General features: G+C 60.4%; 50 protein-coding genes (2 of these 50 running past the window's edge). 28 read left to right on the plus strand and 22 right to left on the minus strand.

Translation table 11 applies throughout. The features are described 5' to 3' along the window. The 9 genes from atpG to ACP7EE_RS03440 form a co-directional block, all read left to right on the plus strand. Positions 1 to 733, plus strand: partial view of a F0F1 ATP synthase subunit gamma gene (gene atpG / locus ACP7EE_RS03400; protein WP_426233486.1) — the 3' portion only. Its footprint begins 128 nt before the window's first position; only the last 733 of its 861 coding nucleotides appear in the window; the start codon falls outside the window, past its left edge; its stop codon occupies positions 731 to 733. 27 nt (positions 734 to 760) lie between these two features. Then, positions 761 to 2,140, plus strand: coding sequence for a F0F1 ATP synthase subunit beta (gene atpD, locus ACP7EE_RS03405; protein ID WP_042556890.1), 1,380 nt, complete (start codon positions 761 to 763; stop codon positions 2,138 to 2,140). Between the two features lie 45 nt (positions 2,141 to 2,185). Further along, on the plus strand, positions 2,186 to 2,611 hold the full coding sequence (locus ACP7EE_RS03410; protein ID WP_420650089.1) for a F0F1 ATP synthase subunit epsilon: 426 nt from the start codon (positions 2,186 to 2,188) through the stop codon (positions 2,609 to 2,611). Positions 2,612 to 2,729: 118 nt separating this feature from the next. Further along, entirely contained in the window at positions 2,730 to 4,097 is a 1,368-nt protein-coding gene (gene glmU / locus ACP7EE_RS03415) for a bifunctional UDP-N-acetylglucosamine diphosphorylase/glucosamine-1-phosphate N-acetyltransferase GlmU (RefSeq protein ID WP_426233488.1), read from the plus strand. 133 nt (positions 4,098 to 4,230) lie between these two features. Next, positions 4,231 to 5,007, plus strand: coding sequence for a DeoR/GlpR family DNA-binding transcription regulator (locus tag ACP7EE_RS03420; protein WP_426203528.1), 777 nt, complete (start codon positions 4,231 to 4,233; stop codon positions 5,005 to 5,007). 2 nt (positions 5,008 to 5,009) lie between these two features. After that, on the plus strand, positions 5,010 to 6,842 hold the full coding sequence (gene glmS, locus ACP7EE_RS03425) for a glutamine--fructose-6-phosphate transaminase (isomerizing) (RefSeq protein WP_426233490.1): 1,833 nt from the start codon (positions 5,010 to 5,012) through the stop codon (positions 6,840 to 6,842). A gap of 312 nt (positions 6,843 to 7,154) precedes the next feature. Then, positions 7,155 to 8,081, plus strand: coding sequence for a LysR family transcriptional regulator (locus tag ACP7EE_RS03430; protein ID WP_426233492.1), 927 nt, complete (start codon positions 7,155 to 7,157; stop codon positions 8,079 to 8,081). Between the two features lie 103 nt (positions 8,082 to 8,184). Beyond that, the gene (locus ACP7EE_RS03435) at positions 8,185 to 8,811 is read left to right on the plus strand and encodes a glutathione S-transferase family protein (protein ID WP_420649380.1); all 627 of its coding nucleotides are present in this window, start codon (positions 8,185 to 8,187) and stop codon (positions 8,809 to 8,811) included. A gap of 45 nt (positions 8,812 to 8,856) precedes the next feature. Continuing rightward, positions 8,857 to 10,887, plus strand: a complete 2,031-nt coding sequence (locus ACP7EE_RS03440) for a pyridoxamine 5'-phosphate oxidase family protein (RefSeq protein WP_426233494.1) — start codon at positions 8,857 to 8,859, stop codon at positions 10,885 to 10,887. A gap of 4 nt (positions 10,888 to 10,891) precedes the next feature. Here ACP7EE_RS03440 and ACP7EE_RS03445 read toward each other — a convergent pair whose 3' ends face one another. The 8 genes from ACP7EE_RS03445 to ACP7EE_RS03480 are packed head-to-tail and all read right to left on the minus strand — an operon-like array spanning position 10,892 to position 19,880. Continuing rightward, the gene (locus ACP7EE_RS03445; protein WP_426233496.1) at positions 10,892 to 12,022 is read right to left on the minus strand and encodes a glycosyltransferase family 4 protein; all 1,131 of its coding nucleotides are present in this window, start codon (positions 12,020 to 12,022) and stop codon (positions 10,892 to 10,894) included. Then, on the minus strand, positions 12,023 to 13,153 hold the full coding sequence (locus ACP7EE_RS03450) for a glycosyltransferase family 4 protein (protein WP_426233498.1): 1,131 nt from the start codon (positions 13,151 to 13,153) through the stop codon (positions 12,023 to 12,025). Continuing rightward, positions 13,137 to 14,504 (minus strand): glycosyltransferase family 4 protein, encoded by a 1,368-nt coding sequence (locus ACP7EE_RS03455; protein ID WP_426233500.1) that lies wholly within the window; start codon positions 14,502 to 14,504, stop codon positions 13,137 to 13,139. Before ACP7EE_RS03455 ends, ACP7EE_RS03450 begins: the two co-directional genes overlap by 17 nt. After that, the gene (locus ACP7EE_RS03460) at positions 14,501 to 15,754 is read right to left on the minus strand and encodes an ABC transporter ATP-binding protein (protein WP_426233502.1); all 1,254 of its coding nucleotides are present in this window, start codon (positions 15,752 to 15,754) and stop codon (positions 14,501 to 14,503) included. Before ACP7EE_RS03460 ends, ACP7EE_RS03455 begins: the two co-directional genes overlap by 4 nt. Then, the gene (locus ACP7EE_RS03465) at positions 15,754 to 16,551 is read right to left on the minus strand and encodes an ABC transporter permease (RefSeq protein ID WP_426233504.1); all 798 of its coding nucleotides are present in this window, start codon (positions 16,549 to 16,551) and stop codon (positions 15,754 to 15,756) included. Before ACP7EE_RS03465 ends, ACP7EE_RS03460 begins: the two co-directional genes overlap by 1 nt. Next, on the minus strand, positions 16,552 to 17,994 hold the full coding sequence (locus ACP7EE_RS03470) for a mannose-1-phosphate guanylyltransferase/mannose-6-phosphate isomerase (protein ID WP_426233506.1): 1,443 nt from the start codon (positions 17,992 to 17,994) through the stop codon (positions 16,552 to 16,554). 3 nt (positions 17,995 to 17,997) lie between these two features. After that, on the minus strand, positions 17,998 to 18,969 hold the full coding sequence (gmd, locus tag ACP7EE_RS03475) for a GDP-mannose 4,6-dehydratase (protein ID WP_426203482.1): 972 nt from the start codon (positions 18,967 to 18,969) through the stop codon (positions 17,998 to 18,000). Then, positions 18,966 to 19,880 (minus strand): GDP-mannose 4,6-dehydratase, encoded by a 915-nt coding sequence (locus tag ACP7EE_RS03480; protein WP_426233508.1) that lies wholly within the window; start codon positions 19,878 to 19,880, stop codon positions 18,966 to 18,968. Before ACP7EE_RS03480 ends, gmd begins: the two co-directional genes overlap by 4 nt. A 427-nt stretch (positions 19,881 to 20,307) precedes the next feature. Here ACP7EE_RS03480 and ACP7EE_RS03485 point away from each other — a divergent pair, with 427 nt between their 5' ends. From ACP7EE_RS03485 to ACP7EE_RS03510, 6 genes are read left to right on the plus strand one after another with little or no spacing between them, the layout of a single operon-like run. Then, complete coding sequence (locus ACP7EE_RS03485) at positions 20,308 to 21,867, plus strand: glycosyltransferase (protein ID WP_426233510.1); 1,560 nt, start codon at positions 20,308 to 20,310, stop codon at positions 21,865 to 21,867. Beyond that, entirely contained in the window at positions 21,861 to 23,165 is a 1,305-nt protein-coding gene (locus tag ACP7EE_RS03490; protein ID WP_426233512.1) for a glycosyltransferase, read from the plus strand. Before ACP7EE_RS03485 ends, ACP7EE_RS03490 begins: the two co-directional genes overlap by 7 nt. Continuing rightward, on the plus strand, positions 23,162 to 24,073 hold the full coding sequence (locus tag ACP7EE_RS03495) for a class I SAM-dependent methyltransferase (protein WP_420651326.1): 912 nt from the start codon (positions 23,162 to 23,164) through the stop codon (positions 24,071 to 24,073). Before ACP7EE_RS03490 ends, ACP7EE_RS03495 begins: the two co-directional genes overlap by 4 nt. Further along, positions 24,067 to 24,882, plus strand: a complete 816-nt coding sequence (locus tag ACP7EE_RS03500) for a class I SAM-dependent methyltransferase (protein WP_426233515.1) — start codon at positions 24,067 to 24,069, stop codon at positions 24,880 to 24,882. Before ACP7EE_RS03495 ends, ACP7EE_RS03500 begins: the two co-directional genes overlap by 7 nt. A gap of 51 nt (positions 24,883 to 24,933) precedes the next feature. After that, positions 24,934 to 26,130 (plus strand): DUF3142 domain-containing protein, encoded by a 1,197-nt coding sequence (locus tag ACP7EE_RS03505; RefSeq protein ID WP_426233517.1) that lies wholly within the window; start codon positions 24,934 to 24,936, stop codon positions 26,128 to 26,130. Next, a complete protein-coding gene (locus ACP7EE_RS03510) occupies positions 26,117 to 28,237 on the plus strand; it encodes a hypothetical protein (protein WP_426233519.1) in 2,121 nt (706 codons plus the stop codon). The genes ACP7EE_RS03505 and ACP7EE_RS03510 overlap by 14 nt, the downstream gene beginning before the upstream one ends. On the opposite strand, the gene ACP7EE_RS03515 is transcribed toward ACP7EE_RS03510, so the two are convergent. Then, positions 28,234 to 28,863, minus strand: a complete 630-nt coding sequence (locus ACP7EE_RS03515; RefSeq protein ID WP_426233521.1) for a LysE family translocator — start codon at positions 28,861 to 28,863, stop codon at positions 28,234 to 28,236. The two genes, ACP7EE_RS03510 and ACP7EE_RS03515, sit on opposite strands and share 4 nt — an antisense overlap. A 144-nt stretch (positions 28,864 to 29,007) precedes the next feature. Here ACP7EE_RS03515 and ACP7EE_RS03520 point away from each other — a divergent pair, with 144 nt between their 5' ends. From ACP7EE_RS03520 to cfaB, 6 genes are all read left to right on the plus strand, one after another. Beyond that, on the plus strand, positions 29,008 to 29,481 hold the full coding sequence (locus ACP7EE_RS03520; RefSeq protein ID WP_420649363.1) for an Lrp/AsnC family transcriptional regulator: 474 nt from the start codon (positions 29,008 to 29,010) through the stop codon (positions 29,479 to 29,481). Positions 29,482 to 29,632: 151 nt separating this feature from the next. Continuing rightward, positions 29,633 to 31,591, plus strand: coding sequence for a protease modulator HflK (gene hflK / locus ACP7EE_RS03525; RefSeq protein WP_426233527.1), 1,959 nt, complete (start codon positions 29,633 to 29,635; stop codon positions 31,589 to 31,591). Continuing rightward, the gene (gene hflC, locus ACP7EE_RS03530; protein WP_426233529.1) at positions 31,588 to 32,628 is read left to right on the plus strand and encodes a protease modulator HflC; all 1,041 of its coding nucleotides are present in this window, start codon (positions 31,588 to 31,590) and stop codon (positions 32,626 to 32,628) included. The genes hflK (ACP7EE_RS03525) and hflC overlap by 4 nt, the downstream gene beginning before the upstream one ends. Next, positions 32,625 to 33,683 carry a protease modulator HflK gene (hflK, locus tag ACP7EE_RS03535; protein ID WP_426203456.1) on the plus strand — a complete coding sequence of 353 codons (1,059 nt, stop codon included), beginning with the start codon at positions 32,625 to 32,627 and terminating at the stop codon, positions 33,681 to 33,683. Before hflC ends, hflK (ACP7EE_RS03535) begins: the two co-directional genes overlap by 4 nt. Beyond that, positions 33,680 to 35,587, plus strand: coding sequence for a heavy metal translocating P-type ATPase (locus ACP7EE_RS03540; RefSeq protein WP_426233532.1), 1,908 nt, complete (start codon positions 33,680 to 33,682; stop codon positions 35,585 to 35,587). Before hflK (ACP7EE_RS03535) ends, ACP7EE_RS03540 begins: the two co-directional genes overlap by 4 nt. Before the next feature lie 144 nt (positions 35,588 to 35,731). Continuing rightward, entirely contained in the window at positions 35,732 to 36,919 is a 1,188-nt protein-coding gene (gene cfaB / locus ACP7EE_RS03545; RefSeq protein ID WP_426203451.1) for a C17 cyclopropane fatty acid synthase CfaB, read from the plus strand. A 2-nt stretch (positions 36,920 to 36,921) separates the two neighbouring features. Here the strand turns inward: cfaB and cls are convergent, their stop codons facing one another. Continuing rightward, positions 36,922 to 38,361 (minus strand): cardiolipin synthase, encoded by a 1,440-nt coding sequence (gene cls, locus ACP7EE_RS03550; protein ID WP_426233534.1) that lies wholly within the window; start codon positions 38,359 to 38,361, stop codon positions 36,922 to 36,924. Positions 38,362 to 38,506: 145 nt separating this feature from the next. Here cls and ACP7EE_RS03555 point away from each other — a divergent pair, with 145 nt between their 5' ends. Further along, positions 38,507 to 39,025, plus strand: coding sequence for a DUF3617 domain-containing protein (locus ACP7EE_RS03555; protein ID WP_420649356.1), 519 nt, complete (start codon positions 38,507 to 38,509; stop codon positions 39,023 to 39,025). 76 nt (positions 39,026 to 39,101) lie between these two features. Here the strand turns inward: ACP7EE_RS03555 and ACP7EE_RS03560 are convergent, their stop codons facing one another. The 6 genes from ACP7EE_RS03560 to folE2 are packed head-to-tail and all read right to left on the minus strand — an operon-like array spanning position 39,102 to position 44,308. Then, a complete protein-coding gene (locus ACP7EE_RS03560) occupies positions 39,102 to 40,433 on the minus strand; it encodes a dihydroorotase (RefSeq protein ID WP_426233536.1) in 1,332 nt (443 codons plus the stop codon). Between the two features lie 3 nt (positions 40,434 to 40,436). After that, positions 40,437 to 40,997 carry a carbonate dehydratase gene (locus ACP7EE_RS03565; protein WP_420649354.1) on the minus strand — a complete coding sequence of 187 codons (561 nt, stop codon included), beginning with the start codon at positions 40,995 to 40,997 and terminating at the stop codon, positions 40,437 to 40,439. After that, positions 40,994 to 41,869, minus strand: a complete 876-nt coding sequence (locus ACP7EE_RS03570) for a metal ABC transporter substrate-binding protein (protein WP_426233538.1) — start codon at positions 41,867 to 41,869, stop codon at positions 40,994 to 40,996. The genes ACP7EE_RS03565 and ACP7EE_RS03570 overlap by 4 nt, the downstream gene beginning before the upstream one ends. 11 nt (positions 41,870 to 41,880) lie before the next feature. Next, positions 41,881 to 42,747 carry a metal ABC transporter permease gene (locus ACP7EE_RS03575; RefSeq protein WP_426203439.1) on the minus strand — a complete coding sequence of 289 codons (867 nt, stop codon included), beginning with the start codon at positions 42,745 to 42,747 and terminating at the stop codon, positions 41,881 to 41,883. Next, entirely contained in the window at positions 42,747 to 43,415 is a 669-nt protein-coding gene (locus ACP7EE_RS03580; RefSeq protein WP_426233541.1) for a metal ABC transporter ATP-binding protein, read from the minus strand. The genes ACP7EE_RS03575 and ACP7EE_RS03580 overlap by 1 nt, the downstream gene beginning before the upstream one ends. Continuing rightward, complete coding sequence (gene folE2, locus ACP7EE_RS03585; protein WP_426233543.1) at positions 43,412 to 44,308, minus strand: GTP cyclohydrolase FolE2; 897 nt, start codon at positions 44,306 to 44,308, stop codon at positions 43,412 to 43,414. The genes ACP7EE_RS03580 and folE2 overlap by 4 nt, the downstream gene beginning before the upstream one ends. A gap of 144 nt (positions 44,309 to 44,452) precedes the next feature. Between folE2 and zigA the strand changes: the two genes are divergently transcribed. Both zigA and ACP7EE_RS03595 read left to right on the plus strand, forming a co-directional pair. After that, positions 44,453 to 45,658 (plus strand): zinc metallochaperone GTPase ZigA, encoded by a 1,206-nt coding sequence (gene zigA, locus ACP7EE_RS03590; RefSeq protein ID WP_426233545.1) that lies wholly within the window; start codon positions 44,453 to 44,455, stop codon positions 45,656 to 45,658. After that, a complete protein-coding gene (locus ACP7EE_RS03595; RefSeq protein ID WP_426233547.1) occupies positions 45,658 to 46,308 on the plus strand; it encodes a DUF1826 domain-containing protein in 651 nt (216 codons plus the stop codon). The genes zigA and ACP7EE_RS03595 overlap by 1 nt, the downstream gene beginning before the upstream one ends. 4 nt (positions 46,309 to 46,312) lie before the next feature. On the opposite strand, the gene ACP7EE_RS03600 is transcribed toward ACP7EE_RS03595, so the two are convergent. Next, entirely contained in the window at positions 46,313 to 46,669 is a 357-nt protein-coding gene (locus ACP7EE_RS03600) for an NADH:ubiquinone oxidoreductase (protein ID WP_426233549.1), read from the minus strand. A 25-nt stretch (positions 46,670 to 46,694) separates the two neighbouring features. On the opposite strand from ACP7EE_RS03600, the gene ACP7EE_RS03605 reads away from it, so the two are divergent. After that, a complete protein-coding gene (locus ACP7EE_RS03605; protein WP_426233551.1) occupies positions 46,695 to 47,666 on the plus strand; it encodes a CobW family GTP-binding protein in 972 nt (323 codons plus the stop codon). Position 47,667: 1 nt separating this feature from the next. Here the strand turns inward: ACP7EE_RS03605 and ACP7EE_RS03610 are convergent, their stop codons facing one another. Further along, entirely contained in the window at positions 47,668 to 48,081 is a 414-nt protein-coding gene (locus ACP7EE_RS03610) for a DUF3301 domain-containing protein (RefSeq protein WP_426233553.1), read from the minus strand. 117 nt (positions 48,082 to 48,198) lie between these two features. Between ACP7EE_RS03610 and pdxY the strand changes: the two genes are divergently transcribed. Beyond that, positions 48,199 to 49,071, plus strand: a complete 873-nt coding sequence (gene pdxY, locus ACP7EE_RS03615) for a pyridoxal kinase PdxY (protein ID WP_426233555.1) — start codon at positions 48,199 to 48,201, stop codon at positions 49,069 to 49,071. A 131-nt stretch (positions 49,072 to 49,202) separates the two neighbouring features. Here pdxY and ACP7EE_RS03620 read toward each other — a convergent pair whose 3' ends face one another. Further along, a complete protein-coding gene (locus ACP7EE_RS03620; protein ID WP_420649343.1) occupies positions 49,203 to 49,685 on the minus strand; it encodes an acyl-CoA thioesterase in 483 nt (160 codons plus the stop codon). 283 nt (positions 49,686 to 49,968) lie between these two features. On the opposite strand from ACP7EE_RS03620, the gene ACP7EE_RS03625 reads away from it, so the two are divergent. Further along, positions 49,969 to 51,732: a cation:proton antiporter gene (locus ACP7EE_RS03625; RefSeq protein WP_426233557.1), complete on the plus strand. Its 1,764-nt coding sequence runs from the start codon at positions 49,969 to 49,971 to the stop codon at positions 51,730 to 51,732. A 22-nt stretch (positions 51,733 to 51,754) separates the two neighbouring features. Here the strand turns inward: ACP7EE_RS03625 and ACP7EE_RS03630 are convergent, their stop codons facing one another. From ACP7EE_RS03630 to uvrD, 3 genes are all read right to left on the minus strand, one after another. Further along, a complete protein-coding gene (locus ACP7EE_RS03630) occupies positions 51,755 to 52,162 on the minus strand; it encodes an SMI1/KNR4 family protein (RefSeq protein WP_003187120.1) in 408 nt (135 codons plus the stop codon). A gap of 137 nt (positions 52,163 to 52,299) precedes the next feature. After that, positions 52,300 to 53,172 carry a Tim44 domain-containing protein gene (locus tag ACP7EE_RS03635; protein WP_426203419.1) on the minus strand — a complete coding sequence of 291 codons (873 nt, stop codon included), beginning with the start codon at positions 53,170 to 53,172 and terminating at the stop codon, positions 52,300 to 52,302. 212 nt (positions 53,173 to 53,384) lie between these two features. Further along, the gene (gene uvrD / locus ACP7EE_RS03640; protein ID WP_426233559.1) at positions 53,385 to 55,568 is read right to left on the minus strand and encodes a DNA helicase II; all 2,184 of its coding nucleotides are present in this window, start codon (positions 55,566 to 55,568) and stop codon (positions 53,385 to 53,387) included. A gap of 259 nt (positions 55,569 to 55,827) precedes the next feature. Between uvrD and ACP7EE_RS03645 the strand changes: the two genes are divergently transcribed. Further along, positions 55,828 to 57,180, plus strand: the 5' portion of a protein-coding gene (locus ACP7EE_RS03645; protein ID WP_426233561.1) for an EAL domain-containing protein. The gene runs 1,521 nt beyond the window's last position; only the first 1,353 of its 2,874 coding nucleotides appear in the window; its start codon is at positions 55,828 to 55,830; its stop codon lies beyond the right edge, outside the window.

Genomic DNA, 57,180 nt, shown 5'->3' on the forward strand with positions numbered 1-57,180 from the left:
TCCTTATGCGGAGCGCATCCGCCAGGTTATTGGGCATCTGGCCAACGCCAACCCGGAATACCGCCACCCGTTCATGATCGACCGCGAAGTAAAGCGTGTCGGTTATGTCGTAGTGAGCAGTGACCGTGGTCTGTGCGGCGGCTTGAATACCAACCTGTTCAAGGCCTTGGTCAAGGACATGGCGGTAAACCGCGATAACGGCATCGAGATTGATCTGTGCGTAGTTGGTAGCAAGGGTGCGGCCTTTTTCCGCAACTTCGGCGGTAACGTCGTTGCAGCTATCAGCCACCTGGGTGAAGAGCCGTCGATCAATGATCTGATCGGCAGCGTCAAGGTGATGCTGGATGCCTACCTCGATGGTCGTATCGACCGTCTGAGCGTTGTGTCCAACAAGTTCATCAACACCATGACGCAACAGCCTACCGTGGAGCAGTTGATTCCATTGGTGGCGACCCCGGATCAAGAACTCAAGCACCACTGGGACTATCTCTACGAACCGGATGCCAAAGAGCTGCTTGACGGCTTGATGGTCCGTTACGTCGAGTCGCAGGTCTACCAGGCGGTGGTCGAGAACAACGCGGCTGAACAAGCTGCGCGGATGATCGCGATGAAGAACGCTACCGACAACGCCGGTGATTTGATCAGCGATTTGCAGCTGATCTACAACAAGGCGCGTCAGGCTGCGATCACCCAAGAGATCTCGGAAATCGTCGGCGGCGCTGCCGCGGTTTAACGGTTCAAATATTCAGAGGATCCAGCTATGAGTAGCGGACGTATCGTTCAAATCATCGGCGCCGTTATCGACGTGGAATTTCCACGCGACAGCGTACCGAGCATCTACAACGCTTTGAAAGTACAAAGCGATGCCGGCACCACTCTGGAAGTTCAGCAGCAGCTGGGCGACGGCGTGGTTCGTACCATTGCGATGGGTTCCACCGAAGGCTTGAAGCGCGGTCTGGAAGTCACCGACTCTGGCGCAGCCATCTCCGTACCGGTCGGTAAAGCGACTCTGGGCCGTATCATGGACGTCCTCGGTAACCCGATCGACGAAGCTGGCCCGATCGACACCGAAGAGCGCTGGGGCATTCACCGTCCGGCACCTTCGTTCGCTGAACAGGCAGGCGGCAACGACCTGCTGGAAACCGGCATCAAGGTTATCGACCTGGTTTGCCCGTTTGCCAAAGGCGGTAAAGTCGGTCTGTTCGGTGGTGCCGGTGTAGGCAAAACCGTAAACATGATGGAACTGATCCGTAACATCGCCATCGAGCACAGCGGTTATTCCGTGTTCGCTGGTGTGGGCGAGCGTACCCGTGAGGGTAACGACTTCTACCACGAGATGAAGGACTCCAACGTTCTGGACAAAGTGGCACTGGTTTACGGTCAGATGAACGAGCCGCCGGGTAACCGTCTGCGCGTAGCACTGACTGGCCTGACCATGGCCGAGAAGTTCCGTGACGAAGGTAACGACGTTCTGCTGTTCGTCGACAACATCTATCGTTACACCCTGGCCGGTACTGAAGTATCCGCACTGCTGGGCCGTATGCCTTCCGCAGTAGGTTACCAGCCGACCCTGGCTGAAGAGATGGGCGTTCTGCAAGAACGTATCACTTCGACCAAGGAAGGTTCGATCACTTCGATCCAAGCGGTATACGTACCTGCGGATGACTTGACCGACCCGTCGCCAGCGACCACCTTCGCCCACTTGGACGCCACTGTCGTTCTGTCCCGTGACATCGCTTCCCTGGGTATCTACCCAGCGGTCGATCCACTCGACTCGACTTCGCGCCAGCTGGATCCGAACGTAATCGGCCAGGACCACTACGACACCGCTCGCGGCGTCCAGTACGTTCTGCAACGTTACAAAGAGCTGAAAGACATCATCGCGATCCTGGGTATGGACGAACTTTCGGAAGCCGACAAACAGTTGGTTAACCGTGCTCGTAAGATCCAGCGCTTCTTGTCGCAGCCGTTCTTCGTGGCTGAAGTCTTCACCGGTGCTTCGGGTAAATACGTTTCCCTGAAAGACACCATTGCTGGCTTCAAAGGCATCCTCAACGGTGACTACGACCACCTGCCAGAACAAGCGTTCTACATGGTTGGCGGCATCGAAGAAGCGATCGAGAAAGCCAAGAAACTGTAATCCCGGCGCCCGGCAACGGGCGCTAATTTAGGTTGAGGCAATCAGATGGCTATGACAGTCCATTGCGATATCGTCAGCGCGGAAGGAGAAATCTTTTCCGGCCTGGTCGAGATGGTGATTGCGCACGGTGCACTGGGTGATCTTGGTATCGCTCTGGGCCACGCGCCGCTGATCACTAATCTCAAGCCGGGTCCTATCCGCCTGATCAAGCAGGGCGGGGAAGCCGAGGTGTTTTACATCTCCGGTGGTTTCCTCGAGGTTCAGCCGAACATGGTCAAGGTTCTTGCCGACACCGTGCAACGCGCAGCCGACCTGGATGAAGCCTCCGCTCTGGAAGCCGTTAAGGCTGCCGAGAAGGCCTTGCATGAAAAAGGTTCGGAGTTCGATTACGGCTCCGCTGCCGCTCGTCTGGCCGAGGCCGCAGCTCAGCTGCGTACCGTCCAGCAGATCCGCAAGAAGTTTGGCGGTTAATCCGTCAGCCGCTTGTTGTGCGATTGATAAAAAAGGGTAGCCTCGGCTACCCTTTTTTCTTTTTCGAATTCTACAAACCCGGTCGCAGTTGCTGACCACCCAGGATTGGTAGCCAGTCATGTCTCTCGAAATCGTTATTCTCGCGGCCGGTCAAGGCACACGCATGCGTTCGGCACTGCCGAAAGTGCTGCACCCGATTGCTGGCAACTCCATGCTTGGCCATGTTATCCACAGCGCCCGTCAACTCGATCCGCAGCGGATTCACGTGGTGATCGGCCATGGTGCCGACGCCGTGCGTGAACGCCTGGCGGCCGACGATCTGAATTTCGTGCTGCAGGATAAACAACTCGGGACTGGCCATGCCACCGCCCAGGCCGTGCCGTTTATCACCGCTGACACAGTATTGATCCTCTACGGCGACGTGCCGCTGATCGAAGTCGAAACCCTGCAACGCCTGCTCAAGCAAGTCGTTCCGGGGCAGATGGGCTTGCTGACCGTCGAACTCGATGACCCGACCGGTTATGGCCGCATCGTGCGCGATGCCGACGGCAAGGTCGCGGCGATTGTCGAGCACAAGGACGCCAGCGAAGCACAGCGCGCGATCACTGAAGGCAACACCGGCATTCTTGCAGTGCCTGCCGCTCACTTGGCTGACTGGATGGGTCGCCTGTCGAACAACAACGTTCAGGGTGAGTACTACCTGACCGACGTGATCGAAATGGCGGTCAGCGACGGCTTGGTTGTCGCGACTGAGCAACCTCACGATCCAATGGAAGTGCAGGGCGCCAATGATCGCAAGCAGCTCGCCGAACTGGAGCGCCATTACCAATTGCGTGCTGGCCGCCGCCTGATGGCCCAAGGCGTGACTTTGCGCGATCCGGCTCGCTTCGACGTACGCGGTGAAGTGACCGTTGGTCGCGACGTAATGATCGACATCAACGTGATTCTCGAAGGCAAGGTTGTCATTGAAGACGACGTGGTGATCGGCCCGAACTGCGTGATCAAGGACAGCACCCTGCGCAAAGGCGTGGTGATCAAGGCCAACAGTCACATTGAAGGGGCGATTCTGGGCGAAGGGAGCGACGCTGGCCCGTTCGCGCGTTTGCGTCCGGGCACAGTGCTCGAAGCTCGCGCGCATGTGGGTAACTTTGTCGAACTGAAAAACGCCCACATGGGCGAGGGCGCCAAGGCCGGACATCTCACGTACTTGGGTGACGCCGAAATCGGCGCGCGCACCAACATTGGCGCTGGCACCATCACTTGCAACTACGATGGCGCCAACAAGTGGAAAACCGTGTTGGGTGAAGATGTATTCATCGGTTCCAACAATTCGCTGGTAGCGCCTGTGGATATCTTTGCTGGTGCGACCACTGCGGCGGGTTCGACCATTACCCAGAATGTCGATAACGCACAGTTGGCGGTAGGTCGCGCGCGGCAAAAGAACATTGATGGCTGGAAGCGGCCAGAGAAGATCAAAAAGAGTTGAGTTATCCACAACGGCTTGAAGATCAAAAGATCGTCCGGTAACGGACGATCTTTTTTTTGCCCGCGGCTTGACGATTTCCGGCCAATAGGTTTTGATTGCTTACGTTATCTTTCGAATCGAAACTTAGGCTCCCATGTCGAAACGCAATACGCCGCAACGTCGCCGCAATATTCTCGCTTTGCTCAATGAGCAGGGTGAAGTCAGCGTGGACGAGTTGGCCAAGCGCTTCGAAACTTCGGAAGTCACGATTCGCAAGGATCTCGCCGCGCTGGAAAGTCACGGTCTGTTGTTACGCCGTTACGGCGGGGCGATTACCCTGCCGCAGGAACTGGTCGCAGACACCAGCCAAGTAGTCTCCAAACACAAACAGGCGATTGCCCGCGCTGCCGTCACGCGCATTCGCGAGCACGCGCGCATCATCATCGACAGCGGCAGCACCACCGCCGCGATGATTCCAGAACTCGGCCAGCAGCCGGGACTGGTGGTCATGACCAACTCCCTGCACGTCGCCAACGCCTTGAGCGAACTCGAACACGAGCCTGTTCTGTTGATGACCGGCGGCACCTGGGATCCGCACTCGGAATCGTTCCAGGGCCAGGTCGCCGAGCAGGTACTACGCTCTTACGACTTCGACCAGTTGTTTATCGGTGCCGATGGCATCGACCTGGTGCGTGGTACCACCACGTTCAACGAATTGCTTGGCCTGAGCCGGGTGATGGCGGATGTAGCGCGGGAAGTGATCGTGATGGTCGAGGCCGACAAGATCGGCCGCAAGATTCCCAATCTGGAGCTGCCATGGAGCAGCGTCCATACCCTAATCACCGATGAGCGCTTGCCCCAAGAGGCACGCGATCAGATTCAGGCCCGCGGTATCAATCTGATTTGCGCGGCTGTCAGTCAGGAGAAATAAGCATGTGTGGAATTGTCGGCGCCGTTGCTGAACGTAATATTACCGCCATCCTGCTCGAAGGCCTCAAGCGCCTCGAATACCGCGGCTATGACAGCGCCGGTGTGGCGGTCTACACCAACGACCAGACCCTTGAGCGCATGCGTCGCCCGGGCAAGGTCAGCGAGCTGGAAACCGCTCTGGCCGAACACCCGCTGGTCGGTCGTCTGGGCATTGCCCATACACGTTGGGCAACCCACGGCGCGCCGTGCGAGCGCAACGCCCACCCGATTTTTTCCGAAGGCATCGCGGTGGTGCACAACGGCATCATCGAAAACCACGAAGCGCTGCGCGAGCAACTGAAGGCGCTGGGCTATGTGTTCACCTCCGATACCGACACCGAAGTCATCGCCCACCTGCTCAATCACAAGCTCAAGGATTTGCACGATCTGACCGTTGCCCTCAAGGCGACCGTCAAGGAACTGCATGGTGCTTATGGCCTGGCCGTGATCAGCGCGCAGCAGCCGGATCGCCTGATTGCCGCGCGCAGTGGCAGTCCACTGGTGATCGGCCTGGGTCTGGGCGAGAACTTCCTTGCATCCGATCAACTGGCGCTGCGTCAGGTCACCGACCGTTTCATGTACCTGGAAGAGGGCGACATCGCTGAAATCCAGCGTGACAAGGTGCAGATCTGGGACGTCAACGGCGTGGCCGTCGAGCGTCAAACCGTGCAGTACACCGACGGCGCCGAAGCTGCCGACAAGGGCGAGTATCGCCACTACATGCTCAAGGAAATCCACGAGCAACCGACCGTGGTCCAGCGCACCCTCGAAGGTCGCCTCAGCCACAATCAGGTACTGGTGCAAGCCTTTGGCCCGCAGGCTGCCGAGCTGTTTGCCAAAGTACGCAACGTGCAGATCGTCGCCTGCGGCACCAGCTACCACGCGGGCATGGTTGCGCGTTACTGGCTCGAAGAGCTGGCTGGCATCCCGTGCCAGGTCGAAGTCGCCAGTGAATTCCGCTATCGCAAAGTCGTGGTGCAACCGGACACGCTGTTCGTGACCATCTCGCAGTCCGGCGAAACCGCTGACACCCTGGCCGCACTGCGCAACGCCAAGGAACTGGGTTTCCTCGCCAGCCTGGCGATCTGCAACGTCGGCATCAGCTCGCTGGTGCGTGAATCCGACTTGACCCTGCTGACTCAGGCCGGTCGCGAAATCGGCGTGGCCTCGACCAAAGCCTTCACCACGCAACTGGTCGGTCTGCTGTTACTGACCCTGTCCCTGGGCCAAGTGCGCGGCACGCTCGCCGAGGGCGTTGAAGCCCGCCTGGTAGAAGAACTGCGCCGTCTGCCGACTCGCCTCGGTGAAGCGTTGGCGATGGACAGCACCGTGGAAAAAATCGCCGAGCTGTTCGCCGAGAAGAACCACACCCTTTTCCTCGGTCGTGGCGCGCAATTCCCGGTAGCGATGGAAGGTGCCTTGAAGCTCAAGGAAATCTCTTACATCCACGCCGAAGCCTACCCGGCCGGCGAACTCAAGCACGGTCCGCTGGCGCTTGTGGATAACGACATGCCAGTGGTCACCGTTGCGCCGAACAACGAACTGCTGGAAAAACTTAAATCCAACCTGCAGGAAGTCCGCGCGCGCGGCGGCGAACTGATTGTGTTCGCCGACGAGAAGGCCGGAATGACCAACGGCGAAGGCACGCACGTTGTGCAGATGCCGCACATCCACGACATCCTGTCGCCGATCCTCTACACCATTCCGCTGCAACTGTTGTCGTACTACGTCGCTGTGCTCAAAGGCACTGACGTGGATCAGCCGCGGAATCTGGCGAAGTCGGTGACGGTGGAGTAAGTCCAGAGGCTCAAGAGCGTGGTCAGGCGCTCTTGAGCCGCATTGGTTTCACTCGTTCTTCTCTCGAAACCCCTCCCAAAATATCCGCTTTAAGATCCGCGGATTACGTCTATTTTGAACGCTTGTTACGTTCCCTTTGCCAGGCGGTTAGAGGCATGGAGCGCATTCTCGAAGCAGGAATAAAATCCGCAATTCCCGAGCACTGAATGAGTGTTTAATCTCGTGCAGGTTTATCTGATGGAGCGTGGCACGCATGTAATCCTTACTCAGATGTTCACCAACTGAGGATTGCTACGATTTAGGGGTTAATGAATGGATCGCTTCCAGGAAATGCAAGTCTTCGCCGCCGTCGCCCAGGAGCAGGGCTTCTCTGCGGCTGCGCGCCGCCTGGGTTTGTCCGCCGCCAGCGTTACCCGCGCGGTTGCAGCCCTGGAGCAGCGCATCGGTACGCAATTGCTGATCCGCACTACACGCAGCGTGCATCTGAGCGAAGCGGGTCAGCGGTATCTGGAGGATTGTCGAAGAATTCTCGCCGAGGTGCAGGAAGCGGAGGATTCCGCCGCAGGCAGTCATACCCAGCCGCGTGGGCAATTGACGGTAACGGCGCCGGTATTGTTCGGCGAGCTGTTTGTCACACCGGTGATGGCCGGTTATCTGACGCAGTATCCAGACGTTTGCATCAACGCCGTGCTGGTCGACCGGATCGTCAGCATGGTCGAGGAAGGCATCGATGTGGCGGTGCGCATCGGCGAGCTGCCGGACAGCAATCAGCATGCGATTCGCGTGGGTGAAGTGCGGCGGGTGATTTGTGGTTCTCCGGGCTATTTCGCGGCCAACGGTCGGCCGACTCATCCACAGGCACTGGCGAGCGCGCGGGTGGTGGCGACCTCCGCGATAGGCCATTTGCGCAACTGGCCTTTTCTTGAGCATGGAGAACTGATCAGCGTGCGCCCGGAACCGCGCATGGTGGTCACCGCCAATCAGGCTGCAATCAGTGCCGCTTGTCTGGGCTTGGGGCTCACCCGGGTGTTGTCCTATCAAGTCGCGGGCAAAGTCGCTTCGGGTGAACTGGAAATTGTCCTCGCTGACTTCGAACTGCCGCCGCTGCCGATCCATGTTGTGTATCAAGGTGGGCGCAAGGCCCCCGCGCGGGTGCGTAGTTTCGTCGACTATGCGGTGCAGGCTCTGCGTGAGCATCCGGCGCTGAAGAACGCTGCATTATTTCCTTCACTGAAATAATCGATTGCGAATGCTGGTGATTCTGTTGTTTTGACGATGGGTAGAAGATGACTGCCATCGGTGACGTCAATCCAGAACGGCACCTCTACCAGCGGAGTCGACCATGCAACCGATCAAACTCTACAACTTCCCGCGTTCCGGCCATGCTCACCGTGTCGAGCTGATGTTGTCGCTGCTGCAATTGCCGACCGAACTGATCTTCGTCGACCTGGCCAAGGGCGAGCACAAGCAGCCGCAATACCTGGCTATCAATAGCTTCGGACAAGTGCCGGCGATTGATGACAACGGCGTGGTACTCGCCGATTCCAATGCGATTCTGGTGTATCTGGCGCAGAAGTATGGCAATGGCCGTTGGTTGCCCAGCGATCCAGTGGGTGCCGCGCACGTGCAGCGCTGGTTGTCTGCGGCGGCCGGCCCAATTGCTTTCGGCCCGGCAGCGGCGCGCCTGATCACGGTGTTCGGGGCCAAGCTCAATGCCGAAGAAGTGATCACCCGGGCGCATAACTTCCTCAAGGTGATGGACGCCGAACTCGGCAAGACGCCATTTCTGGCCGGCAGCGAACCCACCATCGCCGACGTCTCGGCCTACAGTTACATCGCTCATGCACCGGAAGGCAATGTGTCGCTGGACGACTACGCCAACGTCCGCGCCTGGCTGGCGCGCGTCGAAGCCTTGCCCGGTTTTGTCGGTATGCCGCGCACCGTCGCCGGTCTGCAGACCACTGCTTGATACTCGCAATCCACACTGTGCCAATGGCGCGGGGGAGAGGTCGTGATGGAACGTTCACCGTGGCACGCTGGCGAACAGCAGTTGCAGGCACATGTCGGTGTTGCCGAGAGAATGGAGCAGTTCGGGCGTAAGGTGATTCGCAGCTGGATGCCGGATCAGCACCGTGAGTTCTATCAGCAATTGCCGTTCATGCTGTACGGCGCGGTGGACGCGCATGGCTACCCTTGGGCCAGCGTGCTCGAAGGTGCGCCGGGTTTCGCCCGGTCGCCTGAACCCACTGTGTTGCAGTTCGCCAGCCAGCCTGCGGCCGACGACCCGGCACAGTTGCAGGACGGAGCGGCAATCGGCTTGCTCGGAATCGAACTGCACACGCGGCGGCGCAATCGGCTCAACGGGCATGTCGCCAATCTGCGCGCGACAGGTTTCGATCTGACAGTCGATCAAGCCTTCGGCAACTGCCCGCAATACATTCAATTGCGTCAGTTTCAGCGCGTCCCGCTAAGTGATCCGGCGACGCGACCTGCTCAGCATCTGAACGCACTGGATGACGCGGCCGTCGCCATGATCGAAAGCGCTGACACCTTCTTCGTCGCCAGTTACGTCGATGTCGATGGACAGCGCGCAGTAGATGTTTCCCATCGTGGCGGGCAGCCCGGTTTCGTCCGCGTCGAAGGCAATCGCCTGACCATCCCGGACTTCGCCGGCAACCTGCACTTCAACACCCTCGGCAACCTGCTGCTCAATCCCCGGGCCGGGTTGCTGTTCATCGACTTTTCCACAGGCGATGTGCTGCAACTCAGCGGGCGCACTGAAATCGTTCTTGAGGGGCCGCAGATCGAAGCCTTTCAGGGCGCCGAGCGGTTGTGGACATTCGAAGTGGAAAAACTGGTGCGGCGCCCGGCAGCATTGGCGTTGCGCTGGCGCTTCGACGGCATGTCGCCGACCAGTCTGTTGACCGGCAACTGGGCGCAGGCCGAGGCACGTTTGCAGGCGCAGGCACTGGGCGATCGCTGGCGGCCCCTGCGCGTCACGCGCATCACAGCGGAAAGTCAGAACATTCGCTCGATCTATCTTGAGCCAGATGATGGCGCCGGTTTGCCGGTGTTCATGGCCGGTCAGCATCTGCCGCTGCGTTTCAGCCTCAATGGTGAATCACAGATTCGCACTTACAGTCTGTCGAGTGCGCCATCGGACGATTTCTTCCGCATCAGCGTCAAGCGTGACGGTTTGATTTCCAGGCACCTGCATGAACAAATTCGCGTAGGTGATGTGCTTGAGGCGCGCGCGCCGAAGGGGCATTTCACCGTGGCGCCGCTGGAACATCGGCCATTGGTGTTGCTGGCGGCAGGGGTGGGAATCACGCCGTTGCTGTCGATGCTGCGCGAGGTGGTGTATCAGGGACTGCGCACGCGGGGCATTCGTCCGACCTGGTTTATCCAGAGTTCGCGCACCCTGGCCGATCAGCCGTTCGTGGCGGAGCTTGATCGATTGCTGGAAGACGCAGGCGATGCCGTACGCGTGCTGCACTTGCTCAGCCAGCCCGAGAGCGATTTGATCGAGGGCGAAGATTACGATTTGCGCGGGCGAATCGACGGTGCACTGCTGCGTAACCTGCTGACGGTCGAAGATTTCGATCAGGTCGATTTTGTGCTGTGCGGCCCAGGCGCTTTTACTCAGGGTTTGTACGACACCCTGCGCGAGATGGACGTACGCGATGCGCAGATCCACGCCGAAACCTTCGGTCCCTCGACGCTCAAGCGCCAGGCTGATCCGGACGCCATCGTCATCGAACAATTACCCGCCGCGACCACATCGGTGTCAGTGGTGTTCGAACGCTCGGCGAAAGAGGCGCGCTGGCAACCGGATGGCGGCAGCCTGCTGGAGCTGGCGGAAAGCCGTGGCCTGCGCCCAGAGTTCAGCTGTCGCGGCGGGTCGTGCGGCACCTGCCGGACGCGGTTGATCAGCGGCGCGGTGAATTATCCACAGCCCCCGGCGGAAGTGCCGGAGGAGGGACAAGTGCTGATTTGTTGTGCGGTGCCGGCACAGAGTGCGCAGCCGTTGGTGCTGGATCTGTGAGGGTTCAGGCGTACGACAGGGATTTTTCCGCCAGCAACTCCTGATACAGCTCGGTCCACTTGCGGCCCATTTCGTCGGCTGTGAATAACTGGCGGTAACGGGCCTCAGCCTTGACGCCCATTTCGGCGGCGCGGGTCGGGTTTTCCCACAGGGTGCGCATCGCCTCGCGGAAGGCCTGTGGATTACTCGGCGGCACCACCAGGCCTGTCTCGTTATGGATATTGATGTAACTGGTGCCGGTGCCGATCTCGCTGGAGATCATCGGCTTGCCGTACATCGCACCTTCCAGCAGGGAAATGCCGAACGCCTCCGAGCGCAGATGCGACGGAAACACGATGGCATAGCTCAGTTGCAGCAACGCGACCTTGTCCTCATCGCCCAGGCGCCCGAGGAAGTGGATATTGCGCAGCCCCAGCGCAGCGGCTTGCGCATGCAGTTCCTGCTCCAGCGGACCGGCGCCGACGATCACCACCGGGTAATCCACCTCTTTCAGCGCATCCAGCAGGATGTGCAAACCCTTGTAGTAACGCATCACTCCAACGAACAGAAAAAACTTATCCCCAAGCTTCTGCCGCCAGTGATTCATCCGTTCGGTGTCAGGCTGTGGATAACCTGCCTTGTTCAATCCATAAGGGATAACTCGGGTCTTGTCCTGAAACTGCTGCAACACGTCGCTGGTGTGCAGGTAGTTTGGCGACGCGGCGACAATCCGGTCGGCGCTGGACAGAAAGCGGTTCATCAGTGGCCGGTAGAGTTTCAACAGGTGCTTCTGACGAATGATGTCCGAGTGATAGGTCACGACCGTAGGTTTATTCACGCCGCTGGCGAAATGCACCAGATCCATGAACGGCCACGGAAAATGGTAATTGACCACGTCGGCCTCGGCAGCCAATTCACGAAACTGCTTGAACACGCTCCAGGAGAACCCGGTGGAGGCAAACTGAATATCCAGTTTGGCCCGGTGCACTTCGTGCTGGCCGAGCTTGACCACTGGCGGCACTGGATCGGTGCTCAGGGTCAGCACCTGGCCTTCGATGCCGTGCGCGGCGCCGCTTTCGCAGAGCTGGAAGATCACTTGTTCGATACCGCCGACCGAATCCGGCAGGTACGTTTTGAAAAAATGAAGAACTCGCATTCAACCTCCCATGGCCTGGCGATAGGCGCTGGCCGTGGCCCGCGCGCAATGTGTCCAGGAAAAAAGCCGTGCCTGCTGCAATCCGGCTTCTCGGCATGCCTGCCAATGCGCTTGATCGTCGATCAGTTGGCTCATTGCGTCGCGCAAGCCTGCTGCATCGTCAGCTTCAATATAGTTGCCGGCAGCGCCCGCGACCTCCGGCATCGCCGAAGATCGGGTGACCACCACTGGTGTGCCGCTGGCCATCGCTTCCAGAACCGGCAAGCCAAAGCCTTCATACAGCGAAGGAAAAATCAGTGCCCGGGCGCCGGCCAATAGCTGCGCGACTTGTTCATCTGGCAGATAACCGAGCAGGCACACATGCCCGCACGCCAGTGCCTGGTGCAGCTCGTCACTGAACTGCTCGCGCTGCCAGCCAGCCATGCCGACGATCAGCAGCGGGAAGCGTTGACGCACGGCTTCGGGCAGCAAGGCGTGGGCGCGCAGGGCCAGGCTCAGATTCTTGCGCGGCTCCAGCGTACCGACACACAGAAAGTACTCGCGCGCGGTGACCGCATGCGCCTTGAGTACGGCGTCGATGGCGTGCGGCTCGCGTGGATGGAAACGCTCGGCCACGCCCAGCGGCGCCACCACGAAACGCTCGGCGGGCAGGGCGAAATAATCCTGAGCCTCGTCGGCGATGGCTTGCGAGTCAGTGAGGATGACTTGCGCCTGCTGCACCCCAATGGCCAGCCGTCGTTCGATTTCCTTGAGCCGCGCCGGCGGCTGGGTCTCGGGGAAGTGCAGATGGGTCAGATCGTGCAGCGTAATCACGGTCGGACCGTCGAAGGCCAGCGGCCACAGGCTCGGTTCGTGATACAGATCGATGTTTTGAGCGCGGCCCTGATCGAAGCGTTTCTGCTCCAGCCAGCGGCGCGCCTGATAGGCGCCGGGGATCTGCCGCAGCAGCGGCGTCAGACGCGAATAACCGGGCATCGCCGCGTCGGGCAGTTGCGAGCTCCAGCCCCAGCCGTGGAACAGCGCCACCTCGACATCATTCTCGCTGCGCAACGCGTTGACCAGTTCGGCGACGTACTGGCCAATGCCGGTGCGCGGTGCTTGCAGAATGCGTGCGTTAAGGGCAATGCGCATAGGCCCTCGCTTGCGCCGTCGGCGCCTCAAGCACATTGCGCGCGGTGCGCTCCGCCAGTTGCAGACTCGCCTCGCGCCAGCCGATCCATTGCCAATCGGCCACATTGCGCGCGGCGGGAAACTCGGCGCTGCGCTCAAACCCGGTCACCAGATCGGCAAGGCTTTGCGGGTCGTGCAGATCGAAATAGGCCATGAATTCGCCACCGATTTCACGGAACACTGCAATGTCGCTGCCCATCGCCGGCAAGCCACGCTGCATGGCTTCCACCAGCGGCAGGCCGAAGCCTTCTACGAACGACGGAAACACCAGCGCGCTGGCGTGGGCGTAGGCGTGTTCAAGGCTGGTGTCGCTCAGATCGTTGAACATGAACAGTCGGCGGTTCAGCTCGGGATGGTTGCGTATCCGGGCGAGCAGGGCGTCGCATTTCCAGCCGATACGTCCGGCGATGCACAGCCGCGCTTGCGAGCCGCAAGCCCAGGCGCGTTCGAAGGCGTCCAGCAGGTAGTCGTGGTTCTTGCGCGGCTCGATGGTGCTGACCATCAGGAACACCGGCTCGGGGCGGGTGAACATCTGCTTCAAACGCGGCTCGACCGCGGCGTCGGCGCTGCGCAGATCCAGTTCCGATCCGAGGTGAAAGAAATCAAACCAGCGTTTTTCTACTTCGGCTGTGCCGATCCGCTGCTGCAGTTCTGCCCGCACCTGATCACGGACGGTTGCAGAAATCGCCATGTAGCCGTCGGCGTTGCGGCTGATCCAATCAAACCACTCCCCGTACACCTCGACCAGCCGCGTGTCGTAAAACTGCGGATGCGATAAGGGAATCAGGTCGTAGATCACCGCCACAATGCCCACGCCGTCATGCTTGAGGCGTTCGGCATGCAGGAAAAAATCAGAGTGCCAGGACGAATCCAGCAGCACCAACTGATCGCCCGGCTGGTGTTGCAGCGGCTCACAGCGCTGGGGCAATTGATAGCGGTTGATCTGCTCGATCAGGCGCAGCGGGATGCCGAACAGGCCGAACGAAGTCAGCCGGTAACCGACGTACAACAGACGCCGCAGCGTTTTGCTGCGCCAGCGGCTGTCGAGACGCTGATGTAGCTGCCAGAAGCGATGCGCCAGGCGTTCGAAGCGTTCGCCGAAGGTCACAATCGTGTTGAAAATCGGTGAGTCCAGCGGCGCGAGGCGCGTCACGCGGTACAGCTTGCCCTTGAGCACCACCACCGGCAGGCACTCGACGCCCCGCGCGCTCGGCGGCAGTTGTTGGATGACGTTGCGCACCACGCGCTGAATCCCCGAATTGATTTTCGGGTGTTTGAACACATGCGTGCATTCGACCAGCAGGCGAGTCATGGCGCGCGCTCCGTGAGCACGGCTTCGGCGCTGCGAGTGATCGAGGTTTTTGCCCCCAGCCACGAGCAGCCGGCGAAGTCCTCCTGACGGTTGTTGATCACGTGGAACACCAGCCCGTAGTCACGCCATTCGAAATTGCGATCCAGATGCGAATCCAGCCGCGACAGGCTCAACGCCACCGAATAGTTGCCCTTGCCCAGGCCCATGACGAAGGCAAAACGGTAGGTAATGCGCTCACCCGCATGCAAATCGTCCAGCGCCTGATTCTGCCGATGAGTATTGATGCCGTACATGGCCTGACCGAGGCGGTCCTTGATCATGAAACCGAGCACCAGCCGTTCAATGTCCTGGCGGATCTCGACCTGCACCTCGAGCACCACCGCTTGGCCGACTTCAGCCGCGTCGATCGAGCGCTCGCGTTCGTCGAGCAGGCGCACGCTGAGGATCCCGGCCTCACCGGTGCCGGACACGGTTTGCACCTGGCCGCCAGCGAGGGTTTCCTGGCGCACGGTCTGGCCTTCGCGTTCGGCGAGCAGGGCGTTGTAGTAATCCATGACCGCTTCCGGCTTGTCGTGCATGGCCATGCGCCCGCCCTCGAGGAGGATCGCCGAGTCGCAGATCGACTGAATCGCCGAGCGGTCATGCGACACAATCAACAGCGTGGTGCCGGCCTTGCGGAAGCTGCGGATGCGGTCGAAGCTTTTATGCTGAAAGTACGCATCGCCGACTGACAGCGCTTCGTCGACGATCAGAATGTCCGGACGCCGCGCGGTGGCGACGCTGAACGCCAGGCGCATCTGCATGCCGCTGGAATAGGTGCGCACCGGGTGATCGATGGCTTCGCCGATTTCGGCGAAACGTTCGATGTCCGGCATCAGCGTTTCGATTTCTTCGACCTGCATACCGAGCAGTTGCCCGGCCATTATGGCGTTCTGCCGGCCGGTGAAATCAGGGTGAAAACCCATGCCCAGCTCCAGCAGCGCGGCGACTCGGCCTTCAAGTTGAATATGCCCGCAGGTCGGCTGGGTGGTGCCGGTGATCATCTTCAGCAGGGTGCTTTTGCCAGCACCGTTGACGCCGACAATGCCCACCGCTTCACCGGGGGCGATCTCGAAATTCACATCCTGCAAAACCCAGTGTTGACGGTGACGCAGTGGCGAAAACGGGATCAGCCATTCCGCCAGTCGGCTCCAGCGCGTGGGGTATTGCTTGTAGGCCTTGCCCAGACCGGTGACGCGTATGTGCCCCATCAGAGTTCATCCACCATTTCGCCGACCCGGCGGCGGAACAGGCGCAGACCGATTGCGCAGAACAGCAGGCCTAAGACGAAAATCGGCAGCAGCGAACTCCACACCGGCCATTGGCCGTAGAGAAACAGGTTCTGATAACTACCGATGAGGTTGGTCAGCGGGTTGAGTTGCAGCAGACGCTGTACCCATTCCGGCAGGATCGTGATCGGGTAAACGATCGGTGTCAGCCAGAACCAGAATTGCAGGCAGATGGCGAACAATTGCCCGACATCGCGAAAAAACACGTTCAACACGCCAAGAATCATCCCCAGCCCGGCACAGAACAGCACTTGCAGCGCCAACAGCGGCAGCAATGCAAACAGCGCCATGCCCGGCCAGCGTCCGGTAATCAGCAGGAAACCGAGAAACAGACCGATGATGATCGCGAAGTTGATCCCGGCATTCATCAGCACGATCACCGGCAAGCAGATGCGCGGGAAGCTGATCTTCTTCAGCAGGTTGGCGTTTTCCAGAAACATGTTCTGGCTGCGCAGGGTGATTTCCGAGAACAGACCCCAGGTCAGCAGACCGGCGCACAGGTACACGCTGTAGGCCATGCCGTCGTCCACACCGGGCAATCGCGCGCGCATGATGTGCGAAAAAATCACCGTGTAGACGATGATCATCGACAGCGGATTGAGTACCGTCCACAGCGCGCCGAACAGCGAATTGCGATACCGCGCTTGAAACTCTCGCTGCACGCTACCGAGGATGAATCCACGATAACTGCGCAGCGAGCGGTACAGGGAAAGCAGCATTCAAACCGTCCTGCCGTACTGATCTTCGAAGCGCACGATGTCGTCTTCGCCAAGGTATTCGCCGCTTTGCACTTCGATGATCACCAGATCGATCACGCCGGGGTTTTCCAGGCGGTGCTTGTGTCCGGCGGCGATAAACGTCGATTCGTTCTTGGCTACCAGCGTAGTGCCGCTGCCATTGTTGGTGACTTTGGCCATGCCTTCGACCACCACCCAGTGCTCGTTGCGATGATGGTGCATCTGCAACGACAACTTGGCCCCCGGCTTGACCACGATGCGCTTGATCTTGAAGCGCGGGCCTTCCTCGAGCACGGTGTAGGTGCCCCACGGGCGGCTGACCGTACGGTGCAGGCGATAGGCTTCGTGGGATTTGTCCTTGAGCTGCTTGGCCACGCGTCGCACGTCCTGCGCGCGGTCGGCATGGGCCACCAGCACGGCGTCGGCCGTGTCGATGACGATCAGGTTATCCACGCCCACGGCGGCTACCAGACGGCCTTCGCTCTGTACGAAGTTGTTGTGGCTGTCGATGAAAATCGCTTCGCCACTGGTGCGGTTGTTGTCGGCATCGGCCGGTACCAGCGCCGCGACTGCGCCCCAGGAGCCGATGTCGCTCCAGTCAAAACCGGCGGGCACCACGACGACTTTTTCCGAGCGTTCCATCAGCGCGTAGTCGATGGAAATGTCGGTGATCGCGGCAAACAGTTCGGCTGACAGTTCCTGTTGCAGGCAACCACCGGTTTCCACGGGATCGCTGACGGCCATGCAGGCGCGGGTCTGTTCCAGCAACTCGGGGGCGTGTTTTTGCAACTCGGCGATCACGGCTGCGGTGGTGAAGCAGAACATCCCCGAGTTCCACAGGAAGTTGCCGCTTTCCAGATAATGAGTGGCGGTTTGCAGATCGGGTTTTTCCACAAAGCGCTGCACTTTGGCGGCGCCGCGAGCATCCAGTGGCGCGCCGGTTTCGATGTAGCCGAAGCCGGTTTCCGGAGCGTTCGGCACTACGCCGAAGGTCACCAGATAACCGTCCTTGGCCAATTGCACGGCGTGCTCGACTGCGCTTTTCAGCGCCTCTTCATTGACGATCAAATGGTCGGCGGGCATCACCACCATGATCGCTTCATCGCCATGCAACGCTTGCAGCGACAGGGCAGCGGCGGCGATGGCCGGTGCGGTATTGCGCCCGGCCGGCTCCAGCACAAAGTGCCCGCGATGGCGCGACAGGCGCGCGGCCTGATAGTGATCCTTGCTCTGGAAGTAGTACTCGCGATTGGTCACCGTGACGATGTCGCCCCAACCGTCGAGCAGCGCGGCCGCACGCCGGTAGGTCTTGCCCAGCAGCGACTGGCCGTCGGGCAGGGTCATGAACGGTTTCGGATGGCCCTCGCGGGACACCGGCCACAAACGAGTCCCGGCACCGCCGGACAGAATCACGGGGATCAGCATGGCCTACTCCTTGGCGACGCGTTTCATGTCCGCATCCATCATCATGCGGATCAGGGTGTCCAGATCGGTTTTCGGTTTCCAGCCCAGCACGCGCTGCGCCTTGGCCGGGTTGCCGAGCAGTACTTCAACTTCGGCCGGACGGAAGAATGCCGGGTCGATCTTCACGTAATCACGGTAGTTGAGGCCGACGTGATCGAAAGCGATGCGGCACATCTCGCGCACGGTGGTGGTGACGCCGGTGGCGACCACGAAATCGTCAGGCTTGTCCTGTTGCAGCATCAGCCACATGGCTTCGACGTAGTCGCCGGCAAAACCCCAGTCACGCTTGGCGTCGATATTGCCCAGGCTCAGCTCGTGCTGTTTGCCTTGCTTGATGCGGGCGGCGGCGTCGGTGACTTTGCGCGTAACAAATTCGATGCCGCGCAGCGGTGATTCGTGGTTGAACAGAATGCCGCTGCTGGCGTGCAGGTCGAAGCTTTCGCGGTAGTTGACGGTGATCCAGTGGCCGTAGAGTTTGGCCACGCCGTACGGGCTGCGCGGATAGAACGGCGTGTTCTCATCCTGCTGCTCAGCCTGGATCAGGCCGAACATTTCGCTGGTCGAGGCCTGATAGAAACGCGTGTGCGGACTGAACTGGCGGATCGCTTCGAGCAGGTGAGTCACGCCCAGGCCATCGACGATACCGGTGGTCACCGGTTGATCCCAGGACGCCGCGACGAAGCTTTGCGCGGCAAGGTTGTACACCTCGTCCGGCGCCGACTTGATTACTGCGCGCTGCACCGAGCAGGCATCGGCCATGTCGCCGTCGAGGTAGACGATATCGGCTTCAACGCCCATTTCGCGCAGGCGCCAGCGCGAATCGCTGCTGCGCCGGGCCACCAGACCGTGAACCTTATAGCCCTTGTCCAGCAGCAGTTTGGCCAGATACGCGCCGTCCTGACCGGTGATCCCTGTGATCAATGCACTTTTTGTCATTCTTGTAATACTCGCTTCTCCCAGTCGGACAGGATCGCCCGCAGGGATTGTTGTGTTGTGATTGCAGGCGTCCATCCTGTGGTTTCGCTGAGCTTTTGATGGCTTGCGCAAACGCGACGCTGATCCGCGCGACGCATGCGCGCCGGATCCTGAACCAGTTTCATCTCGACCTCGGCCAGGTCGCCCATCTGTTCGATCAGGCTGCGAATGCTCTGCTCGCGCCCGGAACAGATGTTGTATATCTGCCCTGGCGTGCCGTTTTCCAGCAGCGCGAAATAAGCTGAGATCACGTCGCTGACATCGAGGAAGTCGCGCGTCACGTCAATGTCGCCAACTTCCAGCTGCGGCGCTTGCAGACCGTGCTTGATGCGGTTGATCTGCCGTGCGGCGCTGGCGATGACGAAGCTGTCTTTCTGCCCCGGACCGATATGGTTGAACGGCCGCGCCACCAAGGCCCGCAAACCTTCGCTCAAACCCCATTGCAGACAGAGGAATTCGGCCGACAGTTTGCTCACCGCGTACGGGTTGCGCGGGCAGGGTGGTTGGTGTTCGGTGATGGGCAACGCGGATTCCGCGACCTGACCGTAGACATCGCCAGAGCTGACGTACAGGAACGTTCCCTTGAAGCCACGCGCCTTGAGCGCTTGCAACAGATTGAGGGTGCCGAGCAGGTTGATATCAAAGGTGCGCGCCGGATCACGGAAGGCTTCGGGGACGAATGTCTGGCCGGCCAGGTGAATCACGGCATCAGGCAGTTGCGGCCATAGGTCGATGAGGCTGTCCGGTTTTGTCAGGTCGTAGGCTGATGCGGCAGGCAGCAGTTGCCACGACGCGTCTTGCGCGTTGAGACGTGACTGGATGTGTTGTCCCACGAACCCACTGAGGCCCGTGATGAACAGACTTTTTTTCAAACAGCGACCCCTTGGTCTTTGACTTTCACCTATTCCCACAGGCTTACCAGAAATGTCTGACAGAACGTAGGAAAAACCGGGCAGAACGGCAGGTGAAGTCTTTGTTGTAGTTGTTTGGCTGCCAATCTGTGCCAATTGCGCAGCAATTTCAACAGGACAAATCGTGACTGGTCAGTTCTCGTCAGAGTAGCTGGATTTTTCTCGTCGGGCGGTTCACGGAACCGCAACGGATGTGTTTAGAATGCCCCTCGTCGCGATTCTTCAAGGTTCTGCAGAGGAATCGCACGACAGGGTAAAACCGACCACTAAAACAAGAACAGAGACGTGCCCCGAAGACGCAGGACGAGCACCGCTGATGGCGGTTCGATCCGACGCTCGGCCGTCATAGCGTGAGGCTGCCGGGATGGCGGTTTCAGCGTGGGATGCCATGAACTTCATTCTTTATTCGGACGTCAACGACCGTTCCATCAGCCAGAGTCTCGGACGTCCGGAATACAGTTACTACTTCGTGCTCAAGGCCTATCGGCCGGTGCTGGAAAGCCTCGGGCGCGTGCACGTTGTGTCGTCTGCTGGCGAGGTTGATCCGCTCTATCGGCAACTGGTCGCTGCTGGCGAAGACAGCGTATTCCTGTCGTTCACCCCGCCGCAGAACACCCCGTCCGCTCTCGAGTGCCCGACGATCTGCGTGATTGCCTGGGAATTCGATTCGATCCCCGACGAGTCCTGGGACAACGATCCGCGTCACGACTGGACGCAGATGCTCGCGCGCCAGGGCCGGGCCATCACGCTGTCGAGCCATACCGCACGCGCCATTCGCCGAGCCATGGGTGAAGATTTTCCGGTGCTGGTGCTGCCCACTCCATTGTGGGAAAACTTCGCCGCCATTCGCGAGCAACACCTCAGTGTGCCGATCAATCCCGGCGCGGCCCTGGCGATCAAGGGCTGCATTTTCGACAGTCGCACGTTGGGGCTGTGCGCCGATGACCTGCTGCCCAAACCGCTGACGCCCGAGCAACTGGCGGAAATCGAGGCACAGCGGCCGCCACCGCTGACCTTCAAACGCCGCCTGGTCATTGCCCGTCATTATTTGCGCCTGTGGGCGCTCAATCCGCCTCAGGCCGAGCCGGTCGAGCGCACGACGTTTCTGCATAACTGGTACTGGGAAGGACTGCGCGATCTGTTCCCGGACAAGGCCCACGCCTGGCTCGAACAACGGCTGCCAGCCATCGCCGGGCCGCACGCGGTGACCGTGGCCGAGCCGGCTCCGCTGGATTTGCCGGATACTTCTGCGGTGCTCGAAACCACGGTCGACGGTGTGGTCTACGTCAGCGTGTTCAACCCCAGGGATGGCCGCAAGAACTGGCATCATCTGGTCACCGCGTTCTGCTGGGCCTTTCGCGAAACGCCTGATGCGACGCTGGTGCTGAAAATCACCCAAAGCGATTTGTCCTCGTATTACAGCGAGCTGATGACGCTGCTCGCGCAGTTGTCGCCGTTCGCCTGCCGGGTGTTGGTGTTGCACGGTTATCTGGATGACGCGCAATACGCCCGCCTCTACGCCGCCGCCAGTTTCTACGTGAACGCCTCGCGCTGCGAAGGGCTGTGCCTGCCATTGATGGAGTTCATGTCCAGCGGCAAACCGGTGATCGCCCCCAATCACACGGCGATGGAAGACTACATTGACGACTCGGTGGCGTTCGTCGTCGAGTCCAGCGAAGAGCTGACCATCTGGCCGCAGGACACGCGCATCATTTACCGCACCTTGCGTCACCGGCCGGACTGGAACTCGCTGAAAAACGCCTACGAAAACAGCTACCGCATGGCCAAAGACCAGCCGCAGGATTACCGACGCATGTCCGTCGCTGCCGTAGAACGCATGCACGAATACTGCGCGTTTGCCCCGGTGCAGCGGCGCATGGCAGTTTTTTTCGGCCTCGTGCCTGAGGGCGTCGACGTCGGCCCCGTGACGGATACCACCGCATGCTGATCATCATTCATTCGGAAACCAACCAGCACACCATCGCGCAGAATCTCGGGCGCTCGGAGTACAGCTATTACTTCGTGCTCAAGGAATATCGACCGGTGCTCGAACGTCTCGGCCGGGTGATCGAAGTGACTGATCCGGCGCGTGAGGTCGACACGCTGTATCTGGAGTGTCTGGCGCGCGGCGAGCCGTGCGTGTTCCTGTCGTTCTCGCCGCCGCACCGCACGCCGATCCATCTGGCCTGCCCGACACTGCCGGTGTTCGCCTGGGAGTTCAGCACCATTCCCAACGAGGCGTTTGCCGGCGAGCCGCGCAATGACTGGCGCACGGTGTTGCAGGCCTGCGGAGCGGCGATCACCCATTCCAGTTACACGGTCAACGCAGTGCGCGAGGCGATGGGCGCGGATTACCCGATTGTCGCGGTGCCGGCGCCGGTGTGGGATCGCTTCGCGGCGCGCGGTGCGCAGTTGCAAGGCCAGCCTACGACAGAATCGGTGCGTTTGAAGATCAAGGGACTGGTGGCCGACAGTCGCCAGCTCGACCTCGACGCCTTCGGTCCAGAGGATTTGCGACGTGGCACAGGCATCGATTTCGAGGCACCGGTCAGTGAGCAGGAGTTGGTATTGGACGGCGTGGTGTACACCTCGGTGTTCAATCCGGGTGACGGCCGCAAGAACTGGGAAGACATGCTCAGCGCGTTTTGCGTGACCTTTCGTGACGTCGAGGACGCCACGCTGGTACTTAAACTCACTCATCACGATGCTGAAGAAGCGCTTGGCGACATTCTTCATCATCTGTACAAAAATCAGTCTTACCGCTGCCGCATCGTGCTGATTTACGGCTATCTCGCCGACGCCGATTACGAGCGGCTGGTGCAGGCCACGCGGTACGTGGTCAACACGTCCTATGGTGAAGGTCAGTGTCTGCCGCTGATGGAATTCATGTCCTGCGGCAAGCCGGCGGTGGCGCCGCGTACTACGGCGATGATCGATTATCTGAGCGCAGACAATGCGTTCGTGATCGAGTCCACCGATGAACTCACGGCCTGGCCGCACGACCCGCGCAAAGCGTTTCGCACGCTGCGCTACATGACCAATTGGGCGTCGGTGTGCAGCGCTTATCGCGCCAGCTACGAGGTCGCGAAAAACCAGCCGCAACGCTATGCGCAGATGTCTGAGCAAGCGGTGTCGAGCCTGCAAGCATTTTGCAGTCAGGCCGTGGCTGAGCAGCGTCTGGGTGATTTTTTCGCGCAACTGTTCGAGCACCGTGCGTTGAGTGCCGCGCAAGTGCCTGCCTCATGATCCGCGCTTTGCTCCGACGCCTGTTGCCCGCTGCGCCACCTGCGCCGACGCCGACGCCTGAGCCGCTAACCGAGCGCGTTTCGCCGCGGGATATCGGCCTGCTCGACGCCGTCCTTGATGGCTGGTTTCGCGGCGATACAGGTGAGTTACTCAAGGGTTTTGCCATCGGCGCCGACGACACTTTGCTTGATGTCGGTTGCGGCGAAGGCGTGGCCACACTGTTTGCCGTACGTCAGGGCGCTTCGGTGATTTTTACCGACAGCGAACTCGACAAAGTGCGCGAACTCGCCCGGCAGGTTGATGCGCAATCGACCAAGGCCAATCTCGGGTTAGTCAGCAACAGCCTGCCGTTGCCGCTGGCCGATGGCTGCGCGAGCAAAGTGGTGTGCATGGAAGTGCTCGAGCACATCGATGATCCCGAACCGTTCATGGCCGAGCTGGTGCGCATGGGCCAGCCCGGTGCGCAGTATCTGCTGAGCGTGCCGGCACCGGTCGGCGAGCATTTGCAAAAGGGCATCGCCCCGGCCAGTTATTACCAGTCACCCAATCACGTGCAGATTTTCACGGCGGAACGCTTCGCGGCGCTGGTTGAAGACGCGGGTCTGGTGATCGAGCATCGTCAGGTCAACGGCTTCTTCTGGGTGATGGGGATGATTTTCTTCTGGGCCAGCGAGCGTGCGGCCGGACGTGATCTGGACGGTGCGGTACGCGACCGGATTCAGGCGCCGTATCCGCCATTGATGGAAAGTTGGGCGCGCACCTGGCACGACCTGCTGTCGCAACCCGACGGCCCGGCAATCAAGCAGGTGCTCGACCAACTGATGCCCAAGAGTCAGGTGATCATCGCTCGCAAACCGCATGCTGCTTCGCCATCCGCCGAGCCTATTTCTGGAGCCACCCCATGCTGAGACTGTTGAAGAAACTCACGGCGCCGACGCCTGCACCGGCAGCCGCGCCGGTAGCGCCCGCAATCAACGCGTTCGACCTCGGTTTGCGCGACGCGATGCTCAGCGGCTGGTTCAACCATGCCACCGGCGAGCTATACAAAGGCTTCCCGGTGACGGCCGAGGACACGGTGCTGGACGTTGGCTGCGGTGACGGCGGCAACATGCAGTTCTGCGGCATGCGCGGAGCTAAGCTGATCGTCGCCGATATCGACGCTAGCAAAATCGATGCGGCCCGCCTGCGGTTGGGCGAAACCACGGCGCAAAGTGTCGAGTGCCATGTGACGGACGGCAACCCACTGCCGATCGCCGATGCCACGGCGACGCGGGTGGTGTCCACCGAAGTCCTCGAACACGTCGATGATCCGGCGCAGTTCCTTGCCGAGCTGGTACGCGTCGGGCAACCGGGCGCGCTGTACTTGCTGAGCGTGCCGCATCCGAGTTCCGAGGATCTGCAAAAGGGCATCGCTGCGCCGGCGTATTTCGAGAAGCCGAATCACATCCGCGTCATCACTGAAGAACAGTTCAAGCTGATGGTCAGCGAGTCCGGTCTGGAGATCATCAGCCACAGCCAGTACGGGTTTTACTGGTCGATGTGGATGCTGCTGTTCTGGGATGCCAAGGTCGATCTGCACAACCCTGATCACCCGCTGCTCAACCATTGGGCCGAGACCTGGCAGGCAGTGCTCGACTCGCCGCGTGGGGCGCAGATCAAAGAAGCGCTGGACGGGGTGGTGGCGAAAAGTCAGGTGATTATCGCGCGCAAGCCGTAACAACTTTTTTGTGTACCCTTGCAGCCTTGTGATGACGGGGTTGGCAAAGGTATGCGCTTTATCGTGGGTTTTTCGGGCCTGCTGGCAGCTGTGTTTCTGCTGGTTGGTTGCGAGCGGCAGGACGCAGCGCCGCTCGACCAGCAACTCTACATCTGGCAACGCCAGTGGACGCCGGCCCACGAGCCTGCGCTCAAGGACAGCCGCGGCGATTTTTCGACGTTGCGCGTGTTGGCGTTGCAGGCCTTCCCGCGGGCCGGATGGAGCCGTGCGCGAATCAATGCACAATTGCTCAAGAACGATGGCCGCCCGCTGATTGCAGTGATCCGTCTCGACGGTCAGCTCAAGTCATTGGATCAGGATCAGGTTACCGCGCAGATCCTTCAGGCTATTGATGACTGGCAACAGCAGGGCCTGACACTCGCCGGGGTGGAGATTGACCACGATGCCGGGAATGCGCGGCTGCCGGCCTACAGCGAATTCCTTGCACACCTGCGTTCTGCGTTACCCGCATCGTTGCCGTTGAGCATCACCGCACTTCCGGCGTGGCTCGACAGTGCGCAACTGCCAGCCTTGTTGGCCACGGTCGACAGCAGCGTGCTGCAGGTGCACGCGGTCAGTGATCCACGGCGCGGACTGTTCGATCCGCAGCAAGCGCAGCGTTGGGCAAAAGCCTGGGCGCGAGTCACGCAAAAACCCTTTTATCTCGCTTTGCCCGCGTATGGCGTGGCGCTGCTGCCGGACGACGGCGGGGCGCCCGTGGTGGAAAGTGAAGTGCCGGTCGGGCAGGGCGGGGAGCGGCGGGAGTTGCTTGCCGATCCGTTGCAACTGAGCCAACTCGCACAGGCGTTGCGTGACGATCGTCCGTCGCATCTGGCAGGGCTGATCTGGTTCCGCCTGCCGCTGGCACATGATCGCCGGGCGTGGAGTCTGACCACGTTGCGCGCGGTGTCCCGAGGCGATGCGTTGACCAGCCATTTCGCTGTGACGATCACCGCGCAAGGCGATCTGTACGACATCAGCTTGGGCAATCAGGGCAATCTCGACGCGCCCTGGCCCGCGCGATTGAGCGTGGCAGTCAGTGGCTGTGAGGGGGCGGATGCACTGGCCGGTTATACGTTGCAACAAAGCCCGGATCTGCTTACCTTCACGCGCCTGCACGACGGTCGGTTGCCGGCGGGCAAGCAGCGCGCCATCGGTTGGGCGCGTTGTGCACATATTGATCAAGGAGCTTCGCATGTTGACCCGTAACTGGCCCCGCCATCTGCTTTGTCTGAGCCTCAGCCTGCCGCTGGGTTCGGCGCTGGCCTGCGGCCCGGATTTCCCGGCACGCCTGCTCGATAACCGTGGGCAGACCATGTCGGAGCTGCCTGCGGGCAATTTCAACTTCGAGATCAATCGTCTCGGCAAGTCCATCGCCGGGCTGAAGAATCTGACTCCCGACGCTGACAGTCCGGGTACGCTCTACGCCGAACCGAGCGAGCCCGCCGAGCAACGCGACAAAGCGGAAATGTCCGGGTTGAGCGGGCCACAGCAAGCGTTGGTCCAGAGCCTGCGCGGCTTGAGCGATGCGCGGGAAGCCTTTGCTCAGGGCAGCAATCTGCCAGCGGAAATCCGTCTGTACGTGGCCGGTGCGGTGGCGTTCAACGCGGGCGATCAGCAACTGGCGGTCGAGTATTTCCGCCAACTGCTGGCGCTGCCGGCCGAACAGCGACCATTGCGCAGCACCTGGGCGGCGTATTCCGCCGGGCGCGCGCTGTATGCCATGAGTGCCGAGGCGAACGATCGGCTGGAACCGCTGGAAGAGGCTATTGCTGCGTTCCGTCAGGCACGCCAACTGAGCATCGACGGTTTCAGCGATCCGTTGGGGCTGGGCGTCGCCAGCCTCGGTGAAGAAGCGCGGGCAGAGCGCTTCGCCGGGGGCTGGGATCGCGCCATCGAACTGTATGCGGCGCAGAGCGTGCATGGCTCGATGGTCGGATACACCTCGTTGAAGCAGTTGGCCAACGAATTGGCAGAAATGCCCGAGCCAGAATTGGCGAAGTTGATGCAGCATGAAGGCGTGCAGAAACTGCTGACGGCGTACTTGGTCAGCCGTCTCGGCTGGTCATATGGCGAAGAACCGCCGAGCGAGAAAAAACTGGTCAAACTGCTGCAAAACAGCACGCGCGGCAGCCTCGACAATGCTGATCGACTGGCCGCGATGAATTATCGCCAAGGCGATTACGCCAGTGCCAAGGGCTTTCTCGAACACGCCGGGGACAGCGGCCTGGCGTGGTGGCTGCGCGCCAAACTGGCAGTGCGTGACGGCGACAAAAGCGCTGCCGCAGCGGCGTACGCCAAGGCAGCGCAGGCGTTCCCGCAGGGTGAATCCTGGGGCGAGCAACGCACCTCCAACTGGGAGTTGGAGTCGGTCCGGCCCAAGTGCCGGGTTGAAGCGGAGAGCGCCATTCTTGCGCTGCAACGAGGCGAGTACATACAAGCCTTCGATCAGCTTTATCGCAGCCAGAGCATGTACTGGCTCGACGCGGCGACAGTCGCCGAGCGCGTGCTGACCCTTGATGAGCTCAAGCAGTACGTCGATAAGCGGGTGCCAGCGGTACGGACTGAGGAATCAGAGGCTGTGCAATCGGCAACCAGGCTGCGCAATCTGCTCGGCCGCCGTTTGCTGCGCGAAGGGCAGTATGCCGAGGCGGTCGGTTATTTCGACAGTGAAGGCCTGCAGAGCACAGCCAGGCAGTACGGCGACTTGCGTCGCGCGGCGGACAGCGCATGGTGGCCGACCAAACGTGCCAGCGCATTGTTCAACGCGGCGGTCATTGCGCGGGAGTCGGGCATCGATATTCTCAGTTACGAGATGGACCCGGATTACGCGCTTCTGGGCGGCAGCTATCAGTTGCAAACCACTGCGCTGGAAGTCGGGCCGCTGGTCAGCGAAGCCGAAGTGCAACGGCAGAAAGCCAGTGAAGCGCAGCCGGATCAGCGTTATCACTATCGATTTGTCGCCACGGCGCTGGCCAATCGTGCGGCCGATAACTTGCCGCACTCCAGCCAGGCGTTCGCCGCCGTGCTGTGCACGGCTGTCAGCTGGAACAGCAGCCTTGAGGATCAGAGCGCGCTGTATCGCCGTTACGTCAACGAAGGTGCCTTCGTATGGTGGGCTGAAGATTTCGGCCGGCAGTGCGAAAGTCCCGACTTCGCCAACGCCGACAAACGCTACGTGACACAAGTGACGGACTCGGTACGCTCGACACTGCGTCCGTACAAGTGGCCAGTGCAGATCGCAGCCTTCGTCGTTGTGGCCGGCATTGCCTTCATGCTGTTCAACCGTCGCCAGCGCAAGCTCCGCAAAACCTAAGCCTGCTGCACGAAGGTCAGGCGCACTGCGAAGCCGATCAACAAACTGCCGAACAGCCATTGCTGCAGGCGCTGGGCGGTCGGGTTGTGATGTAACCAGCGACCCAGCGCCGCGCCGGTCACGGCGTAGGCGCTGTCGAACAACAGCCCGATGCCGACCAGCATGGCGCCGAGCACAGCGAACTGCGTCAGCACCGGCGCGCCGTCGGCGACGATGAATTGCGGCAGCAACACCGAGCAGAACAGCAGCGGTTTGGGATTCAGCAGGTTGGTCAGCAAACCTCGGCGAATCGCCTCGCGCCATTGCGCCTTACGCTCAGGTACGGCGCTGACGTTGATTTCCGGCACCAGCGTGCTGCGCAGGCACTGAATGCCGATCCACAACAGATACGCCGCACCCGCCAGACGCACCACATCAAAGGTCCACGGCGCAGCCTTGAACAGCGCCGCCAGGCCTAACGCGGCCAACGCCACATGACACGCCCGCGCCACCGCCAAACCTGTCGCGGTGGCCAATGCCGCACCGCGACCCTCGCGGGCGCCGGTTTGCAACAGCAGAATCATGTCCGGCCCGGGCAACAGATAAACCACCGCCAATGCCAGGAAAAACAGCCAGAGATTTGCCATGTTGCGCGCCTTTCGTTGTCGATTCGGTCGTTTCAGTCTATGGCCGAAGGGCGGGGCAGGTGCGTGCGTAGTCAGCTTCAAAAAGCCTTCAGGTTGGCATAATCTGCTGCTTTTCTCCGTTGTCACCATCAGGATCTGCCAAGCATGAAACTCGACGCCTTCGACCGCAAGATTCTCGCCGCACTGCAACGTGACGGCCGCCTGAGCAACGTGCAACTGGCGGACGAGATCGGCTTGTCTGCCTCGCCGTGCCTGCGCCGGGTACGCATGCTGGAGGAGGCGGGAGTGATTCGCGGCTATCAGGCTAATCTGGATCGCGATGAAGTCGGGCTGGGGCTGACGGTGTTTGTCGGGGTGAAAGTCGAACGGCACAACGATGAACAGGCCGAGGCGTTTTACCGCGCGGTGACGGCGCTGCCGGAAGTGATCTCGGCGTTTCTGGTGTCTGGCGAATCGGATTTTCTGCTGCAAGTGGTGGTGCCGGATCTGCGCGCGTATGACCGCTTTCTCAGCGGTTGCCTGCTGAAGCTGCCGGGCGTGAGTGACATCCGCAGCAACTTCGCGATTCACACGGTGAAAGCGCCGGGTGCGTTGCCGCTGGAGCATCTGCCGACCTGAAGCTGTTCTGCCCCCGCCCCGAATATTCGCGCAACGCTTCAGGCAAGCGACAGGTTTCGCGTCCCTGAATAGCGCAAATGAATACAAATATTTCACGACTTTCGTTATATCGTAACGCTATGTGCGATGTACCAAGGGTTGTCGGGGGAATATGCAAGTTGATCTGGAGCTGGAAGGCACGCAAGTGGCCGGTCTGCCGCGCTTTCAACAAGCAGCGGCGCAGGGCCGCTGGTTGCGGCGATGGGTTCTCGGGCTGGGTGGATTGGCCGGGGCCGGGTGGGTGCTGGCGTGTTTTGCCGGGCTGTTTGCGCCGCAGTCGCTGTGGCCTGCGCTGCTGGTCAACCAGAGTGCAGCGTTGCTGGTATTGGTTGCCGGAATGCAGTCTGCTCGATGGGTAACCGAGTGGCGCGCGCGGGTGCTCAATCCGGTGGCGGCGGTGCTGGTTGCGCAAGAGCCATCTGCGCCGCAGGGTTGGTACGAACGGCTGCTCGATCGCATGAGTCAGCGCAGTCTGCATCTGCTCGGGCAGATTGGCGCGGCGACGTTGTGGCTGGGTGCCTGGGCACTGTTGATCCTCTTCAGTATCGAGCAGGTATGGAATCTTGCGCTGCCAGCTGCTGCCGTGGGTTTGTCGGCGACGGTGGGTGCTGCGATTGCGCTGTTGCTGGCGTTCGGTTTGCTGGTGCTGGAGCGGCAACTGGCGCAGGAAAATCCGACGCAGTGGCCCGAAGCCGGAACGCTGGCGCAACTCACGCGCGTGGCAATCATCAGTCTGGTGCTCGGCGCGGTGTGTCTGCTGTTCGCCAGTGACAGCACCCTTTGGCCAGTGCGCCTAACGGTACTGATCGGCATTTTGCCGGGGTTGGTCGCGCTGGAGTTTCTGCTGCGCGCTGTGCTGTCGCTGTTCAGCCCGCGCCGTGAACAACTCGAACCGTCGTTGCTGGCGCGCAGTTTCATCGCGGATGTGCTGCGTTGGCCGCCGCGACCGCTGCTCGCTTTACAGCACGAATTGCACAACCGCTTCGGCATCGATCTACGGCAGATCTGGGCCTTCAGCTATATGCGCCGGGCGTTTTTGCCGGTGCTGGCGTTGGTGGCGGTGGTCGGGTGGTTGCTCACCGGCATTCACGAAATTCCGCTGCAAAGCCGGGGCATTTACGAGCGTTTCGGCAAACCGGTGCAGGTGTTCGGCCCGGGTTTGCACGCCGGTCTGCCGTGGCCGTTAGGGCGCGTATTGAACGTGGAAAACGGCGTGGTGCATGAACTCGCGACCAGCGTTGGCGAGAATCCTGCGCCGGTGCAACTTGATCCCGCTGAAGGTCCCGCGCCGCTGAGCGCCAACCGCTTGTGGGACGCCAGCCATGTCAACGATAAGTCCCAAGTGATCGCCAGCAGCCGGGGCGATCAGCAGAGTTTTCAGATCGTGAACATGGACGTGCGCTTCGTCTATCGCATCGGCCTGACCGATCAAGCAGCGTTGGCCGCGACTTACAACACAGCGGATGTGCCGACGCTGATCCGCAGCACTGCAAGCCGGATTCTGGTGCACGACTTTGCTTCGCGCACCCTCGACGGTTTGCTCGGTCAGGACCGGGTAGGGCTGGGCGAGGAGATTGGCCAAGCGGTACAAAGTGATCTGCAAAAACTCGATAGCGGCGTGGAAATTCTCGCCACCGTGGTCGAGGCAATTCACCCGCCGGCCGGCGCTGCCAATGCTTATCACAGCGTGCAAGCCGCGCAGATTGGCGCACAAGCGCTGATCTCGCGTGAGCGCGGCGCGGCTGCGCAAGCCAGTAATCAGGCACAACTGCAAGCCAGCCTGGCGCAGGATCAGGCCAGCGCCAACGCTCGTGAAACCAAGGCCACGGCGCGCGCGGCGGATCTGAAATTCAGCGCCGAGCAAAAGGCCTATGCGAGCGCCGGTCAGGCGTTTGTGCTGGAGCAATATCTCAGTCAGCTCAGCCAAGGCTTGAGCAACGCCAAGTTGCTGATACTCGACCATCGACTCGGCGGCAGCAGCAATGCGCCGACCATCGACCTGCGTACGTTCACGCTGCCGGCTGACCCGACGCCGGCGCGCACCACCGCTCAACCAGGAGTCGCCCATTGAGCCAGTCGCACACTCACGATCACCATGACCACAGCGGCCACGGTCATGCTCATGGCGGCGCACATCACGGCCATCACCACCACCATCACGGCGCGCCTGAGGAAGCAGGGCCGTTTCCTTGGCGGCGCATGGGTTGGGCCGCATTGCTGGTAGCGTTTGCCATTGCCGCGGCGAGTCTTGTGCAAGTGCGCTCCGGTGAAGCGACGGTCATCACACGTTTCGGTAATCCGTCGCGCGTGTTGCTGGAGCCGGGTTTGAGCTGGCGCTGGCCGGCACCGTTCGAAGCGGCGATCCCGGTAGATCTGCGCCTGCGCACCACCTCCAGCGGTTTGCAGGATGTCGGCACCCGCGATGGTTTGCGCATCATTGTTCAAGCCTACGTAGCGTGGCAGGTGCAGGGCGATCCGCAGAATGTGCAGCGCTTCATGCGTGCGGTGCAGAACCAACCGGACGAAGCAGCGCGGCAAATTCGCACCTTTGTTGGCTCGGCTCTGGAGACCACCGCCAGCAGTTTTGATCTGGCGAATCTGGTGAACACCGATGCCAGCAAAGTACAGATCGCCGATTTCGAAGCGCAGCTGCGTCAGCAAATCGATCAGCAATTGCTCGCCACTTACGGCGTGCGCGTGGTGCAAGTTGGTATCGAACGATTGACCTTGCCGTCGGTAACGCTCACTGCAACCGTCGACCGGATGCGCGCCGAGCGTGAAACCATTGCCACCGAACGCACCGCCATCGGAAAACGTGAAGCGGCGCAAATCCGTTCCGCCGCCGAACGCGATGCGCGGATTGTGCAGGCGGATGCCACAGTGAAAGCGGCGGAAATCGAAGCGCAATCGCGAGTAGAAGCCGCGCAGATTTACGGTCGCGCCTACGCCGGTTCGCCGCAGCTGTATAACCTGCTGCGGTCGCTGGATACCCTCGGCACCATCGTTACGCCGGATACCAAATTGATCTTGCGCACCGACGCCGCACCATTTCGCGTGCTGGTGGATGGCCCGCCAACTCTCGACAGCAAAACCGGATCGCAGCCATGAGTGAAGTTCCACGTGGAACAAACTCGCTAAATAGTCCGTGGATTCAGGCCGGACGTCTGGCGTTTTGGGCGTTGTACGCGGTGACGATTCTGGCGGCATTGGCCTGGGCATTCTCCAATGTCCGGCAAATCGACCCGCAGAACCGCGCGGTGGTTTTGCACTTCGGCGCACTGGATCGCATTCAAAACGCTGGCCTGTTACTGGCCTGGCCACAGCCGTTCGAGCAAGTAGTTCTGCTGCCAGCGGCGGATCGCGTGATCGAGCGCCGCGTTGAAAATCTGCTACGTAGCGACGTCGCCTTGCAGGCTGATCGCGTTGCAACCTTCGCCACTCCGCTGAGCGATGCGCTGGCCGGTTCTGGTTATTTATTGACCGGTGACGCAGGAGTGGTAGAGCTGGATGTGCGGGTGTTTTACAAGGTCACTGATCCATACGATTTCGTGCTGCAAAGCGATCACGTGCTGCCGGCGCTGGATCGACTGGTCACGCGCAGTGCGCTTGCCCTGACCGCGGCGCGCGATCTGGACACCATTCTGGTCGCGCGACCAGAACTGATCGGCTCCGATAGTCAGGCAGCCGAACGACGCGAACGACTGCGCGGTGATCTGGTGCAAGGCATCAACAAACGTCTGGCCGAATTGAAGGCCAGCGGGCAGGGCATCGGCATCGAAGTGGCGCGAGTCGATGTGCAATCGAGCCTGCCGGAAGCGGCGATCAGCGCTTTCAATGCGGTGCTCACCGCCAGTCAGCAAGCCGACAAAGCGGTGGCCAATGCGCGCACGGAAGCCGAAAAAGCCACGCAGAGCGCCAACGAACGAGCTGACCGCACGCTGCAAGTCGCCCACGCGCAGGCCGGTGAACGCCTGGCTCAAGCCTCGGCTGACACGGCCACAGTGCTGGGTTTGGCCAAGGCGCAACAGCAAGGCACCGATCCACAAATGCTCTTGCGTTTGTATCGCGAGCGCATGCCGAAGATTCTCGGCCAGGCCGGTTCGGTAACTACGGTCAATCCGAAAGACGATTCCCGCCTGATCATTCAGGGAGCCAGTAAATGAGCGCGACCACCGCTGCACCGAGCCTGTTGTCCTCGGCCGAACAACGCCGCGCCGCGCGCCAACTGACGTTGGCCATGCTCGCTCTCGGCTTGCTTGGCTTAGGGTTGATCTGGCGTTGGCTGGTGCCCGAACAAACCGGCGTCAGTCAGTTACTGCTGGGTTTTGCTTCCTTATTAGTCGCGGTACCGGTGATGCGCTCGGCGTGGTACAGCCTGCGCTATCCGAGTTTGCATGGCATCACCGATCAGTTGATCGCGCTGGCCATGCTCGGGGCCTGGGCGACCGGTGATCTGCTGACGGCGGCGCTGCTGCCGATCATCATGATCTTCGGCCACGTGCTGGAAGAGCGCAGTGTGATTGGCTCGCAAGAGGCGATTCACGCACTGGGCCAATTGACCCGCAGCCACGCGCGTAAAGTTCAGGCCGACGGCTCGATCATCGAAGTCGATAACGGCACGCTCAAGGCTGGCGACAAGGTTGAAGTGCGCGCCGGTGATCGCGTACCGGCCGACGGTCGCGTGCTCTCGGGTCAGGCGAGTCTCGACACGGCTTCGATTACCGGCGAGTCGGTGCCGGTCGAGGCGGGTGTTGGCATGGCGGTGTTCGGCGGGGCGATCAATCTTGATGGTTTGTTGCGCATTGAAGTGACGCGTACCGGCGATGAATCGACGCTGGGTAAAGTCATCGCGCTGATGCAGAACGCTGAGCGCTCGAAGCCACCAATCACTCGGTTGCTGGAGCGTTATGCCGGCAGCTACATGGTGCTGGTGTTGCTGCTGGCGGCGGTCACCTGGTTCATTACCAATGACGCGCAAGCGATGCTCGCGGTGTTGGTGGCGGCATGTCCATGCGCGTTGGTGTTATCGGCGCCGGCCACGGCGATTGCCGGCGTTGCGGTTGCGGCGCGGCATGGAATCCTGATTCGCAGCTCGGCGTTTCTCGAAGAGCTGGCCGACCTGACTTCACTGGTGGTCGACAAGACCGGGACCCTGACTTACGGCACTTTGCGTTTGCAGTCGATCGACGCTTCGAATGCGGATGAATATGCGGTGAAGGCGCTGGCCGCGAGTCTCGGTGCCGCCAGCAGCCATCCGGTCAGTCGGGCGTTGGCGGGGTTAGTCAGTGCCGAACAGGTTCTGCCGCTGACTGATATTCACGAACGCCAAGGCCTCGGTGTAGTGGCGATGACTGCACAGGGTGAAGCGGCTTTGGGCCGTCCCGAGTTGTTCGCGCAACTGGGCATTGTCACCACAGCAGTTCCCGAACACGACGGACCGATTGCCGGTCTGGCGCTGAACGGCGAATTCCTTGCCTGGCTATTGCTGGCTGATACGGTGAAACCGGAAGCCAGATTTGCCTTGAACGAGTTGCGCGAACTGGGTCTTGGGCGGCAACTGCTGTTGACCGGCGACCGCCAAAGCGTCGCGCAGACACTGGCCCGGGATGTCGGCCTGCATGAAGTCGAAGCCCAAGCGTTGCCTGAAGACAAACTCAATCGTGTCCTCAAGGAAATCCATAACGGCTTCCGGCCGATGGTGGTCGGTGATGGCATCAACGATTCGCTGGCGCTCAAGGCCGGCGTAGTCGGCGTGGCCATGGGCGCGGGCGGTGCGGACATCGCGTTGGCGTCGGCCGACATCGTGTTGATTGGCAGTGACCTGCGCCGGCTCGGTACGTGTGTGCGCCTCAGTCGCCAGTGCCGACGTACTTTGCAGGTCAACGTGATCATCGGTCTTGGCTGGACGCTGGCCATCGTTGTGTTCGCTGCGTTCGGCTGGCTCGGCGCTGCGGGGGCGATGATCGCGGCGTTGTTGCACAACCTGAGCACGCTGCTGGTGCTGGGCAATGCCGGGCGTTTGTTGCGTTTTCAGGAACCGCTGCTAAAGCTTAAACAGCAGAACTGATCGTTTCGTGCACCCTGATGCAAGGATACGCAGGCTGTTGCAGCCTGCGCGGCTGATCGATCGCGGCGATCAAATCGATAGCCAGCTATTTTTCAAGGATGGTCTACCCTCAGATCAGACGTCTGAAACAAGGGGGGATATTCCATGCTCGCGCAACTTCCACCGGCCTTGCAGAATCTGCAGCTACCGCTTCGCCTGCGACTCTGGGACGGCCACGAATTCAATCTGGGGCCGGCGCCCAGCGTCACCATTGTGGTCAAGGATCCACAGATGGTCAGCCAACTCACCCATCCAAGTCTGGACGCGCTGGGGGCAGCGTTCGTCGAGGGTAAGCTCGAACTTGAGGGTTCGATCAGCGAAGTCATTCGGGTCTGCGACGAGTTGAGCCAAGTGCTGCTCGGCACCGATGATGGCAGCCAGCCTGTGCGCGCGGCTCACGACAAGGAAACCGACGCCAAAGCCATTTCCTATCACTACGACCTGTCCAACGCGTTTTATCAACTGTGGCTGGACAGCGACATGGCGTATTCCTGCGCGTATTTCGAAACCGGCAGCGAATCCCTTGAGCAGGCGCAGCAGGCCAAATTTCGCCACCTGTGCCGCAAGCTGCGCTTGCAACCAGGCGAGTATCTGCTGGATGTCGGTTGTGGCTGGGGCGGACTGGCGCGCTATGCCGCGCGCGAATTCGGCGCCAAAGTGTTCGGCATCACCCTGAGCAAAGAACAACTGGAACTGGCGCGTGAGCGGGTCAAGGAAGAAGGTCTGGAAGATCTGGTCGAGCTGCAACTGCTCGATTATCGCGATCTGCCGCAAGACGGACGCTTCGACAAAGTGGTCAGCGTCGGTATGTTCGAACACGTCGGCCACGCCAATCTTGCCGAGTACTGCAAAACCCTGTTCGGCGCGGTGAAGGAGGGTGGCCTGGTGATGAACCACGGCATCACCGCCAAGCACATTGATGGCCGTCCGGTCGGACGCGGCGCCGGGGAGTTCATCGAGAAATACGTGTTCCCCAATGGCGAGCTGCCGCACCTGTCGATGATCTCGGCTGAGATCAGTGATGCAGGGCTGGAGATTGTCGACGTCGAAAGCCTGCGCCTGCATTACGCGCGTACGCTGGATCACTGGAGCGAGCGGCTGGAGGACAATCTCGAAGCCGCTGGCAAGTTGGTTCCCGATCAGGCGCTGCGCATCTGGCGTTTGTACCTCGCCGGTTGCGCCTACGCGTTCGCCCGTGGCTGGATCAATCTGCACCAGATTCTTGCGGTCAAAGCCCACGCCGACGGCAGCCATGAACTGCCATGGACCCGCGACGACATCTATAACCCCTAGCGTTAGAGAATCGGTGAAATCAGCCGGGCGATGCGCATGCCGAGTTGTTGCAGGCGGTGCAGTTCCCGGCTTTCGTCTTTGGCGATTTCGCAGGCCTGGTCAAAGTCGGCGTTGAGCATGTGTTCCACGCTGGCGGCGAACTCGCTGTCGACCGTCAACAGCATCACTTCGAAATTCAGCCGGAATGAGCGGTTGTCCAGATTGGCGCTGCCGATGGCGCTGATTTCGCTGTCGATCAACACCACCTTCTGATGCAGGAAACCTGGCTCGTAGCGAAACACCCGCACGCCGGCGCGCACGGCTTCGAACGCATACAGGCTGGACGCCGCGTAGACGATGCGGTGATCGGGGCGCGACGGCAGCAGCAAGCGCACATCAACCCCGCGCAGGACTGCCAGACGCATCGCGGCGAATACCGCTTCGTCTGGAATGAAGTAGGGGCTGGTGATCCACACCCGCTCGTTGGCTGCGTGGATTGCTTCGACGAAGAACAGTGAACAGGTTTCGTAGGCATCCGCCGGGCCGCTGGCGAGCAATTGGCAGAGCACGCCATCCTCCGGGTAAGCGTCCGGCAGGATCAGTGGCGGCAGCGTGCGTGCAGCCCAGAACCAGTCCTCGGCGAATGACTCCTGCATGCACGCCACCACCGGGCCGCGCACTTGTACATGAGTGTCGCGCCACGGTGCCAGCGGCGGTTTTTCACCGAGGTACTCGTCGCCGACGTTATGCCCGCCGACGAAGCCGATCAGACCGTCGACCACCACGATCTTGCGGTGATTGCGGAAATTCACTTGAAAGCGATTGAGCCAGCCGCTGCGGGTGGCGAAGGCTTTGACCTCGACACCGCCGTCGCGCAGGCTTTGCACATAGCTTTTGGGCAGAGCGTGGCTGCCGATGCCGTCGTAGAGCAGATGGATCGCCACGCCTTCGGCGGCTTTCTTCAGCAACAGATCGCGCAGGCGCTGGCCGAGACGGTCGTCATGAATGATGAAGAACTGGATCAGTACGGCTTCGCGCGCGGCATTGATGGCGGCGAAAATCGCCTCGAATGTGGCGGTGCCATTGATCAGCAACTGCACTTCATTGTTGGCCAGACATGGCATGCGCCCGAGTTTCGGCATCGCACGCAAGGATGCGTAGGCGCTGGATGCGCGGGCGGCGAGGGCTTCTTCCACCCATGGCCGCCAGTTGAGTTCAGAGATCGCCTGACGCATGTGCTCGTTGGCCTGGCGTCGTGCCTTGATGTAGCCATCAAAGGTGCTGCGGCCGAACACCAGATAAGGAATGAGCGTGAAGTAAGGAATGAAAACCAGCGACAGCGCCCAGGCAATCGAGCCTTGCGCGGTGCGTACGGTCAGCACCGCATGAATCGCGGCGATTGAACCCAGGGTGTGTATAAGGGCGATCAGATAACCGAAAATGTGCGGTCCAAAATAATCCATGGGGCAACCTTGCTCCGGAAGATGCAATGCTTAACAGACCATGTTCCTTGGCGATTGTCGCTATTTAGTTTCTGCTGGCAAAGCCCGGCATGAACCGAAACAATTGGCCGACGTCTAACGGCCACTACTGATCAGGAGTTACTCGATGAACGTTCGTCTGCTGGGTTTGGCGCTGGGCCTGGGTTTGGCTTTACCGGTGATTGCTCAGGCGCAGATGCTGCAGCCGGGGTTGTGGGAAATGACATCGAGCAACGTCAAAGTCGATGATCAGCCGATGGATGTGCAATCGATCCTCGGCCAGTTGCAAGGGCAGATGACCCCGCAGCAGCGCGCAGCGCTGGAGAAGCAGGGCATCAATATCGGCGGTAAAGGCATTCGTGCCTGCCTGACGCAGCAGCAGGTCGCGACCGACGATATTCCGTTGGCGGACCCGCAATCGGGCTGCAAGCAGCAGATCACCGACCGCACCGGCAACCAGTGGAAATTCCGTTTCAGTTGCCCGAAAGCTCAAGGCACTGGCGTGGCTACTTTCCTCAGTGATCGTGAGTTCACCACGGTGGCCAACGGCACGTTCAATGCGATTGGTATTCAGCAGAAGGGCAGTCTGGAAACGCGTGCGGTGTGGTTGGGTCAGGATTGCGGCACGGTTAAACCCCGCGCATAAAAAGCATCGCCAGCAGACTGGCTCCCACCTGGGGAATGTATTCCCTTGGGGGAGCCAGCCGGCTGCACATCTATGCTCAGCGCATAAACCGCAAGGGTAAGCCCTGACACCCATCGTTGACCCGATTGCCATCCCAGGCAATCTGCCCCGATACCAGCGTCGTCGTCACTCGATGTCGAAAGCTGCGTCCAGCAAACGGCGTCCACCCGCACTGCGACAGAATAGGCTGTCGATCCACTTCCAGCATCTGCGGCCGCACCAACACCAGATCCGCCCAATAACCTTCGCGCAAATACCCTCGATCCGGAATCGCAAACAGGTCCGCCACGCGGTGACTGGTCTTTGCCACTAACGTAGTGATCGGCAATACACCGTCTGCCACCAATTCCAAGAGCGCCGGCAGCGCATGTTGCACCAGTGGCAAACCGGACGGTGCCTGATCATATGGCCGCTGCTTTTCCGCCCAGGTATGCGGCGCGTGATCGCTGCCTATCACGTCTATTCGATTGCCGAGCAGCGCCTGACGCAACGCATCGCGATCAGCCTGGGTCTTGATCGCCGGATTGCATTTGATCTGATTGCCGAGGGCTGGGTAATCACGGTCATCGAACAGCAGGTGATGCAGGCAGACTTCGGCGGTTATGCGTTTCTGCGCCAGCGGTTGGTCCTCGAACAACTGCAGTTCGCGCGCCGTGGTCAGGTGCAAAACATGCAGGCGCGTGCCATGACGCTTGGCCAGATCCACCGCCAGCGATGAAGAGCGGTAGCAGGTTTCGGCATTGCGGATCAGCGCGTGAGCGGCGGCGGGCAGATGGGCGCCGAACAACTCGCGCAGGTTCGCGGCATTGGCATCGATGCTCGGCGTGTGTTCACAATGGGCGAGCAGAATCGTCGGCACCTCGGCGAACAGTCGCTCCAAGGTCTTGGGATCGTCCACCAGCATGTTGCCGGTGGAGGCGCCCATGAACACTTTGACCCCGGCCACTTCGCACGGATTGAGCGCGGCGACGATATCGAGATTGTCGTGGCTGACACCAAAGTGAAAGCCGTAATTCGCCACCGAGCTCATCGCCGCGCGCCGCTTTTTATCGGCCAGCGCATCAAGTGTGAGCGTCGCGGGATTGGTGTTGGGCATGTCCATGAAACTGGTGATGCCACCGGCCACCGCCGCGCGGGATTCGGTGTAGATACTGCCCTTGGCCGGAGCGCCGGGTTCACGAAAATGCACCTGGTCATCGATCATTCCCGGCAGCAGCCACTGGCCGTCGGCATCGATTTCCAGCGTGGCATTTTCATCCTCGATGCTGCGCGCGATCTTGACGATGCGACCGTTGCTGACCAGTAGATCGCCATCGAATTCGCGTCCCTCATTCACCAGTCGCGCATTGCGAATCAACACACTGCTCATAATTCAGAACTCGTTCTGCAAGGCTTTGTAGCCGCGCACCAGATCGACGTTGGTGCGCGCCACGTCCTCGGAAAACTCCGAAGCGCTGACGCTCACTGGCGGGAATTGCGAAAGGTCGGTGCCCGGGCCGATGCGGGTGGTGGAGGGTACGTAGAACGCGTCCGGCAAATCGCGGCCATCGACCACCGAGTTGTGCCGCACCACGCAACCGTTGCCGACCACGCAATTGAACAACACGCTGTTGAAGCCGATGAACACCCGGTCGCCGACCACGCACGGGCCATGCACGATCGAGCGATGGGCGATGGAGCTGAACTCGCCGATGGTCACTGCCGCACCGGATTTGGAGTGGATCACCACGCCGTCCTGAATGTTCGAATTGGCACCGATGGTGATCGGCTGCATGTCGCCCGTGGCATCCACTTCGTCAGCGCGGATTACCGCATACGGACCGACGAACACGTTTTCACCGATGACGACTTTGCCGCAGATGATCGCGGTTTTGTCGACGTAGGCAGACTCGGCAATCTGCGGCAAATCGCCGGAAGGATTTTTGCGGATCATGGCTGGCTCAGTGCTTGGTAAAGTGTGTTGAGGTTGTATTCGAACAGGCCGGTAAACGTGCTGGCCGGGCCGCTGGCGGCGAGCGCATCCGAATACAGCGTGCCGCCAATGTGCGCGCCACTTTCCTCGGCAATCTGTTTGAGCAGGCGCGCGTCCTTGATGTTTTCCATGAACACCGCTTTGACTTTGGCCTGACGAATCTGCGTGATCAGCGCGGCAACTTCGCTGGCGGATGGCTCGCGTTCGGTGGACAGCCCTTGCGGCGCCATGAAGTCGATTCCATACGCCTGCCCGAGATAACCGAAGGCATCGTGGCTGGTGACGATCTTGCGATTGCCCGGCGGCAGTGAACCGAGTTTGGTTTTGGCCTCGGCGAGCAGGGCGTAGATCTGTTTCAGATAGGCTTGGCTGTTGCGCTCGTAATCAGCCTTGTTGGCCGGGTCAGCGGCGATCAGCGCTTTGGTGATGTTGGCGACATACAGCTCGGCATTCGCCAGGTTGTGCCAGGCGTGCGGGTCGGGAACGGTTTCGCCGTCCTCATCCAGCGCGCGTGGAATCACGCCTCGGCTGGCATTGATCACCGTGGCTTTGGTCTCGGTACTGGTCACCAGTCGATCCAGCCACGGCTCGAATCCGAGTCCGTTTTTGATGATCAGCCTGGCTTTGAGCAAAGCCTTGGCATCGTCCGGTGTTGGCTCGTAGGTGTGGGCGTCGGCATCTGCACCGACCATGTTGGTGATCTGAATATGCTCGCCGCCGACCTGCTGCACCATGTCAGCGAGGATGCTGAAGCTGGTGACCACCGGTAATTTTTCCGCCGCCGATAACGACATCGACAGCATCAGGCTGAATAGCACGAGTAGAGCGCGCATCGGGAGACACCTCATTGGGATGTGAGCAAAGGCGGGCGGCGCAGCAAACCGTGCACCGGGCCGAACACTACGGACAGCAGATAAGCGCAACCCGCCACCAGCACGATGGCCGGGCCGCTGGGCAGTGAGTAGTAGAACGACAGCAGCAGTCCGAGCCATACCGAGAGGCTGCCGATCAATGCGGCGATGGCGATCAGCGTCGGCAAATGGCGACTCCAGAAGCGTGATGCGGCGGCGGGCAACATCATCAATCCGACCACCATCAATGCGCCGATGGCTTGAAAGCCGATCACCAGATTGAGCACCACCAAGGTCAGAAACACGCCGTGGGCAAGCGGCCCGAGGCGGCTGACAGTGCGCAGGAAAAGTGGGTCGAGGGTGTCGAGCAGCAGTGGTTTGTAGATCAGCGCCATGGCGATCAGGCTGAGTGCCGAGACCCATAACATGCCGGTGAGCGTCGGGCCGTCGACGGCCAATGCCGAGCCGAACAGCAGATGCAGAAGATCCAGGCGCTTGCCGGCTATACCGAGAATCAGCACGCCGCTGGCGAGGGAGATCGGGTAAATCGCGGCGAGGCTGGCGTCTTCGCGCAGGCCAGTGCGGCGGGTGATCCATGCGGCAATTCCGGCCATGCTTAGCCCGGCGCCGAGGCCTCCGATGGTCAGGGCGGGCAGACTTAGTCCGGCGAACCAGAAGCCGAGCGCAGCGCCAGGCAGGATGCCGTGGGCTACGGCATCGCCGATCAGACTCATGCGCCGCAGTATCAAAAACACCCCGAGCGGGGCTGTGCTGCAAGCCAGAACCAGACCGCCGATCAGGGCGCGGCGCATAAATACAAAGTCCTGGAACGGTTGCCAGAAATGCGCGATGGCCTGCATCAGGCCACCTGCGTGTGAGGAGTTTGCTGGATCAGTTCGGCGCTGTTGCCGAACACGCAGCCGCTGTTTTTGATCAGCAGGGTTTGCGGTATGTGTTGGCGCACGGCGGCGAGGTCATGACAGACCACAACCAAAGTCCGACCTAGTTCGTGCCATGTGTGCAGGTGCTGCCAGAGCAAAGCCTGACCGAGTTCATCGAGTGCCGCATGCGGTTCGTCGAGCAACAGCACAGGCGTATCGGCCAGACTCAGACGGGCGAGCAGGGCGCGTTGCAATTCACCGCCAGAGAGCGCCATCAACGGACGTTGTTCGAGACCGCTCAGGTGCCAGGCATCGAGTGCCTGCGCCAGGCGTTGTGCTCGAAGTTGCGTCGAAAGTCTGCGCCCCCAGAATCCGGCGGCTACCAGTTCTTCAAGACTGATCGGGAATTGACGATCCAGATGCTGTTGTTGCGGCAGGAATGACACACCGCTTTGTCTCGGCACGCTTAAGGCGACTTTTCCGGACAATGGTTTCTGCAAACCGGCGATGACTTTGAGCAGGCTGCTTTTGCCGCTGCCATTGACGCCAACGATGGCGGTGAGGCTGCCACTCTCCAATTGCAGATTCAGGGGTGGGGTTAGCGGTTGGCCGGGCGCACCCCAGCTCAGACCTTGGCAGCGGATCATGCTTGCTCCCGGCGCCAATGCGTTTCGGCAACTGCGTCATGGGCGTGCAGGCTTTCGGCGTGGATCACTCGTACGTGGAATTCGCTGATTCCGGGTGATCGCCGCAAGGCAAGATTCAGCCGGCGCGCGGCGTCTTCGCAGAACATCAGGTTCTGGCCGTTGGCGAGGGCGAAGGCTTGTTCATCGGCGCGCTTAACTGCGGTCTGCACGGCGGTGCCTAGCGCGGCTTCGGCGTCGTTGATGATTGCAGTCAGCGGCAGTTCATCGACGAAATCTTCCAGATGCACATGAATTTGCGCAGTGCTGCGTTGGCTGTGAGGGGTGGCGACAATGCCCTGAGTCGAGCCGAGCCAAGCCAAAACGTCCGCGTGCTCCAGCGACTGGTTGGCGAAATCGTCGACGAATTGCTGTTGAATAAGCTGTCTTGCTAACGCCGCTGAGCAAGGGCAAGTTGAGGAATATTCCACGCCAATTGTGAGTTCCACGTGGAACATCTGGTTTTTCAGAACGGCTGCGATGCTGACGGGATAGGCTTTCCATCCGCTCAGAGGACTGATCAGAGCAGGACGTTTCAGCAGCAAACTTGTGTGAATGTTGAGGTAGGCGTTATTCGACAGATCGGTATGTGTGTCGAGAAAGCGCTGCAAGACCTCACGTAAAAGCCCGGGCGTAAGACTGCACTGTTCCAGTTTCTCCAGCGCCAGATACAAGCGCGACATGTGAATTCCGCGCGCTTCGCCATTATCGAGACTGACGCCTGCATCCACCTTGGCAGCTAAACGCTGGCCTTCGATTAAAACAGGCAAGGCGATGCCATGCATTCCCACCCATTCAAGGGGTAACGCTTGGCGAACGGCTTGCGCGGCGATATCCGGCAGCGTCAGCGCATTCATGATTTGGTCCGTTGTGATGATTGAAATTGATGTTACATTATAACAATACAATCAACGACCAATTTTTCATGAACAAGCTTTCATCGACGCAAGCGCTGGTTGAGCGGGCGTTGATTTGGCGACTGCCTGATAAGGATTACCCCCTTGCCTATCCCACTTCCAGTGACCGTTTTATCCGGCTTTCTCGGCGCCGGAAAAAGTACACTTCTGAATTACGTACTACGTAATCGCGACAATCTGCGCGTAGCCGTCATCGTCAACGATATGAGCGAGATCAACATCGATGGCAGCGAAGTTCAGCGTGATGTCAGCCTGAATCGTGCAGAAGAAAAACTGGTCGAGATGAGTAACGGCTGTATCTGCTGTACGTTACGCGAGGACTTGCTGGAGGAGGTCAGCAAGCTCGCCGGCGAAGGACGTTTCGACTATCTGCTGATTGAGTCGACCGGCATCGCCGAACCCATGCCAGTCGCCGAGACCTTCACTTTCCGTGATGAGCACGGCCAGAGTCTGGCCGACATCGCCCGTCTCGACACCATGGTCACTGTGGTTGATGGCATGAACTTCCTGCTTGATTACCAGGCAGCGGAAAGTCTCGCGTCTCGCGGGGAAACACTCGGTGAAGAAGACGAGCGCTCCATTACCGATCTGCTGATCGAGCAAATCGAATTCGCCGACGTCCTGCTGATCAGCAAGATCGACTTGATCAGCCGGCGTGATAGGGAAGAGCTCACCGCTATCCTCAAACGTCTAAATGCCCATGCCGAAATCATCCCGATGGTCATGGGCGAAGTGCCGCTGGAGAAAATCCTCAATACCGGCCGCTTCGACTTCGAAAAGGCAGCCCAGGCACCGGGCTGGTTGCAGGAGCTACGCGGTGAGCATGTCGCGGAAACTGACGAATACGGCATCGCGTCATTTGCTTACCGCGCACGCCGTCCATTTCACCCGCAGCGTTTTTTCAGTTTCATCGACCGCCCGTGGCTGAATGGCAAATTGCTGCGTTCGAAAGGCTTCTTCTGGCTCGCGAGTAAACCGCAGGATGCCGGCAGCTGGTCGCAGGCCGGCGGCTTGATGCGTCATGGTTTTGCCGGACGCTGGTGGCGCTTCGTGCCAAAAGATCAATGGCCGCAAGACGAGGAAAACACCGCGGCGATCATGGAAAACTGGACGAGCGATGTCGGAGATTGCCGCCAGGAATTGGTGTTCATCGGTCAGAACATCGATTTCCTGCAGCTCGCGTCGGAACTCGACAGCTGCTTGCTCACGGCTGAGGAAATGGCGCTCGGCACGCAAGGCTGGCAAGCGCTGCCCGACCCGTTCGGCCCTTGGCACGAAGAGGCTGCCTGATGCTCGCCCTGAAACCGCTGCAATCCACAACGCGCCATCAGCATCACGGCCGAGGCCCCCAAGCCTTGGCGCGAATCCTTGAAGATGAAGTGAATCTCGCGGTCTGGCAGCGTCAATTGCCGTTGCACATCAGCGACTTCGCCAACCTGTTACTGTCGCTCCACCAGCCTTATGCCGAGTCGCTGCACCTGGAATTGGCTGATGAAGACGCTGAGCCGGATCTTACGAGTCTGGTCACCGGATTGCGCGAGCTTGAAGGCTACGAAGGTTTTATCGCGGATCTGAAATGGCTGGTCAGCGCCTTCGCTTGTCTGCTCGGTGCGCGACGCATCGGGTTGCGCCTGCGGGTCTTGGATGCGGCGATGTGTCCGCGCTTCCACGTCGACCATGTACCGGTGCGGCTGATCACCACCTATGCCGGCATCGGCAGCGAGTGGCTGAAAGAAGGCGCGATGGATCGCCGGCAACTGGGAAAACCGTTGAGCGAACCGCAGGAAAAATCACAGATCCAACAACTGGCCAGCGGCGAAGTGGCGTTGCTCAAAGGCGAAAAATGGAGCGGCAACGAAGGTTTCGGTCTGATCCACCGCTCGCCACAACCGGCGCCGGGCGAAAGGCGGCTGATACTCACCCTCGATTGGCTCGGCTAACGCCTCAAGGCTTGAGCCATTTGCCCTGGCTTTGCGCCTCGCAGTACGGCTGCAAATACGCCGCGTCCGTGGCTATGCCGTAATAGTGGATATCCTGGCGATAAGGCATATTGGCGACTTGCGCGTTGCTGCACACGCCGAAAGCCCCGCTCGGACAATGGTCGACGTACTGCACGTCGACCTTTTGCCCGGCCAAAGCGGGTTTGCAGAAGCCGCCGCTGAAAAGTTCTTCCGGGATGTTGCGGTTCTGCTGGCAGACTTTCACGTCGAGTCGCTCGGCCTGGCTGTGCACCACGCACGCTTGCGCCAAGGCCTCGCCCGACATCAGTGCCAACAGCAATGAGCATCCCATCCACCGCATCTTCAACCTCCAGAAAGCCTCAATCATGTTGCAGAACATTCCTACCCACGTCATCGCCGGGCCGTTGGGCGCCGGCAAGACCAGTCTGATCCGCCAGCTCATGGCCCAGCGGCCGAAGGGCGAACGCTGGGCGGTGCTGATTAACGAGTTCGGTCAGATCGGCCTCGACGCCGCACTGCTGACCAGCGACGCCGATGGTATCGCACTGGGCGAAGTGGCCGGGGGGTGTTTGTGTTGCGTGAATGGTGCGCCGTTTCAGATCGGGCTTGGACGCTTGTTGCGCAAGGCCAGGCCGGATCGGCTGTTCATTGAGCCGTCCGGGCTGGGGCATCCGGCGCAATTGCTCAGGCAATTGAATGAGGCGCCATGGCTAGGCGTATTGGCAGTGCAGCCGTGTTTGCTGGTGCTGGATGCCCAAGCGCTGGCGGCGGGCAAACCGTTGCCAGCAGCGCAACAACAGGCTTTGGCCAGTGCCGGTTTGCTGCTGCTGAACAAGGCAGAAAATCTCGATCAGAACGCCCGCGAGCAGATTGCCAGGCAGTTGCCACCGCGCAAGTTGATCTGGACGCAACACGCTGAGCTGCCATTGAGCGAGTTGCCTGGGCTGGCAGTACAGGGCGTCGAAGGTGTCGATAACTTCGTCATGCCCAAAGGACTGGCGCAGATGCCGGCCGTCTGGAGTGAGTCAACGCAGCCGATTTTTCTGAGTCAGTCACAAGAGGATGGTTGGAGTGTCGGTTGGCGCTGGCACCCAAGTCAGGTGTTCGACGCGGCGCGTGTCACCGATTGGCTGAAAACCTCGAGCTGGCGCCGCGCGAAACTGGTTATCCACAGCCCGCATGGTTGGGTTTCAGCGAATGTTTTAGACAATGATGACTGGGATTGGCAGCCCAGTGAATGGCGACGCGATTCGCGAATCGAGCTGATTTTCAGCGGTCCGCAGGATGTCGACCAATTACAGGCACAACTGGCTGGCTGCCGGATTCAGGCCTCCTAGCTCAAGGCTTCCACTTGGTGTGATCCTGCCGCCACTGACTCAGCTCGATCACCTGCGCCCGTGGCTTGGCCACTTCCACCACCGGCGGTGTGTCATCGAACGGCGCCGGGTAGGGCGCCAGTTCAATCTGCGCACTGTGTGCGCCGAATTGGGTGATGGTGCCGTTATGCCGGGTTTCGCCGGTCACGGTGAATTCGAAGTTGTAGACACGAGCCAGTCGCCGCCGCCCGCGCGCATCCTTGATAAAGCCGATCTTCCTCAGCGCCACGTTACCGTCGAGCAGCTCGACGCCGGCGTTCACGCAATGCTGTTTGACCCGCTCCAGCGCCCGCTCGCGCAAACCGTGGTTGTGCCACAGCCATGCGCCGCCCATGGCGAACAGCATCAACACGAAAATATTTTCCAGGGTCAGCATCAACAAGGAACTCCAATAGATGGCGTCAGCTTAACTGCGTCGCCGGTCTGTCGTACAGGCTGCGTTTCGTCGCATACTGCGCGGCTTGAATTTCAATCGTTTTACGGAAAAACCCGAATGAAACGTACGCCTCATCTGCTCGCTATCCAGTCCCATGTGGTGTTCGGCCACGCCGGCAACAGCGCTGCGGTTTTTCCCATGCAGCGGGTCGGGGTCAATGTCTGGCCGCTCAACACTGTGCAGTTTTCCAACCACACCCAATATGGTCAGTGGGCGGGCGAAGTGTTGCCGCCGCAGCAGATCGGCGAGCTGGTCGAAGGCATTGCCGCGATTGGTGAGCTGGGTAATTGCGATGCGGTGCTGTCCGGTTATCTCGGCAGCGCGGCGCAGGGGCGGGCGATTCTCGGCGGTGTGGCGCGGATCAAGGCGGTCAATCCCAAGGCCTTGTATCTATGTGATCCAGTGATGGGCCATCCCGAGAAGGGTTGCAGCGTGCCGGCTGAGGTCAGTGATTTTCTGCTGGAGGAAGCGGCGGCGGTGGCGGATTTCATGTGCCCGAACCAGTTGGAGCTGGACAGCTTCTCCGGGCGCAAACCGCAGTCGCTGTTCGATTGCCTGGCCATGGCGCGCGCATTGCTGGCACGCGGGCCGAAAGCGGTGCTGGTCAAACACCTGGACTATCCGGGCAAACCGGCCGATGGTTTTGAAATGCTGCTGGTGACCGCCGAGGGCAGTTGGCATCTGCGGCGTCCGCTGCTGGCGTTCCCGCGTCAGCCGGTGGGCGTGGGCGATCTGACGTCCGGGCTGTTTCTGGCGCGGGTGCTGCTCGGTGACAGCCTGTTGGCGGCGTTCGAATTCACCGCTGCGGCAGTGCATGAAGTGCTGCTGGAGACTCAGGCGTGTGCCAGTTACGAGTTGCAGCTGATTCGAGCGCAGGACCGGATTGCGCATCCGCGAGTGAAGTTCGAAGCGACGGCGATCAGTCTGTAAGTTCGCGTCGCCCCAATCGCGGGCAAGCCCGGCTCCCACAGGGTTCTCTGTTGAAACACGATTGTGTATTCAGCACAAAAACCTGTGGGAGCCGGGCTTGCCCGCGATAGCTATCTAAAGGCGTGAACGCATCAAGCGTCGCCCTTGATCTCCTGGTAACGCTTTTCCAGTTCCTGGCGAATCTGCCGACGCTGCTGCGCCTGCATATAACGACGCTTGTCTTCACTGTTCTGCGGCTGTAGCGGTGGCACCACGGCAGGTTTGCGCTGGTCATCCACCGCCACCATGGTGAAGAAGCAGCTGTTGGTGTGGCGCACCGAGCGCTCGCGGATGTTTTCGGTCACCACTTTGATACCGACTTCCATCGAGGTGTTGCCGGTGTAGTTCACCGACGCGAGAAAGGTCACCAGTTCGCCGACATGGATCGGCTCGCGGAAAATCACCTGATCCACCGACAGGGTCACCACATAGCGACCGGCATAACGGCTGGCGCAGGCGTAGGCCACTTCGTCGAGGTATTTGAGCAGGGTGCCGCCGTGGACATTGCCAGAAAAATTGGCCATGTCGGGGGTCATCAGTACCGTCATCGACAGCTGGGCGTTTCCGGGTTCCATAACGTTCTCACGGGTCAAGGCAGGATTACGGGAAGAACACCTCTGCGGGTGCCTGGTCGCTTTTTCAAAACCACCGTTATCGGGACGCCAAGCGACTGGCTGCCGTCACGCCGGGATCGATCTGTTTCCATATATTGCACCGCCTTTCAGCTGGAAGTCGCGGTGTTACCCTGCGAAAGCCCCGCCCAAGGGCAATTCCCACAGCAAAAGCGGATTTTTACTCGGCTCGCCCGGACTCTTCTGACGTCTTGATGGGCGCCTCGTCACTCAAGGAGCCCACGCCATGCATGCGATCAGCTTTATCCAGGATCTGGCAGTGATCATGTTGATCGCAGGTGTGGTGACCGTGTTGTTCCACCGTTTCAAGCAGCCGGTGGTGCTCGGCTACATCGTTGCCGGCTTCATTATCGGCCCGCACACCCCGCCGTTCGGCCTGATCCACGACGAAGAAACCATCAAGACCCTTGCCGAACTCGGGGTGATCTTCCTGATGTTCTGCCTAGGTCTGGAGTTCAGCCTGCGCAAGCTGTTCAAGGTTGGCGCCACGGCGTTTATCGCGGCATTCCTCGAAATCGTGCTGATGATCTGGATCGGCTACGAAATCGGCCGCTGGTTCGACTGGAACACCATGGATTCGCTGTTCCTCGGCGCGATCCTGGCGATTTCCTCGACCACCATCATCGTCAAAGCGCTTAACGATCTGAAGATGAAAAACGAGCGGTTCGCGCAGTTGATCTTCGGCGTGCTGATTGTCGAAGACATCCTCGGCATCGGCATCATCGCCTTGCTGTCGAGCATTGCCGTCAGTGGCACGGTGAGTTCCGGCGAAGTGTTCTCCACGGTCGGCAAACTCTCGCTGTTCATGATTGTGGCGCTGGTAATCGGCATCCTGCTGGTGCCGCGATTGCTGGCCTATGTGGCGAAATTCGAAAGCAACGAGATGCTGCTGATCACCGTGCTCGGCCTGTGTTTCGGCTTCTGCCTGCTGGTGGTCAAACTCGAATACAGCATGGTGTTCGGCGCGTTTCTGATTGGCGCGATCATGGCCGAGTCGCGGCAACTGCTGAAGATCGAGCGCTTGATCGAGCCGGTGCGTGATTTGTTCAGCGCAATCTTCTTTGTCGCCATCGGCCTGATGCTCGATCCGCTGATCCTGTTGCAATATGCATGGCCGATCGCCGTGATCACCGTAGCCGTAGTGCTCGGCAAGATGGTGTCCTGCGGCCTCGGGGCGTTTATCGCCGGCAATGACGGACGCACCTCACTGCGCGTCGGCATGGGTCTTTCGCAGATTGGCGAATTTTCTTTCATCATCGCTGCACTGGGCATGACCCTGCAGGTCACCAGCAACTTTCTTTATCCGGTGGCCGTGGCTGTTTCGGTGATTACCACGCTGCTCACGCCATACCTGATCCGCGCGGCTGATCCGCTATCAATCAAGCTGTCGGCGGCGATGCCGCAGCGTTTGGGACGGGTGCTGAGTATGTATGGCGAATGGCTGCGCAGCATTCAGCCACAGGGCGAGGGCGCGATGCTCGCATCGATCATCCGGCGGATTCTGTTGCAGGTCGGGGTCAATCTGGCGCTGGTGATCGCGATTTTCTTCTCGGGCGCGTTCTTCGCCGAGCGTATTTCGACTTACCTGCAAGACTGGATTGGTGATCCGAGCTGGCAGAAAGCGTTGATCTGGGGTGGGGCGCTGCTGCTGTCGTTGCCGTTCTTGATCGCGGCCTACCGCAAGCTTAAAGCGCTGTCGATGCTGCTGGCGGAGATGGGCGTGAAACCGGAGATGGCCGGGCGTCACACGCAGCGAGTGCGTCGGGTGATCGCCGAAGTGATCCCGATTCTCTCGCTGCTGGTGATTTTCCTGCTGTTGGCAGCCTTGTCGGCCAGTATCTTGCCGACCAACAAGTTGCTGGTGCTGGTCGCCGTGGTCGCTGCCGCCGTGGCGGCGCTGCTGTGGCGCTGGTTCATCCGCGTGCACACGCGGATGCAGGTGGCCTTGCTGGAGTCGCTCGACAACCACAAAGAGCCGTCGGGGCACTGACCATCCGAGGGCGATTGGCCGATCAGCTTTCCAGCCAGACGTCCCGCGCCCAATGCCAGACCGATTCCCAGGTTTCTTCGGCAATCAGTTCTTCTTCGGCCTGCCACAACACCACGGTGCCGTCTTCTTCGACGCAGTAGTAATCGTCGCCGTCCTGACAGATCGGGATCAGACTGCGATCAACCCCGGCGTCCCATGCATTGGCGGCCACGTCCGGCAGATAGGTATGCGATTGCGGATCGGTGACGGTTACCGGCTCCAGGCTGCCGTAGACCACGTCGCTGACGGTCAGCAAAAATTCTCTGAAGACAAACGGGATGTCGATGAACAGCTGTTCTTCGATTTCTACCAGCAGATCTTCGTCTGGCAGCTCCAAGGGGACCGGTACCGGTTCGTTGGCTTCACGCAGTTGTTCGATGATTTCTTCCACGTCCGGGATCCTCTTGCTTGTATGGCGCGGTTTATATGGGGCGGTTTATACAGTAGCTCGCTATAGATGCAACCGCGAAATAGAAAACCCCAGCCGAGGCTGGGGTTTTCGTTACAACATACTTAACGCAGAGGGTATCAGCCGTTCTGGCGGATACCGGCCACCAGCCAAGGCTGGTTTTCGCCCTGCGGACGTTCCATGTTCCAGCTTTCGCTGAACACTTCGCCCTGGTCGAAACGCGAGGTTTTCGACACGCCGCTGAAGGTCAGGGTGGCGATGGTCTTGTCCGCACGGTCATCCACGCCGTCCAGTTGAACCTGGAGGTTGTCGATGTAGGTCGACTGGAAGCCGTCGCCCAGATCTGCACGCTCGCGCTTGAGGAACTCAAGCAGTTGCGGCGTCACGAACTCGGCAATCTTGTCCATTTCGTTGGCGTCCCAGTGCTGCTGCAGCGACTGGAAGTGGTTACGGGCGGCTTCGATAAAGCGCTGCTCGTTGAACCACGCCGGAGCGTTGATTACCGGACGGGCGGCAGCCGGTGCAGCCGAACCACCAAAGATCGAACCCATGCCTGCTGGCTTCTGCTCGAAGGTTTCACGCTGCATCGGCGCGCCGGCCGGAGCCAGATGCTCCTGCTGCTTGCGGCGACGGGCGGCAATAAAGCGGAAGATCACGAACGCGATCAAGGCCATGATCAGGATGTCGAAAATCTGCATGCCCTGGAAACCGTCGCCCATGAACATGGACGCAAGCAGGCCACCGGCGGCGATGCCGGCCAGAGGGCCGAGCCAGCGCGAAGCACCGCCAGCCTTGGCTGCAGCGCCCGCGGCACCGGCAGCACCAGCGGTGGCAGCAGCGCCGCCCGCAGCAGAAGAAGGAGCCATTTGGCTGGTCTGGTGCGTCGGCGCAGCGCCGGCGCTTTTGCCACCACCAAAGCGCTTTGCATTGGCATCGAGGCTCATCGTCAGGCCGATACACAACGCCATGGCGATGCTAAGAAAACGTTTCATACGGAATTCCCGTTTAGTGAGACATGCGCGTCATGTTGCACAGCTGAAGTGTTACTGGCTAGCGACAGAGTGTTTCGGGCTTTTGCCTGACAGGTGAGGTTCAGCTTCGGACAGCGCAATAGGACCTGTTAACTTTGGTCTGTAGGAAGGAGGAATAAGTTCTGTGGGAATAGTTGTGTGGGAGCAAGCCTGCTCGCTCCCACAACCCAGGCTTAAATGGCTTCGAGTTTCGCGTAGCCGAGCATCAGCCACTTGCTGCCTTCGCCGAAGTTGACCTGCACTCGAGCCTGAGCGCCGGCGCCTTCGAAGTTGAGAATCACGCCTTCGCCAAAGATCGAATGGCGCACGGCCTGACCAAGGCTGAATCCCGTCTCCGGAATTTCGCTGCCGGCGAACAGATTGCTGCCGCTCATCGACTGATTACCGCCGAACGGTCGACTGACGCTGTTCGACAAGCGCACTTCCTGAATCAGACCTTTCGGCACCTCGCGTACGAAACGCGAGACCTTGTTGTAAGTCTCGCTGCCGTACAGACGGCGGGTTTCGGCGTAGGTCATCACCAGATTCTGCATCGCCCGAGTGATGCCGACATACGCCAGACGCCGTTCTTCCTCGAGACGCCCCGGTTCTTCCAGGCTCATCTTGTGCGGGAACAGGCCTTCTTCCATGCCCACCAGGAACACGTAAGGGAATTCCAGACCTTTGGCGCTGTGCAGCGTCATCAGTTGAATGCTGTCTTCGTGCTCGTCGGCCTGAGTATCGCCGGCCTCCAAGGAGGCGTGGCCGAGGAATGCCGCGAGTGGCGTCAACTCTTCGTCTTCTTCGGTGTTCTCGAAGTTGCGCGCAGCGCTGACCAGTTCCTCAAGGTTTTCTACCCGGGCCTGGCCTTTTTCGCCTTTTTCCGCTTCGTGATAGGCGATCAGACCGGATTGCTCGATGACCGTCTGGGTCATCAAGTGCAACGGCATCTCGGCGCACTTGGCGGAGAGGTTCTCGATCAGCTCGATAAACCCACCCAACGCGCCGGCCGCACGCCCGGTCAGGCCTTTGTTGGCGACCAATTGGCGCATGGCTTCCCACATCGAAACATCGGCGTGGCGCGCATGTTCGCGGATCGCTTCGACGGTTTTCTCGCCGATGCCACGTGCCGGAACGTTAATCACCCGTTCCAGCGCCGCATCGTTGCCGCGACCCTCAAGCAAACGCAGGTAAGCCATGGCGTTCTTGATTTCCGCCCGCTCGAAGAAGCGCTGGCCGCCGTAGATGCGGTAAGGAATCCGCTCACGCAGCAAGGCTTCTTCCAGAACGCGCGATTGGGCGTTGGAGCGGTACAAAATCGCGATATCGCTGCGCGCAAGGCCGGTTTTCAGCGCGCTTTCGATGGTTTCGACAACGTAGCGTGCTTCATCGTGTTCGTTGAACGCGGCGTAAAGATTGATCGCTTCGCCGTCGCCGCCGTCCGTCCACAACTCTTTACCGAGGCGCCCGGTGTTGTTGGCGATCAGCGCGTTGGCGGCTTTGAGGATGCCGGCGGTGGAGCGGTAGTTCTGCTCCAGACGAATGGTTTCGGCATCCGGGAAGTCGGCGGTATACTGGTGAATGTTCTCGATTTTCGCGCCGCGCCAGCCGTAGATCGACTGGTCGTCGTCGCCGACCACCATCAGGCTGTCGCCGCCCTGCGCCAGCAGGCGCAACCAGGCGTACTGCACGGCGTTGGTGTCCTGGAACTCGTCCACCAAAACGTGGCGGAAGCGCTTCTGATAATGCGCCAGCAGACCCGGGTGGTCGCGCCACAGGTCGAGGGCGCGCAGCAGCAGTTCGGAGAAGTCGATCACGCCAGCGCGCAGGCACGCGGCCTCGTAGGCCTCATAAATGCTGCGCATGGTTGCCAGAAACAGATCGCCGCTGGCCTGAATGTGTTGCGGACGCAGACCTTCGTCTTTCTGCCCATTGATGAACCACTGCGCCTGACGCGCCGGCCAGCGTTGCTCGTCGAGACCCAGCTCGCGGATCACCCGCTTGACCAGCCGTTGCTGGTCGTCGCTGTCGAGAATCTGGAAAGTCTGGCTCAGCCCGGCTTCCTGCCAGTGCGCCCGCAGCAAGCGGTGCGCCAGGCCGTGGAAGGTACCGACCCACATGCCGGCCGGGTTGATACCCATCAACTGCTCGATGCGGTGGCGCATCTCGGCAGCGGCCTTGTTGGTGAAAGTCACCGACAGGACGGAGTGGGGCGAGGCGTTCTCGACCTGGATCAACCAGGCGATACGGTGCACCAGCACTCGGGTTTTACCGGAACCAGCACCGGCCAGGACCAACTGACGACCCACGGAGGCAGCTACGGCCTGGCGTTGGGCATCGTTGAGGGAGTTCAGCAGAAGGGAGAGATCATCGCGCATCGGGGCATTCTAGGGTGCGCCGCCAGCCCGGGCAAACCGAGCTTTGCATTAGCCGATGAAAGTGCTGCCGATGACGACCGGTCAGTCACCGGCTACAGGCGTTGCCCCGCCTCGCCTCGGGACTTTTGAGGAGGGTAAAAGGCCGAAAAGTCTGGCTGAAATTCTGCTCGCGAGCAGTGTGGCAAGTGAATCGGCTTGTGTATGCTCCGTCCACGTTTCCGGGCGCATGCCCACATCTATAAGAACAAGAACGTTGCCTATGACCCTCAGCTCAGACCTGTCGGGCCCCTCCGTGGAACCCCGGGTTATCCGCAAACACTACGCCACCGAGATGGCGGTCGAGCGCACGCGCCTGCTTTATCAGGGTTCGCTGCTGCCGACGCTGTTCATGTTGATCAATGGTCTGGTCTGCGCCGGTTTGCTCTGGAGCCCGCAGCGTTACTTCGTGGTCAGCGTCTGGCTGGTGTGGCTGCTGTCATTGGTGGCGTTGCGGGTGATTCAGGTCGCGGCGTTCGATTCGGCGATCCCTGACCGTCAGGCCCAGCCGATCTGGCGGCGGATGTTTCTGCTCGGTTCGACCATGACCGGCCTGACTCTGGCCGGCGCCGGCATCGCTCTGGTGCCCGCCGACAATTTCATCGAGCAAGCCTGGGTGTTCGGCCTGATTGGCGCGGCGACGCTCTCGGCCAGCGTTGCTTACGCGGTGAGTCTCCCGGCGTTTCTGTCCTTTACATTGCCCTGTCTGCTGCCCGCCATCGGTTTCCTGTTCTGGGGCGGCGGCGACCAAGCGCGTGGTTGGGGTTGGCTCGGGCTTATTCTTCTTGGCTCGCTGAGTGTGGTGGCGTGGCAGGTTCACCGTTTGATCGATCGCGGCTTGCTGCGGCGCTTTCAAACTCAGCACCTGATCGAACATCTGCAGCAAGCGCAGACTCGCAGCGAACAACTCAATCAGGAGCTGGCCAGGGAAATCGACCAGCGCCGTTGCGTCGAGGGCAAATTGCGCGAGGCGCAAGTCGAACTGGAAGCGCGCGTCGCTCAGCGCAGCCTGGAACTGGACGCCGCCAATCAGGCCCTGAGCAAAAGCGAAGCGCGGCTGGCGCTGGCGTTGAAAGCCAGTGAGTTGGGCTTGTGGGACTGGAACCTGCAAACCGATGAAGTGCATCACACGCAGCTTCAGGAACTGTTCGGCCTCGCCCCTGAGTACGTCACGGCACTGCTCAGGGATCTCAAGCCGCGGCTGCACCCGGATGACTTGCCGTTGCTCAAGTTTGCACTGGTCGAGCATCTGAAAGGTCGCACCGAGGACTATCAGATCGAATACCGCGTGCGTCATGGCGATGGCCATTGGGTGTGGATTGAAGACCGTGGCCGCGCGGTTGAGCGCAGCGACAGCGGCCGGGTGATCCGTATGGTCGGCACCCGCCGCGACATCAGCGTGAGCAAAAGCCTGGAGGTGCAGCAGCAACTGGCGGCAACCGTGTTTGAAGCGGCCAGCGAAGGCATCGTGATTCTTGATCCGAACTACTCGCTGATTGCTATCAATCAGGCGTTCAGCCGGGTCACCGGTTACGACATCGACGACATGCTCGGGCGCAACGTGGTCGAGTTGCCG

The organism is Pseudomonas sp. TWP3-2, from assembly GCF_049897765.1.
Classification (GTDB): Bacteria; Pseudomonadota; Gammaproteobacteria; order Pseudomonadales; family Pseudomonadaceae; genus Aquipseudomonas.

Excerpts from the sequence above, each read along its gene's own strand:
- atpD (WP_042556890.1), top strand. The coding sequence starts at position 761 with ATGAGTAGCGGACGTATCGTTCAAATCATCGGCGCCGTTATCGACGTG.
- ACP7EE_RS03410 (WP_420650089.1), top strand. The coding sequence starts at position 2,186 with ATGGCTATGACAGTCCATTGCGATATCGTCAGCGCGGAAGGAGAAATC.
- glmU (WP_426233488.1), top strand. The coding sequence starts at position 2,730 with ATGTCTCTCGAAATCGTTATTCTCGCGGCCGGTCAAGGCACACGCATG.
- ACP7EE_RS03420 (WP_426203528.1), top strand. The coding sequence starts at position 4,231 with ATGTCGAAACGCAATACGCCGCAACGTCGCCGCAATATTCTCGCTTTG.
- glmS (WP_426233490.1), top strand. The coding sequence starts at position 5,010 with ATGTGTGGAATTGTCGGCGCCGTTGCTGAACGTAATATTACCGCCATC.
- ACP7EE_RS03430 (WP_426233492.1), top strand. The coding sequence starts at position 7,155 with ATGGATCGCTTCCAGGAAATGCAAGTCTTCGCCGCCGTCGCCCAGGAG.
- ACP7EE_RS03435 (WP_420649380.1), top strand. The coding sequence starts at position 8,185 with ATGCAACCGATCAAACTCTACAACTTCCCGCGTTCCGGCCATGCTCAC.
- ACP7EE_RS03440 (WP_426233494.1), top strand. The coding sequence starts at position 8,857 with ATGGAACGTTCACCGTGGCACGCTGGCGAACAGCAGTTGCAGGCACAT.
- ACP7EE_RS03445 (WP_426233496.1), bottom strand. The coding sequence starts at position 12,022 with ATGCGAGTTCTTCATTTTTTCAAAACGTACCTGCCGGATTCGGTCGGC.
- ACP7EE_RS03450 (WP_426233498.1), bottom strand. The coding sequence starts at position 13,153 with ATGCGCATTGCCCTTAACGCACGCATTCTGCAAGCACCGCGCACCGGC.
- ACP7EE_RS03455 (WP_426233500.1), bottom strand. The coding sequence starts at position 14,504 with ATGACTCGCCTGCTGGTCGAATGCACGCATGTGTTCAAACACCCGAAA.
- ACP7EE_RS03460 (WP_426233502.1), bottom strand. The coding sequence starts at position 15,754 with ATGGGGCACATACGCGTCACCGGTCTGGGCAAGGCCTACAAGCAATAC.
- ACP7EE_RS03465 (WP_426233504.1), bottom strand. The coding sequence starts at position 16,551 with ATGCTGCTTTCCCTGTACCGCTCGCTGCGCAGTTATCGTGGATTCATC.
- ACP7EE_RS03470 (WP_426233506.1), bottom strand. The coding sequence starts at position 17,994 with ATGCTGATCCCCGTGATTCTGTCCGGCGGTGCCGGGACTCGTTTGTGG.
- gmd (WP_426203482.1), bottom strand. The coding sequence starts at position 18,969 with ATGACAAAAAGTGCATTGATCACAGGGATCACCGGTCAGGACGGCGCG.
- ACP7EE_RS03485 (WP_426233510.1), top strand. The coding sequence starts at position 20,308 with ATGAACTTCATTCTTTATTCGGACGTCAACGACCGTTCCATCAGCCAG.
- ACP7EE_RS03490 (WP_426233512.1), top strand. The coding sequence starts at position 21,861 with ATGCTGATCATCATTCATTCGGAAACCAACCAGCACACCATCGCGCAG.
- ACP7EE_RS03495 (WP_420651326.1), top strand. The coding sequence starts at position 23,162 with ATGATCCGCGCTTTGCTCCGACGCCTGTTGCCCGCTGCGCCACCTGCG.
- ACP7EE_RS03500 (WP_426233515.1), top strand. The coding sequence starts at position 24,067 with ATGCTGAGACTGTTGAAGAAACTCACGGCGCCGACGCCTGCACCGGCA.
- ACP7EE_RS03505 (WP_426233517.1), top strand. The coding sequence starts at position 24,934 with ATGCGCTTTATCGTGGGTTTTTCGGGCCTGCTGGCAGCTGTGTTTCTG.
- ACP7EE_RS03510 (WP_426233519.1), top strand. The coding sequence starts at position 26,117 with ATGTTGACCCGTAACTGGCCCCGCCATCTGCTTTGTCTGAGCCTCAGC.
- ACP7EE_RS03515 (WP_426233521.1), bottom strand. The coding sequence starts at position 28,863 with ATGGCAAATCTCTGGCTGTTTTTCCTGGCATTGGCGGTGGTTTATCTG.
- ACP7EE_RS03520 (WP_420649363.1), top strand. The coding sequence starts at position 29,008 with ATGAAACTCGACGCCTTCGACCGCAAGATTCTCGCCGCACTGCAACGT.
- hflK (WP_426233527.1), top strand. The coding sequence starts at position 29,633 with ATGCAAGTTGATCTGGAGCTGGAAGGCACGCAAGTGGCCGGTCTGCCG.
- hflK (WP_426203456.1), top strand. The coding sequence starts at position 32,625 with ATGAGTGAAGTTCCACGTGGAACAAACTCGCTAAATAGTCCGTGGATT.
- ACP7EE_RS03540 (WP_426233532.1), top strand. The coding sequence starts at position 33,680 with ATGAGCGCGACCACCGCTGCACCGAGCCTGTTGTCCTCGGCCGAACAA.
- cfaB (WP_426203451.1), top strand. The coding sequence starts at position 35,732 with ATGCTCGCGCAACTTCCACCGGCCTTGCAGAATCTGCAGCTACCGCTT.
- cls (WP_426233534.1), bottom strand. The coding sequence starts at position 38,361 with ATGGATTATTTTGGACCGCACATTTTCGGTTATCTGATCGCCCTTATA.
- ACP7EE_RS03555 (WP_420649356.1), top strand. The coding sequence starts at position 38,507 with ATGAACGTTCGTCTGCTGGGTTTGGCGCTGGGCCTGGGTTTGGCTTTA.
- ACP7EE_RS03560 (WP_426233536.1), bottom strand. The coding sequence starts at position 40,433 with ATGAGCAGTGTGTTGATTCGCAATGCGCGACTGGTGAATGAGGGACGC.
- ACP7EE_RS03565 (WP_420649354.1), bottom strand. The coding sequence starts at position 40,997 with ATGATCCGCAAAAATCCTTCCGGCGATTTGCCGCAGATTGCCGAGTCT.
- ACP7EE_RS03570 (WP_426233538.1), bottom strand. The coding sequence starts at position 41,869 with ATGCGCGCTCTACTCGTGCTATTCAGCCTGATGCTGTCGATGTCGTTA.
- ACP7EE_RS03575 (WP_426203439.1), bottom strand. The coding sequence starts at position 42,747 with ATGCAGGCCATCGCGCATTTCTGGCAACCGTTCCAGGACTTTGTATTT.
- ACP7EE_RS03580 (WP_426233541.1), bottom strand. The coding sequence starts at position 43,415 with ATGATCCGCTGCCAAGGTCTGAGCTGGGGTGCGCCCGGCCAACCGCTA.
- folE2 (WP_426233543.1), bottom strand. The coding sequence starts at position 44,308 with ATGAATGCGCTGACGCTGCCGGATATCGCCGCGCAAGCCGTTCGCCAA.
- ACP7EE_RS03595 (WP_426233547.1), top strand. The coding sequence starts at position 45,658 with ATGCTCGCCCTGAAACCGCTGCAATCCACAACGCGCCATCAGCATCAC.
- ACP7EE_RS03600 (WP_426233549.1), bottom strand. The coding sequence starts at position 46,669 with ATGCGGTGGATGGGATGCTCATTGCTGTTGGCACTGATGTCGGGCGAG.
- ACP7EE_RS03605 (WP_426233551.1), top strand. The coding sequence starts at position 46,695 with ATGTTGCAGAACATTCCTACCCACGTCATCGCCGGGCCGTTGGGCGCC.
- ACP7EE_RS03610 (WP_426233553.1), bottom strand. The coding sequence starts at position 48,081 with ATGCTGACCCTGGAAAATATTTTCGTGTTGATGCTGTTCGCCATGGGC.
- pdxY (WP_426233555.1), top strand. The coding sequence starts at position 48,199 with ATGAAACGTACGCCTCATCTGCTCGCTATCCAGTCCCATGTGGTGTTC.
- ACP7EE_RS03620 (WP_420649343.1), bottom strand. The coding sequence starts at position 49,685 with ATGGAACCCGGAAACGCCCAGCTGTCGATGACGGTACTGATGACCCCC.
- ACP7EE_RS03625 (WP_426233557.1), top strand. The coding sequence starts at position 49,969 with ATGCATGCGATCAGCTTTATCCAGGATCTGGCAGTGATCATGTTGATC.
- ACP7EE_RS03635 (WP_426203419.1), bottom strand. The coding sequence starts at position 53,172 with ATGAAACGTTTTCTTAGCATCGCCATGGCGTTGTGTATCGGCCTGACG.
- uvrD (WP_426233559.1), bottom strand. The coding sequence starts at position 55,568 with ATGCGCGATGATCTCTCCCTTCTGCTGAACTCCCTCAACGATGCCCAA.